The 57,671-nt window shown below is 35.4% G+C and carries 31 protein-coding genes and 8 pseudogenes (2 of these 39 only partly in view); 28 read left to right on the top strand and 11 right to left on the bottom strand.

The window, feature by feature from the left end; translation table 11 throughout:
* From MKY70_RS29665 to MKY70_RS29600, 14 genes and pseudogenes are all read left to right on the top strand, one after another.
* A protein-coding gene (locus MKY70_RS29665) for an ABC transporter permease (protein ID WP_063225639.1) crosses the window boundary here: on the top strand, nt 1-553 show its 3' portion. 155 nt of this gene lie to the left of the window's left edge; 553 of the gene's 708 nt are visible here — the last part of the coding sequence; its start codon lies beyond the left edge, outside the window; it ends in the stop codon at nt 551-553.
* A complete protein-coding gene (locus tag MKY70_RS29660) occupies nt 553-1,284 on the top strand; it encodes an ABC transporter permease (protein WP_341026743.1) in 732 nt (243 codons plus the stop codon). Before MKY70_RS29665 ends, MKY70_RS29660 begins: the two co-directional genes overlap by 1 nt.
* 804 nt (nt 1,285-2,088) lie before the next feature.
* Nucleotides 2,089-2,502: a MerR family transcriptional regulator gene (locus MKY70_RS29655; RefSeq protein ID WP_341026741.1), complete on the top strand. Its 414-nt coding sequence runs from the start codon at nt 2,089-2,091 to the stop codon at nt 2,500-2,502.
* Nucleotides 2,502-3,023, top strand: coding sequence for a hypothetical protein (locus tag MKY70_RS29650; RefSeq protein WP_341026738.1), 522 nt, complete (start codon nt 2,502-2,504; stop codon nt 3,021-3,023). The genes MKY70_RS29655 and MKY70_RS29650 overlap by 1 nt, the downstream gene beginning before the upstream one ends.
* 21 nt (nt 3,024-3,044) lie before the next feature.
* A complete protein-coding gene (clpP, locus tag MKY70_RS29645) occupies nt 3,045-3,629 on the top strand; it encodes an ATP-dependent Clp endopeptidase proteolytic subunit ClpP (RefSeq protein WP_341026736.1) in 585 nt (194 codons plus the stop codon).
* 13 nt (nt 3,630-3,642) lie between these two features.
* Nucleotides 3,643-3,846, top strand: coding sequence for a hypothetical protein (locus MKY70_RS29640; protein WP_341026735.1), 204 nt, complete (start codon nt 3,643-3,645; stop codon nt 3,844-3,846).
* 188 nt (nt 3,847-4,034) lie between these two features.
* Nucleotides 4,035-5,468: an IS4 family transposase gene (locus MKY70_RS29635; protein WP_341026734.1), complete on the top strand. Its 1,434-nt coding sequence runs from the start codon at nt 4,035-4,037 to the stop codon at nt 5,466-5,468.
* Between the two features lie 445 nt (nt 5,469-5,913).
* Nucleotides 5,914-6,342, top strand: a complete 429-nt coding sequence (locus tag MKY70_RS29630; RefSeq protein WP_107888341.1) for a GNAT family N-acetyltransferase — start codon at nt 5,914-5,916, stop codon at nt 6,340-6,342.
* Nucleotides 6,343-6,482: 140 nt separating this feature from the next.
* Nucleotides 6,483-7,913 (top strand): annotated as a pseudogene (locus MKY70_RS29625) (IS4 family transposase).
* Nucleotides 7,914-8,467: 554 nt separating this feature from the next.
* Nucleotides 8,468-8,911, top strand: a complete 444-nt coding sequence (locus MKY70_RS29620; RefSeq protein ID WP_341026733.1) for a carboxymuconolactone decarboxylase family protein — start codon at nt 8,468-8,470, stop codon at nt 8,909-8,911.
* A gap of 241 nt (nt 8,912-9,152) precedes the next feature.
* Entirely contained in the window at nt 9,153-9,683 is a 531-nt protein-coding gene (locus tag MKY70_RS29615; RefSeq protein WP_088321624.1) for a GNAT family N-acetyltransferase, read from the top strand.
* Nucleotides 9,684-9,760: 77 nt separating this feature from the next.
* A pseudogene (locus tag MKY70_RS29610) lies at nt 9,761-10,810 on the top strand (IS4 family transposase); the annotation flags it as partial.
* A gap of 513 nt (nt 10,811-11,323) precedes the next feature.
* Nucleotides 11,324-12,628 (top strand): group II intron reverse transcriptase/maturase, encoded by a 1,305-nt coding sequence (gene ltrA, locus MKY70_RS29605; protein ID WP_085312016.1) that lies wholly within the window; start codon nt 11,324-11,326, stop codon nt 12,626-12,628.
* Nucleotides 12,629-12,774: 146 nt separating this feature from the next.
* Nucleotides 12,775-13,161 (top strand): annotated as a pseudogene (locus MKY70_RS29600) (IS4 family transposase); the annotation flags it as partial.
* A gap of 90 nt (nt 13,162-13,251) precedes the next feature.
* Here MKY70_RS29600 and MKY70_RS29595 read toward each other — a convergent pair.
* On the bottom strand, nt 13,252-13,725 hold the full coding sequence (locus tag MKY70_RS29595; RefSeq protein WP_341026732.1) for a hypothetical protein: 474 nt from the start codon (nt 13,723-13,725) through the stop codon (nt 13,252-13,254).
* Between the two features lie 239 nt (nt 13,726-13,964).
* Here MKY70_RS29595 and MKY70_RS29590 point away from each other — a divergent pair, with 239 nt between their 5' ends.
* Nucleotides 13,965-14,129, top strand: a complete 165-nt coding sequence (locus MKY70_RS29590; RefSeq protein WP_002139607.1) for a hypothetical protein — start codon at nt 13,965-13,967, stop codon at nt 14,127-14,129.
* Nucleotides 14,130-14,405: 276 nt separating this feature from the next.
* Here MKY70_RS29590 and MKY70_RS29585 read toward each other — a convergent pair whose 3' ends face one another.
* Nucleotides 14,406-14,750 carry an SH3 domain-containing protein gene (locus MKY70_RS29585; RefSeq protein WP_002139605.1) on the bottom strand — a complete coding sequence of 115 codons (345 nt, stop codon included), beginning with the start codon at nt 14,748-14,750 and terminating at the stop codon, nt 14,406-14,408.
* Between the two features lie 614 nt (nt 14,751-15,364).
* Here MKY70_RS29585 and MKY70_RS29580 point away from each other — a divergent pair.
* Together MKY70_RS29580 and MKY70_RS29575 are read left to right on the top strand one after the other, a co-directional pair.
* Nucleotides 15,365-16,597 (top strand): WXG100 family type VII secretion target, encoded by a 1,233-nt coding sequence (locus tag MKY70_RS29580; RefSeq protein WP_341026728.1) that lies wholly within the window; start codon nt 15,365-15,367, stop codon nt 16,595-16,597.
* A gap of 12 nt (nt 16,598-16,609) precedes the next feature.
* Nucleotides 16,610-17,059: an SMI1/KNR4 family protein gene (locus MKY70_RS29575; protein WP_341026726.1), complete on the top strand. Its 450-nt coding sequence runs from the start codon at nt 16,610-16,612 to the stop codon at nt 17,057-17,059.
* A gap of 38 nt (nt 17,060-17,097) precedes the next feature.
* Here MKY70_RS29575 and MKY70_RS29570 read toward each other — a convergent pair.
* Nucleotides 17,098-17,477 (bottom strand): annotated as a pseudogene (locus MKY70_RS29570) (DUF4878 domain-containing protein).
* 285 nt (nt 17,478-17,762) lie between these two features.
* Between MKY70_RS29570 and MKY70_RS29565 the strand changes: the two are divergent.
* The 7 genes and pseudogenes from MKY70_RS29565 to MKY70_RS29535 all read left to right on the top strand — a co-directional run bounded on the left by MKY70_RS29565 (nt 17,763) and on the right by MKY70_RS29535 (nt 24,505).
* Nucleotides 17,763-18,332, top strand: coding sequence for a GNAT family N-acetyltransferase (locus tag MKY70_RS29565; protein ID WP_341026724.1), 570 nt, complete (start codon nt 17,763-17,765; stop codon nt 18,330-18,332).
* 374 nt (nt 18,333-18,706) lie between these two features.
* Nucleotides 18,707-19,150, top strand: coding sequence for a hypothetical protein (locus MKY70_RS29560; protein WP_341026722.1), 444 nt, complete (start codon nt 18,707-18,709; stop codon nt 19,148-19,150).
* Between the two features lie 273 nt (nt 19,151-19,423).
* Nucleotides 19,424-19,672, top strand: a pseudogene (locus tag MKY70_RS29555) (protein-tyrosine phosphatase family protein); the annotation flags it as partial.
* 821 nt (nt 19,673-20,493) lie between these two features.
* Nucleotides 20,494-20,793 carry an ArsR/SmtB family transcription factor gene (locus MKY70_RS29550; protein ID WP_341026717.1) on the top strand — a complete coding sequence of 100 codons (300 nt, stop codon included), beginning with the start codon at nt 20,494-20,496 and terminating at the stop codon, nt 20,791-20,793.
* Nucleotides 20,794-21,377: 584 nt separating this feature from the next.
* Complete coding sequence (locus MKY70_RS29545; protein ID WP_341026715.1) at nt 21,378-21,587, top strand: hypothetical protein; 210 nt, start codon at nt 21,378-21,380, stop codon at nt 21,585-21,587.
* Nucleotides 21,588-22,181: 594 nt separating this feature from the next.
* Nucleotides 22,182-22,583 carry a BlaI/MecI/CopY family transcriptional regulator gene (locus tag MKY70_RS29540; protein WP_341026712.1) on the top strand — a complete coding sequence of 134 codons (402 nt, stop codon included), beginning with the start codon at nt 22,182-22,184 and terminating at the stop codon, nt 22,581-22,583.
* Nucleotides 22,583-24,505: a M56 family metallopeptidase gene (locus MKY70_RS29535; protein WP_341026710.1), complete on the top strand. Its 1,923-nt coding sequence runs from the start codon at nt 22,583-22,585 to the stop codon at nt 24,503-24,505. Before MKY70_RS29540 ends, MKY70_RS29535 begins: the two co-directional genes overlap by 1 nt.
* 1,255 nt (nt 24,506-25,760) lie before the next feature.
* On the opposite strand, the gene MKY70_RS29530 is transcribed toward MKY70_RS29535, so the two are convergent.
* Nucleotides 25,761-26,669 carry a LysR family transcriptional regulator gene (locus tag MKY70_RS29530; RefSeq protein ID WP_341026708.1) on the bottom strand — a complete coding sequence of 303 codons (909 nt, stop codon included), beginning with the start codon at nt 26,667-26,669 and terminating at the stop codon, nt 25,761-25,763.
* A gap of 148 nt (nt 26,670-26,817) precedes the next feature.
* Between MKY70_RS29530 and MKY70_RS29525 the strand changes: the two genes are divergently transcribed.
* The 3 genes and pseudogenes from MKY70_RS29525 (at nt 26,818) to MKY70_RS29515 (ending at nt 31,374) form a co-directional block, all read left to right on the top strand.
* Nucleotides 26,818-28,791 (top strand): alkyl/aryl-sulfatase, encoded by a 1,974-nt coding sequence (locus MKY70_RS29525; RefSeq protein WP_341026707.1) that lies wholly within the window; start codon nt 26,818-26,820, stop codon nt 28,789-28,791.
* A gap of 152 nt (nt 28,792-28,943) precedes the next feature.
* The gene (locus MKY70_RS29520) at nt 28,944-30,887 is read left to right on the top strand and encodes an insecticidal delta-endotoxin Cry8Ea1 family protein (protein ID WP_341026704.1); all 1,944 of its coding nucleotides are present in this window, start codon (nt 28,944-28,946) and stop codon (nt 30,885-30,887) included.
* Nucleotides 30,888-30,958: 71 nt separating this feature from the next.
* Nucleotides 30,959-31,374, top strand: a pseudogene (locus tag MKY70_RS29515) (protein-tyrosine phosphatase family protein).
* Nucleotides 31,375-31,805: 431 nt separating this feature from the next.
* Here MKY70_RS29515 and xerS read toward each other — a convergent pair.
* From xerS to MKY70_RS29490, 5 genes and pseudogenes are all read right to left on the bottom strand, one after another.
* Nucleotides 31,806-32,879 carry a tyrosine recombinase XerS gene (gene xerS, locus MKY70_RS29510; RefSeq protein WP_241139288.1) on the bottom strand — a complete coding sequence of 358 codons (1,074 nt, stop codon included), beginning with the start codon at nt 32,877-32,879 and terminating at the stop codon, nt 31,806-31,808.
* 858 nt (nt 32,880-33,737) lie between these two features.
* A pseudogene (locus MKY70_RS29505) lies at nt 33,738-34,097 on the bottom strand (DDE-type integrase/transposase/recombinase); the annotation flags it as partial.
* Between the two features lie 125 nt (nt 34,098-34,222).
* Nucleotides 34,223-34,945 (bottom strand): thioesterase II family protein, encoded by a 723-nt coding sequence (locus MKY70_RS29500; protein WP_002035038.1) that lies wholly within the window; start codon nt 34,943-34,945, stop codon nt 34,223-34,225.
* 16 nt (nt 34,946-34,961) lie between these two features.
* A complete protein-coding gene (locus tag MKY70_RS29495) occupies nt 34,962-35,636 on the bottom strand; it encodes a 4'-phosphopantetheinyl transferase family protein (protein ID WP_043314397.1) in 675 nt (224 codons plus the stop codon).
* Nucleotides 35,637-36,058: 422 nt separating this feature from the next.
* Nucleotides 36,059-39,664 (bottom strand): annotated as a pseudogene (locus MKY70_RS29490) (non-ribosomal peptide synthetase); the annotation flags it as partial.
* Nucleotides 39,665-39,743: 79 nt separating this feature from the next.
* Here MKY70_RS29490 and MKY70_RS29485 point away from each other — a divergent pair.
* Nucleotides 39,744-40,939 (top strand): IS3 family transposase gene (locus MKY70_RS29485; protein ID WP_341024805.1). Its coding sequence is split into 2 segments (ribosomal slippage): nt 39,744-40,050 and nt 40,050-40,939, totalling 1,197 coding nucleotides; the frame shifts between segments, so codons are not numbered across the junction.
* A 5-nt stretch (nt 40,940-40,944) separates the two neighbouring features.
* Here the strand turns inward: MKY70_RS29485 and MKY70_RS29480 are convergent.
* Nucleotides 40,945-52,290, bottom strand: coding sequence for an amino acid adenylation domain-containing protein (locus MKY70_RS29480; protein WP_445662178.1), 11,346 nt, complete (start codon nt 52,288-52,290; stop codon nt 40,945-40,947).
* Nucleotides 52,287-57,671, bottom strand: partial view of an amino acid adenylation domain-containing protein gene (locus MKY70_RS29475; RefSeq protein ID WP_341074719.1) — the 3' portion only. 1,083 nt of this gene lie beyond the right edge of the window; 5,385 of the gene's 6,468 nt are visible here — the last part of the coding sequence; its start codon lies off the right edge, out of view — the gene reads right to left on this strand; it ends in the stop codon at nt 52,287-52,289. Before MKY70_RS29475 ends, MKY70_RS29480 begins: the two co-directional genes overlap by 4 nt.

Here is a 57,671-nt window from a genome sequence, read left to right as displayed (position 1 = left end):
GTGGGGAGGGCTACTTTCAAATGTTCAGTCTCTTTCCCTTCCAGCAATACTACTAGGGATTACAATTATTACTTCTATAATAGCCCATTTAGAACACAGCTCTACTTCTTGGAAACACCTTTTAATACTACCAATAGAAAAAAGAAAAATATTTATAGCTAAATTTATATTAAGTTTTATTTTATTATTTATATCTTGCTCCATTCTCTTTATAGGGAGTATTTTTTTAGGTATAGGATTAGATTTTGGATATTCTATTCCATGGTCAAAAGTAATAAAAATTAGTTTTTTCCCTTACTTTTCTGCCTTACCAGTTTTAGCATTACAATTATGGTTATCCATTGTTTATAAAAATCAAGGAATCACATTAATAGTGGGGGTTTTAGGTACAGTATTAGCACTATTCTCAGAATCCTTGCCAGATTGGATTATATGGAAATTACCCTTACTTGCAAGTAAATCAAATACAACTACACTGTTAGGGGCTACAGTTGGGGTTTTACTAATTTTGATAGCAACATTTGATTTTGTAAGAAGGGATGTGGATAAATAATGCTAAATTTAAGATTATTTTTGGCTGAATTCCATAAGATTAAAAAGACAAAAATCTGGCTACTATTATTTATTAGTCCCCTTTTAACAGGGATGTTAACTTACCTAAAAGTGAGTGATACATTAGCATATTTAAATAATTGGGAAATGATTTATTCATTTGCTTCAATAATACACGCTATGATCTTTCTCCCATTATTAACTGGAATTTTTACTGCTTTTATCTGCCGTCACGATCATTTACATGGTGGGTGGAAGCAATTACTAGTTCAGCCTATAAAACGTTATCAGCTTTACTGTACTAAAGCTATTTTTGTGCTATTTTTTATAATTATTACTCAACTTTTATTCCTTTTAGAAATAATTATAGTAGGTTCTATTTGCGGGATAACAGGCCCTTTTCCTACAACATATATATTCAAATCTTTAATAGGTGGAATATTTACAACATTACCTTTAATAGCACTTCAAATGTGGCTTTCCGCAATATGGTCCAGCTTTGCTGCTCCAATGGTAGTATGTGTTGGTCTAACGATACCTGGTATGATAATTAGTCAATCTGAACGATTTGGTCCAATTTATCCATGGAGTCAACCCCTTTTAGCTATGTTACCTTCAGGTAGTGACACAGGGCTATTATTTATTTCTACAAAAAGTATATTAATTGTATTGATTAGTTTTATTGTATTGTTCGCAGGGGGACTAATCAATTTCAATAAAAAAACATATTAATGTAAATACTAATGATTTTATATAATCACTTTAATATACAAGGATGATTACTAATGAAAATAATTACTTATCTTTTAGCTATATTAACTCTAATTGTTATGATTGCTACCATTATTTTTGATATGAATTTACCGTATAAATTAAATCACTGGTTAAGTATTCTATTAGCTCCATTTGTTATTATATTAGGTTTCTATAGTAATAAAAATTCTAATTTTAATAAATAAATTAGAAGAAAAATATAAAAAGATTTCATCATACCGGATGAAATCTTTTTATATTTTTTCCCACTAAAATCTCCTATTGCCATCAAGGTAAGAAATTCGTAGTTACATAAAACGAAATAATGAGCTAAATTCTTATAAATCACTAGCCTTAGAGAAGTGATTTTTTCGTTCTGAGGCATTTATTTTTCTTAAGTTGATGGATGTGGGGTATCGCCACATGCCCATCAAGCTAAGAAAAAATTAATACCCATAGCCATCAACTTAAGATATCTGTTGTTCCCTAAAACGAAAAAAACGAGTTAAATTTACATAAATAACTGCCAAGAGATAAAAATTTCGTTTTGGGGGTACCTCAAAATCTTAGCTTGATGGTGATGTGCAAATACCCCCAAAACAAGAATTCCATCTTACTACAGTTAATTATGAGAATGAAGTTTATAAAGCCAAGTACCATTACGATAAGGGTATTTGGCTTATTTTATGTTATAAATTGGTTGACAGACGAATAGAGTTACACTAAACTGTAAACTATACACTTAAGTGTATAGTTTACAGTTTAGTGTAAAGGGTGAGTTTTATGGATATTTATACTGCAAAGCAGGTTACAGAAATCTTACAAAAGGAAGGGGCGAACATTAATTTACGAACCGTTCGGTATTATACGCAAATTGAAATTGTGCCTCCTTTAGAGCTAGTGGGGAATAAAAGAGCTTATACAGAGAAGCATTTGCATTATTTTCGGGCGATAATTACATTATCTAAAACGGGGGAAACACTTGCTTCTATTCAAGAAAAGCTAAAAGGGCTATCTCTTAAAGAAATTATAAAGATTGGGGAACGAATGACTTTTTATCAATCGGATAAAATTCTTGAGCATGAAACACATAAAGTAAATGATGATGTATTTATTACGTTAAGTGCGAATGTTTCAGCTGAATTGAAACAGCAAGTTATTAACTCTGTTTCACAAATTTTAAAAGGAGAAAAATGATGAAAATCAAGCTAGCAAAGTCGATGATTGAAAATGAAGCAGGGACAAATCATATGTTGATTGAAATTCCGGCTTCTTTGTCTAATGCTTCTGCTGAAATTGCTATTTCTCTACCAAACGGTATGTTTCGTTCTAAAAATGAGAATGGATTTTATGAAAATGAGTTTGGTACGATTTTTATCGATAATACTTCAGAAAAGCTCCAACTTTTAATTGAAATCTTTACTGAAGAACCAATGCCTTGCGAAAAAGAAAAGGTTGTTGTGGATTTAACATATAAAGATAAACAAGGGCGGGAAACATGTATAAATCAGTCTGTCTCGATGTTAATTGTTAACGAAGATAAGATGGATGAGTTAGTTGTTGATTATGAAGTGATTGACCTCGTGAAAAAATTTCTTACAGGAGAAATGATGACTGAAGAAGATGAAGATAGTGGATTTGTTAACATTCGACCTAAAATACTACAAATAAACAATCAATTATCTGAGCTAGAGAAGAAGTATCGAATTGATTTTTAATATGAAGTGGAGGAAATGAAAATGAATCTTATTCCTTATGTAGTTGAACAAACAAGTCGAGGTGAGCGTTCGTATGATATTTACTCTCGATTATTAAAAGACCGCATTATAATGCTAACAGGTGAAATTACAGATGAAGTTGCAAATGGTGTAGTGGCACAACTGTTATTTTTAGATGCAGATAATCCAGAGAAAGATATAAGCATTTATATTAATTCTCCTGGAGGGTCTATAACAGCAGGGATGGCTATATTTGATACGATGCAACTTATAAAAGCTGATGTTAGTACTTTATGTGTTGGTATGGCAGCTTCTATGGGAGCATTTTTACTTGCAGGAGGGGAAAAGGGAAAACGTTTTGCCTTGCCGAATGCTGAAGTGATGATTCATCAACCGCTTGGTGGCGCAAGAGGGCAAGCTACCGATATTGAAATTAGTGCAAAACGAATTTTGCATATGAGAGAACGTCTTAACAAAATATTATCAGAACGAACAGGGCAGAGTGTTGAATCACTTCAACGTGATACAGAGCGTGACAATTTTATGACTGCTGAAAATGCACTAAATTATGGGTTGATCGATAAAATACTGGTGCGCCAGTCATAAGGAGTGCAGAAACATGGATAATGAAACGAAGAGAGTTTATTCTGTAGAGTACCAAATGGTTGAAGTTGTATTTTATAAAAAAGTTGTAGCTTCCGATTTTGATGATGCGAAGAGTCAGATCCGTCAACAGTATCCAGATGTGCATATTCGAGCTGTTTCGATTATCGATAATCCATATGATAAAGAACAAGAAGAACAGCAAGAAAACAAGGAATAGTTTTGGTCATTTGTTTAATATGATTGAAAAATCGATATACCTTAACGAATAGGGAATTGTTTTAACATATACAATCCACATATTTTCAGCAGGATTTCATGGCCACCCAAATAAGTTATTATACTACCCATAAAGCAAAAAAGACGTTATTCTTTCTGTAGAATTATAGGAAAGGATGGCGTTTCTTTATGAATCTTTCGATTCTTGACGAACTTCAATTGATTGCTGAAGAATTACAAAGACATATGTCACCTCATACTCTAGAACACCTAGCAAAAGAAAAAGGATTTGTTCAGCGAAAGAGTAAATATCAAGCACAGGAGTTAGTTGCTTTATGTGTATGGCTTAGTCAACAGGTCGCAAGTACATCACTCACGCAATTATGTAGTTGTCTTGAAGTATCTACAGGTGTTCTTATCAGTCCTGAAGGACTTAACCAACGATTTAATGCTTCCGCAGTAAAGTTTCTTGAACAAGTTCTAGCTAACCTTCTAACCCAAAGAATTCATTCAACACAAGAAATAATCCATCAATATACCACGATATTTAAGCGCATTCGAATTCTAGATTCTACAACATTTCAGCTTCCAGATAAGTTTTCTTCATATTATCAAGGTTCAGGTGGAAGTAGTCATACGGCCGGTGTCAAAATTCAATTGGAGTATGACTTATTGAGTGGGAAGTTCCTGTACGTTTATGTAGGAGAAGGAAGAGAAAATGATAAAACCTTTGGTTCAAAAATCCTGAAAACCATTCAACCAAAAGACTTGTATATAAGAGATTTAGGCTATTTTGACTTACATGACTTACAGAAAATCCATGATAAAGGAGCTTACTATGTATCACGTTTGAAATTAAATTCTCGAATCTATCGTAAGAATGATGAGCCAGAGTATTTTCGAAACGGGACCGTGAAGAAAGGAACACTCTATATTCAATTAGATATGGAAGAACTCATGAATCAATTGCCCCCTGGTCAAACACTAGAAATTTCAGAAGCATACATTGGACAGTATCAAAAATTACCAGCTCGTGTTATTATTCATCGATTAACAAAGGAACAAACAGAGAAAAGATTGAAGGAACAAGCCAAAAAAGAAAAAAAGAAAGGTATTACCTACAAAGAACGAAGTAAACGGTTGAGTGGAATCAACGTGTATATTACAAATCTTTCTGCAAAAAATGTTCCAACGGAGCATATCCATGATTTATATTCATTACGCTGGCAAATTGAAATTTTGTTCAAAACATGGAAATCCTTCTTTCAAATTCAGAAGTGCAAAGAAATTAAAAAAGAACGCTTAGAATGCCATTTATATGGGCAACTTATTAGCATTTTACTCTGTACATCTACCATGTTTAAAATGCGTCAGTTACTCTTGGATAAGAGAAAGAAAGAGTTAAGTGAATACAAATCCATTTATATAATAAAGAATTATTATCTATTGTTTTACCAAGGGTTACAAAAGGGCATTCAAGAATTATCAAAGATTTTCCTACGTCTGTTCAACCTTTTAGAGAAAAATGGACGGAAATCTCACCGTTACAAAAAGAAAACAGTCTTTGATATCCTAGGCATTATGTATGAATGTACGTTGTTAAGGAGTTCCAACGTTGCATAATATTTTTCAAAACACCCTTTGGTAGGCTTATTTGTTATGCACATTTTTAGTGTAGTCATAGAAATTTCAAAAAAATACACTCACATATCCCCTATGGATTCCCTTAGCTTGATAGCGATGTGGTGCTACCCCATCGCTATCAAGCTAAAAAACAAAATACCCCCTAAAATGAAAAAATACTGTAAAATGATAATAAAGTTATTGAACTTAGATATGAAAAATACAAGAACTTTGCTACAATGTATCGTAATAAAGTTCCTTAAAGTTGTTTAATTTCTATCCGTTTAAAGATATTAATAAATATTTGATATTGTAATTTAATTAAATAAATGTTTATTTGGAGGTTTTATTAATGAACATTTTAAGTTCGTGGCTATATAACATGAAAATCATAAAATACTTATTGGGAAGGAGTTGATAATTTAAAACTAAAGGAGAGATATTCATGATATATAGAAAAGCAAATCAAAAAGATTATGATACAATTTTGAATATATGGGAAGAGTCGGTTTTAGCTACTCATCACTTTTTAAGAGATACCGATAGAGAAGAGTTTAAAAAAGAAATACCCTCATATTTCCCACATCTTAATGTCCAGTTATGGTATGAGAAAGAGGATTTAATTGGCTTTTCTGCTATAAATAAACAACACTTAGAAATGTTATTTTTAAAACCTAATAAAATAGGTAAAGGATACGGTAAAGCTATTATTAATTCTTTAATTAATGACTTTGATATTACATCCGTTGATGTAAATAAAGACAATAAGAGTGCAACTAAATTCTATATTAATAATGGCTTTTTTATAGTAAATGAAACGGAAACAGATTCTTCTGGACGTCCATACCCTATACTAGAGCTAAAGTTAAAATAAGGTAAAGGTGGGAATTCTCTCTTACCTTTGATTATTGCACTAAACTGCGTGTTAGTCCAATAAGAATTAAACAACTTTATTGTCACTTAACAAATACGCTATTCTTTCTGTAGAATCATAGGAAAGGATGGCGTTTTTGTATGGCTATTTCTATATCTGATGAATTACAATTATTTGCTCAAGAAATTCAAAGGTTTTTATCTCCAAACGCCTTACAGAATCTTGCTAGGGATGTTGGATTTGTTCAGCGATTGAGTAAGTACCAAGCAAAGGATTTAATCGCTTTATGTGTGTGGATGAGCCAAAAAGTTGCTACAACTTCTTTAACTCAGCTATCTAGCTGTTTAGAAGCATCAACTGAAGTGCTTATCAGTCCTGAGGGACTGAATCAACGATTTAATCAGGAAGCTGTTCACTTTTTACAACAGATATTAGCCAAACTACTAAACCAAAAATTAGCTTCATCTGTATCGTTTTCTTCTCCCTATACTTCTGTTTTCAAACGTATTCGTATTTTAGATTCAACTGCATTTCAACTACCTAATTCCTTTTCAAGCGTTTATCCAGGTGCTGGAGGATGCAGCCATACAGCGGGATTAAAAATTCAATTGGAGTATGATCTATTAAGTGGACAGTTTTTACATATTCATACAGGTCCAGGAAAACAACATGATCGAACCTATGGTTCTCTGTGTGTTCCAACCGTGAAAGAAAATGATTTGTGTATTCGGGATTTAGGCTATTTTCATCTGAAAGATCTTCAGCATATACAAGATAAAAAGGCTTACTATATCTCTCGTATTAAATCAAATACACGTATTTATCAAAAAAATCCTAATCCTGATTATTATCAAAATGGAAAACTAAAGAAGAAAACAGAATATAAACAGATAGATATGGAAGCATTAATGAATTCTCTTCAACCAGGGCAAACATACGAAATATCTGATGCTTATGTAGGAATGATTGATAAAGTGCCAGCTCGTGTAATTGTTCATCGACTTACAGAAGAACAGCAACAAAAACGATTACAAGATCAGGCTGTAAGAGAAAAAAAGAAGGGAACGAAGTATTCTGCTCGTAGTAAACGACTTAGCGGTATCAATGTATATATGACAAATACCCCTACAAATATTGTCCCGATGGGACAAGTACATGATTGGTATTCTTTACGTTGGCAAATCGAAATTTTATTTAAAACGTGGAAATCATTCTTTCATATTCATCATTGTAAGAAGATAAAACGAGAACGATTGGAATGCCATTTGTATGGGCAATTGATTGCCATTCTACTCTGTTCTTCTACCATGTTTCAAATGCGGCAATTACTTCTTATAAAAAAGAAGCGAGAACTGAGTGAATATAAGGCCATATATATGATTAAAGATTACTTTCTTCTTCTTTTCTAAGCTATACAGAAAGACACCCAAGAGCTATCAAAGATTCTAATTCGCCTGTTCAACCTCCTACAGCAAAATGGGCGAAAATCTCATCGATATGAGAAGAAAACAGTCTTTGATATATTAGGTGTCGTTTATAATTGTACCATGTCTGATAATCAAGCGGCTTAATTAAAAAAAATGAAACCCGTTAGGGTTTATTTCGTATGCAAATCTTTAAATTCCCTACACGTATCCTTTAGAAAAAAGAAGCAATCTCTACTATGATTGACGTTGTATGAGCTTAACTTGATAGCGATGTGGCGGTACCCCATGCCTATCAAGCTAAGAAATTAGTTGTTCTCCAAAACGAAAAAATTAACTAAATCCCTAAAAATAACTATAGGAAGATAAAAACTCTGTAGCTTTCGAATAAAGTTTGATCAAAATTATGTAGTTGTTTGGTGATAATAAAATTGTTTCATTTATAATAAAATCATTTAAAAAATTAATAAAGTTATTCAATTTATTCTGACGGTAATAATAAAATAATTAAAAAGTGAAAATATTTATTTGAAAAATACGGTTACTCATTTGCGATATTTACGTACCATGAAACAACTAATTACACTGTCTACAACTGAAATTCTCTTTGATTTCGAATGCCTTACAAACAAAAAATTAGCACGAACGTTCGTATGAAGGTATAATTATAAATATCTTAAAATCAAAGGAGGTCTTGCCTTATGAGTCAAAGAATTTCCTACTATGATGTTGCACCTGATGGCATGAAAATTATGATGGATATGGAGAAGTACACTAAGAAGTCTACAATTAATCGAATTACTAGAGAACTTATAAAGATTAGAGTCTCTCAAATTAACGGTTGTGCTTTCTGCATGGATATGCATACATCCGATGCTCGTAAGATAGGTGAAACCGAACAACGAATTTATTGCTTGAATGTTTGGAATGAATGCGATTTTTATACACCTGAAGAGAAAGTTGCTTTTGAACTATCTGAGCATATTACTCTAATTCCCACTAAAAGAGTTCCTGAAGACCTATATAAGCGAGTACGTGAACACTATGACGAGAAACAATATGTTGACCTTGTTCTGGTAATTAATCAAATCAACAGTTGGAATAGAATTTCTATTGCAATGGGAAATACAGCAACTAAAAAATAATTGCTCTCAACGAACGTTAAATAAGAATAAAATTAAAGGTGTTTAAAAATCACAATACAATTGTTTCATTTTTCTTTATTACGCATTGATCATAAATTGTGACATAACCAAATTTTTGAAATTTATTGTTTCATCCTTTATAGCTTTTATAATAATATTATCTTGAAACACGAAGGGACTGAACTATGCGCAGATATCAATATCTTGACCCCAAAATAAAAACATAATGGAGGTAAAAATATTGATTACAGAACTACAAACCGAAAGATTAGTTTTAAGAAAAATGAAAGCATCAGACGCAGCTAGCATGTTTACAATTTGGTCTGATCCAGAAGTTACAAAATTTATGAATATCAATAGTTTCACTGATGAAAGCCAAGCGGTAGATATGATTGAAATGCTTGATAAGTTATCTCGGGAAAACAGAGCTATTCGTTATTCAATAATTGAATTAGAATCAAATGAAATTATCGGTTCTTGTGGTTATAATTCATTTGATTTCAAAAACGCCAAAGCAGAAATTGGTTACGATATTAGTAAAGCTTTTTGGGGTAAGGGATATGCGCCAGAAGCCATTCTCTCTTTAATGGATTATGCGTTTAGTACTTTAGAATTCAATAGAATAGAAGCAAAAGTTGAATCGGAAAACATCAATTCAATAAAAGTATTACAAAAGTTAAACTTTACATTCGAAGGGACAATGAGAATGTGTGAAAAATCTAATGAAAAGTTTATTGATCTAAGTATTTATTCAAAATTAATAACAGATTAACTTATATTTAATATCCTCAAAATGAAAAAAATACGTTATTCTTTCTGTAGAATCATAGGAAAGGATGGCGTTTTTTTATGTCTGTTTCTGTGTCTGACGAATTACAATTATTTGCTCAAGAGATTCAAAGTTTTTTATCTCCAAATACCTTACAAAATCTTGCTAGAGATGTTGGTTTTGTACAACGAACCAGTAAGTACCAAGCAAAAGATTTAGTAGCTTTATGTGTATGGGTGAGCCAAAATGTAGCTATGACTTCTTTAACTCAGTTATCTAGATGTTTAGAAGCATCAACAGCAGTACTCATCAGTCCTGAGGGACTGAATCAACGATTTAATAAGGCGGCCGTCCAACTTTTACAACACCTACTAGCCGAACTACTAAGCAAAAAATTGGCCGCATCTATGCCGATTTCTTCTCCATACACTTCTGTTTTCAAGCGTATTCGTATTTTAGATTCAACTGCATTTCAACTCCCGGATGTATTTTCATCGGTTTATCCAGGTGCAGGAGGATGCAGCCATACAGCGGGGGTAAAGATTCAGCTTGAGTATGATCTATTAAGTGGACAGTTCCTTCATATTCATACAGGTCCAGGTAAACAACATGATCGAACCTACGGTACTCTGTGTGTTCCAACTGTGGCAGCGAATGATTTATGTATCCGAGATTTAGGGTATTTTCATTTGAAAGATCTTCAACATATACAAGACAATAAGGCCTACTATATCTCTCGTATCAAGTCGAATACACGTATTTATCAAAAAAATCCTAACCCTAATTATTTTCAAGACGGAAGAGTTAAGAAAGGTACAGAGTATATACAGATAGATATGGAGACGTTAATGAACTCCCTTCAACCAGGACAAACATGTGAAATAGCTGATGCTTATGTAGGAATGATTGATAAAGTGCCAGCTCGTGTAATTGTTCATCGATTAACAAAACAACAGCAACAAAAACGATTACAAGATCAAGTTGTAAGAGAAAAAAAGAAAGGAATGAAGTATTCTCCTCGTAGTAAACGACTCAGTGGTATCAATGTATATATGACAAACACCCCTACAGATATTGTCCCGATGGGACAGGTACATGACTGGTATTCTTTGCGTTGGCAAATCGGCGTGTCCAGATAAGGACACATTATCTAGTTGGTGAAAGTCCAATCGGGAGAATAGACTCCACTCCCGTAGCCTGAGAGGCGCCATGAAGTGAAAGCGACACGGCGAAGCCCTCTGACATCACATGCAAAAGGCATGTGGGCAAATCTCCAGGTTGTAACGTACAGTGAACGTAGACGTAGCCTCGTTACACGCAATTCCGGTGGCTGAGACGGTCGATAACGTGCGAAAGCAGCAAGAACTGACCGAAACGAGTCTGGAACGGCAGTTCTCACCGGCGGGGTATCAGCGGCGACATGGAGAGAAAGATAATGTGGAAACTGGAGAAGCCCTCGACACCCGATGAAGAAACCTCATCGAGGAGACCGTCTCTATAACCGCGATCGGGAAGTGAGAACGGTAGGTGTCAGGGTGGCGGAACGGATCGTAGTACCAGAGATCTGCGTGCAGCAAAATGCGCGGGGAGGGAAGGGTCCGAACCTGTAAATATTTCGTACGACCAAAGGAGGCAAGGGTGCCATGATAAAAACACCTATTACTTTGCAGGAACTAAGGCGACGAATCTATCAAAAGGCGAAGTCTGAACCTACGCATCGGTTTTGGGGACTATTTTCCCACATTACCAAAATAACAACCCTTCATGAAGCATATCAGCAAGCGAGGAAAAACAACGGTGCCCCAGGCATCGACGGGAAAAGTTTCGCTGATATAGAGCTAGAGGGAGTTATGCCGTTTTTAAAGAATATCCAAGCAGAACTACAGGCTGGAACATATCAACCACAAGCTAATCGTAAAGTAGAAATCCCAAAAGAAAACGGAAAAATGCGGACACTACAAATCCCGTGTATACGGGACCGCGTGGTCCAAGGAGCGCTAAAACTCATATTGGAAGCCATCTTTGAAGCTGATTTCTGTTCAAATTCCTACGGATTCCGACCAAAACGCTCTCCACATCAAGCACTGGCAGAAGTGCGACGTAGCATATTGCGCCGGATGACTGTAGTAATCGATGTTGACCTGTCACGCTACTTTGATACAATTCGACACCACATACTTTTGGAGAAAATTGCAAAGCGTGTCCAAGATTCGCAAGTTATGCATCTTGTAAAACAGGTAATCAAGGTGACAGGAAAGATTGGTGTCCCGCAAGGGGGACCATTTTCTCCCCTAGCCGCAAACATCTACCTCAATGAAGTAGATTGGACATTTGATGCCATTCGACGTAAGACAACAGAAAACCATTACGAGGCTGTAAACTATCACCGTTTTGCTGATGATATAGTTATCACTGTAAGCGGACACTCTAGTAAACGTGGATGGGCTGAATTGGCATTGCGACGACTGTGGGAACAATTAAAGCCTTTGGGAGTTGAACTGAATCTGGAGAAAACCCGAGTGGTTAATGTTTTAAAAGGAGAATCCTTCGGATTCCTAGGATTTGATTTGAGGCGAGTACTTAATCGAAATAAGAGTAGATACTTTGTTCTTATTACCCCGAAGAAGAAAGCCTGTACGAAAGTGAAAGCAAAAATCCGAGAATTAATCAGAAACGCAGGCGCCAAGCCTGCACAAGATTTAGTAAAACAAATCAATACTGTACTGATTGGATGGGTGAATTACTTCCGGGTTGGGAATTCTAGTCGAGCTTTTAGTAAAGTACGAGACTATACAGAGATGAAAGTCCGTACGTTATTGACGAGAAGGAAACGGCGACAAAAGCGTAGCATTGGATGGCAGAGATGGAGTAATGAATATCTCTATGGTGTACTAGGACTCTACTGGGACTGGAAAGTTCGTCCTCTCGAAAGCTCGGGAAGATATTGATAAAAGTGTCTGCCATCTGATAGGTCTCATAACCCTTTTGATGAAGTTTATGGGGTGAGCTGCTTGAGGGAAAACTTCACGAGCAGTTCTTATGGGGAGGGGCTGGAGACGGGTCATAACTGATACCGCGCCAGTTCTTTACCCGACAAATTTTATTTAAAACGTGGAAGTCATTCTTTCAAATCCATCATTGTAAAAAGATAAAACCAGAACGATTGGAGTGCCATTTATATGGTCAATTGATTGCCATTCTACTCTGTTCTTCTATCATGTTTCAAATGCGCCAATTGCTCCTCATGAAGAAAAAACGAGAGCTTAGTGAGTATAAAGCCATATATATGATTAAAGACTATTTTCTTCTTCTATTCCAAACTATACAAAAAAACATCCAAGAGCTATCAAAGGTGTTACTTCGCCTGTTCAATCTCCTACAGCAAAACGGGCGGAAGTCTCATCGATATGAGAAAAAAACGGTCTTTGATATATTAGGTGTCGTTTACAATTGTACCCTGTCTGATAATCAAGCCGCTTAATTCAAAAAAGTGAAACCCGTTAGGGTTTATTTCGTATGCAAATCTTTCAATCACCTACACTTGCTCTTTAGAAAAAAGAAACAATCTCTCCTAAAATTGACATTGCATAATCTTAGCTTGATAGCGATGTGGCGGGACCCCTAGATGCTCTAATTGTTCTAGGGACATACGACCATATGTCTTCGAATCAATATATTGAATCTTCATTTCCTTTCTTAATACCCTAATTACCTTTAATAGCACTATTCGACTTACTTGCATGGAATAATCTGTGTATCTAGTTTTATTAACTTTTATCTTCTCTAAATCTAGTTCATATAAAAATAATTGAACAAGGTCGTTTGCTATTTTTCCATCTTTTACGAGGTTTATATCCTTATGAAACTCAGCTAAAGCATCAGGCTTAAATTTCATATAGATCTTCTTTTCTTTAGATATTACAAGTGCAGGGGATATACGTTCATACTTATCTTGTTTTTCTCTTTTAAATTGAAGAATATAGTATCTTTTTAAAATTAATAACCTGTATGTTTTCAATAGCAGTTTCATTTTTTCGAATTTCATGATATATATTCCTTTCTATTATTTTACTAAAATGAAAAAACTATTTAATTTTATATATAATTTAATTGATTTATTAAAGGTTATTCTACAAAGCTACTGTCAAAATTAAAAGTGTTACTTTAATAATATCCTAATACTATAGGGATTATGGTATAATATAGTTAGTAACTGAAGACGTGTGGTGGGAGGTTGCGCCCTTTCTTTCTCTTAATATAAGAGGGGAAGGAGGTGTAACCGATATGGATTTTTTACTTCAATTATTACAAGATGCTACGAAGCTATTCATAACAGTATTCGTAACAACTTATGCAACCGCTTATGCAAATAGGTTGGTTAAAAGTAATAATAAACGTAAAAGAACCACCGCGTCAGGCAAGACAAAAGGTGGTTCAAAAAGAAAATAACTAAAAATTTGCAACCAACCACCTTACAGCAGCAGTTACATAGCAGACGGGATGTTACAGCATCTCGTCTTTTTTAGTTTATGCAATTCAGTTAAATACTATACTTTATATATATTGAGTATGCATTCAATATATATCTAATCTACAGTAAACATACCATATTTTTATTTTTTGGTCAATAAACAAGCTGATCATACTTCCATTTAAAGCATATACGAAGACCCCCAAAAAATTATTGGGGGAACTTGATGAAGTGCCTTTTCTTATATTTTGTACTTAGTTACATACTGATTTTGAAACGTATAAATGGGTTTTCCAGTTTGAGTCGTAAAATTTTAACCATTGATTAGTTCCATTGACAGTTTGTCCTTTTACCCATTCACCAGTAAATCTAGTTCCATTAGCAACATTATACGCTATTTTTGAACTCGTACTTGCTTCAGTTCGTACTTTTGTATTTTCATATTGTGCGTTACAGACTGCAAGACCCTTAGCTGTTTTATTTGATGTGGCATAGGTGTTTTCTGCCGCACTAGCGCTTGTTACGTTAATAAAACTAAATGAACTTAAACCGATTGCACAAGCTAAAGCTGCCCCTTTAATTCTTTTCATTTTTCTCATATTAAACATCCCCTTCAATATTATTGTAGAGTTCCCTCTTATCAATTTAAATTGTATATTCGTTATATAAAGAGTTCAACATATAATTATAGACAAAAAAATACAAAATATTCATTTTTCGCATAATAATTCGCTGTTTACAAAAATTCAACAATTTTACAATTGATATATATATAAAGAATGCAAAAATTTATACAAAAAAAGTATAAAAATTTATCATTTAAATATTCGAACATAAATTGATAAAATTAAAACAGTCAAAAATCTGTTTTGTTACAAAAGATTAATAGGTGTCTTTTCATATAAAAAACTCCACACGTAATATGTAAGGAGATTATCTCATAGATTATTTACAAATTTTTGGTGGGGAATATTTGACGCTTACGTTTTTACTTTTGATTTGGAAAAGTACAATTTTTTCATAGTCTAGAAAAAATGAAATAGGAACATACATCGCATTTAAACTATTTTCATCAAACTTTTTTTAAAATTATCGAACTTTATTACAAATTATCAATCTTTTTTATAAAGCCACCGCAATATTTAAAAGATAAACTAGTATTGATATTAGATATGTTATAATTTTCATAATATATCTGCAAAGAAGGGATGGAATGAGCACACAAATTAAGGTAACACCGGAACAATTAGAACAATCGGCAAGAACCGTAAGAGATGCGAGATCAGCGCTAGAGTGTATACATAAAGATTTATATAACCAAACAGAATACATAGCCTCTCAGTGGAGTGGTGCAACGAGTGATCGATTCTATTATATGTTTAATGACACGAAGCCAATGATGTTTAATGTTTTACAAGAATTAGAGAAAATTGCAGTAGAATTAGAACGTGCAGCTGTTAAGTTCAGAGAAGCCGATGAGTTGTATGGCGGAAATTTAGTTGACTCTGATATTCAAGAAGGAGCCATGTGTGGAAAACTTCCTCCAAAATCAGAAGAGTCATTTTTGAATACAAAGGATTTAAATGCTGCATGGACTGGTATTTCTACCGGTTTTATAGATGGTGCAGTGGATGCGTGGGAAGGACTGATATCCTTAGGTGATAAAGAAACCTGGCTGAATATGCGAGATGCGATTGTAAACTATGAGGAAACTATTCCTGCTGCATTGAATGCTCTATCAGATTCATTTGTAAACAATCTTTGGAATGGAGATATGGAAAGTAGAGAGCATTATGTAGCTTATGGTATAGCAACGTTAGGACTCGGACTTCTGGGTGATAAGGGTCTTAGTAAAGCAGGACAAGTTGGGAAGGTAGCTGCTATTACAGGTTTTACTAAAGGGAAATCACTTGTAATTAATTCTCCGGCATACAGAAATGCATTACATATATTAAACAACTATGAATTCAAAGCTGGAAATCATCTTTCATATGCGGGAGTCGGAAGTATTCAACAGTACTTGCGGAAAGCAGCTCCATATACTTATGAGGGGCCAAATGGTCCGAAAACAATAAGATTAAGATTGGGTGAGTTAGCGGGAAATAAACATCCAGTTACAGGCATTCCGTATGATTTAGATGGTTTCCCTATTTTTAAACCCGTTTCTGAAATTAAATTAAAAGAAGCTGATTTAAAAAAATCTAGACCAACACATGATAGAATATGTAGTAAAGCATTATACGAACAAATAATGAAAGACCCTAAGTTAGCTGCAAAATTCACAGAAGAAGAAATAGAGTTATTTAAGCTAGGCGAGGTACCAGAAAATTATACATGGCATCATTATCAAGAAGCAGGACGAATGCAACTTGTTGATTATGAAACACATAGGAAAACAGGTCACACTGGTGGATATAAAATTTGGGGAAAAGACAGCGATAAGTAAGGAGGAGTATATATGAGCAACGTTACTTGGATTGGAGTAAATAAAAAAGAAATTACAGATGAAAACATTCAGAAAGTAGAACAATATTTCAATATTAAATTCCCTATGGATTTTGTAGAATGTGTAAAAAAATATGATAGTGGTTATCCAAGACCAAAAATATTCGATGTACCTGGACAGGATGAGAATGTATTTAGTAAACTTTTAACTTTTGATTTAGAAAGTAGAAATTCAATCATTCAAGTTTATGATGATATAAAAGATAGATTAGCAAATAAAGTATATCCCTTTGGTAAGGATTCATTTGGGAATCATCTGTGTTTTGATTACCGTAGCAATCCCGAATCACCAACAGTAGTATTTTGGGAGCATGAGGAGGAAAACATAGAGGAAGCATTATATCCTGTTTGCTCAACATTTACAGAATTGCTTGCTAGTCTACGTGATTTCGAAGAAGATTGAGGGAACTAAAAAACGGCCTAGAATTCTAGACCGTTTTTTTATGATTTACTAATTTTCCAACCTTCGTCAGTTTTCTCTAATTCAATTACGATTACTTTTTTATAATCGTTTTTAGAATCTTTTTTATACACAGCATCAACAGTTACTGTAGCAATTTCGTTTTTCTTTTCAACTTTTCTAATCTTATAGCTTTTAAGATCTTCATTAATTCTGCATTTCCGCCAATAAAACCAACTATCTTTTTTGCTTCTGGAGTAAATAACTCTCCAAAATCTTTTGCATTTCCGTCTTTTGCATCTTCAAAATATGCTGTAGCAACTTCTTCAGGATCACGATTATCTCCACATGCCGCAAGTGCTGTAACTGATAAGGCCATTACCACCATTAACATAATCATACGTGTAAATTTGTTCTTCATTCAAACCACTCCTTATATATAACGTAATTTCAACTCTTAAAAAGGGCTAAATTATTTGTATAAGTATATAAGGGGTACAGCCGAGATACGTGTAAAAATAGGTTATAGGATTACTTTTATTTCCATATACGATTTATGGACCTAATAAATCGTAGTTATAAGTTCAATAGATTTTGTTTAGAAATAAAAAGACTATGACTCAAAATTACATGTATCTCGGCGTTACCTCTAGTTAATATAATTGTTTTGATGATAATTTTAATTTATAAAAAGGAGAGAAAATCAATGTTTTGTCGTAAAACTAAATTAAACAAGTCACTCAGAGAACTGTCTTTCTATAAAAAAAGAGACGAACAACAAAGAAAAAGTAATATACGTTGTAAAGAATATCCTCATATTCTGTTAAAAGACACTAATTATATGATTAGTGACTTATTGGATTGTACTAATACTACTGCAATCTATATTTATAAGCTAGATTGTCCTGTTGAGCAATGGATGTTTGATTTAGGATTTGATCTTCAATTTGAAAGTTTTGCTACACTCATTGGAAAACTAGAATTTGGATTAATTATTGAAGGTAAGGCAAAGATAGAAAAGCTTGGTGTAATTAAGGAATACAGAAACCAAGGTTTTGCTACATATATGATGAAAAGAGCGATCGCTTGGGGGAAATCTCAGAATCTTTCAGAACTAAATTTGATTGCTTGTACTTCTGTACAGAAACTAGGAAATGAGCTAAATCAAGCCGAATTAGTCACTTTTTATTATAAGTTAGGATTTAGGAATACTTTTCCTAAATCAAATCGAATGACATATAAATATTGTGGTTCCGGTGCCGAAACTTATAAATAAAGGGGTACAGCCCATGCCAATCAACTTAAGAAATGTAAACACCCCATCGCCATCAAGCTAAGAAATGCAAATACCCCATCGCCATCAAGCTAAGGTTTTGAAGTACCCCCTAAACGAAAATTTTCTTTCTCTACAGATAGTTACTTTGAGAAATTAGCACAAAATTTCGTTCTGAGGGTAGTTGTATTTTCTTAGCTTGATTGTGATGTGACGACACCCTCTATTTAGGTATTTATCTTTTTTTTGATTATAGAAAGGAAAGAACGTTAATACACAGACTATTCAGAACCCACTTGATAAATATACCAAAATTACCCACATAGAGAGGTAAATATGCTAATATTAAAATAATAATATAAAAAGGAGTGAAGAATTTGAAACATTTAACAAAATTAGTATTGGTATTAGGTTTAATGTGTAGTGGATTTTTTATTACATCCAGTAAAACTGAAGCAGCAGTAGGAGGTTGGTATAAAGTAACAGCGGGAGGACCTGATTGTAAAGCCAGAGTTTATACCGATCGCACCGAGTATGAAAAAACTCATAAAACGGTGAACGCTAAAATTGAAACGAGTGGAACATGTAGTAAATTATATTATGATATGGGACTTCCGTATTCTGGTTCAAATTCTGCTTTTCATGATATGACCAGTGGATACTTTTCCTCTAGTACACCACTAAAATCATTAAATATAAATGACACTTGGCATGGTACTAAGGAGAATACATTCGTACATGTTCAACTTTTCAAAAATGCAGCACATACCGAACTTGCCGGAGAATTGTTTTCGGCAAATCTCATTCTTTACCCTAGATAATTTATATAAAGACGCTCACCACCAAGTTGTACCTCATGTCGAGGGCAAAAAAAGAGTAGCAAATGCTACTCTTTTTATTTTTTATCATAGAAAACCGTTCCACCAGTTAGGACAATAGCTCCGTTATCAGGATATCCGTTATAAAGTTGTATTGAATAATAATCCTCTGACATTAAAATTAAGCCATTTTCATATAAAAAGTACATTTTTATCATTTCTAATGTCCGATAATGCTTGTTGCGTTATCCTGTTCCATTGCTACACAAAGGCCAAACTACACGTCATGCTTATCCGATTGTAGAAGGTGTAGAGGGACAAGATAAGTCAGTAAAAACTGCAATTGCGGCTGTCAAAGAAGCTGTTGAACAAGATAAGAAATTATTTTTCCATTGTTTTGGTGAACGTAATCGTACAGGTACGGTTGCAACTGTATTATTAGTAGAATTAGGGCATGCATCTAATGTAAAAGAAGCGGAACAAAAAGCAAAAGAGATCCGTTCAAGTATTAATATCAAACTATAAATGAAACAAATGTTGAAACGTTTATACGTATAATACATTTAATCCCTAAAAGTAAGAATTTTTGAAGATTTTTCTTAAATAAATTATATCCTTTCAAAATAATTTATATTGTTTAATATTACATTAAACGGATATTATATAAATCTAAAAAAATTTAGTTTAAACTTTCTTGTCTAAATAGTTTAGAGTTTCATGTCTTTGTACAACAGATAGGTGTGGAAAGACATGAAACTAGGAACTAATTTTATATTGGAAAATGCTGAATTATCTACAGAGAAAGTTCATTTAGTACCCATTTTCTTGTCCACATATCGAGACAAGAAAATGGGTACTTTTTTAAACGGAGACACCAAAGTGGATACTTTGTAAAAATAGCAAATACTAATTAAATGTGAAGTTAAAATTCAATTCTACATAAATAACAAAAGATATTCATAAAGGCTCTATTTTCTTGTCTAAAAATTATTCATTTTCATGTCTTTGTACATTGGTGCTACCCCTTAAAGGTAATGAATTTCATTCAGGAAATAATTACCTTTGATATCCTAAGCTAGTTTATCTATAGTGTAAATGGGTATATTGATGACATTAGTATTTTTATACTGCATTAATACAAAGAGATAAAATTTCTTTTTATCTTTTTTAATTACTAAAAACATTTAAAAAACTTCACGACAAACACATTTTAACTTCACGCATAGCACAAGTTAAAATTATATAATTAACTTATAGTTAAACATACAGAGAATTTTAATATAATAATATTAAGAATATACATTAAATAATTCGAATAAAATATAAATTGAATGCGAGGTTGTATTATGAACAAATTTAATAATGATAATATACAAGGTTTAGTTTCTGAAGAAAACGTTGAACTATTAAAAGTTATGGCTCATCCAATACGTCTACAAATTGTTAGTGAATTGGCTAAGAGCAAGAAATTAAATGTAACACAATTAACTAATATTTTGGATATTCCACAATCAACAGTATCGCAACATTTATCCAAAATGAAAGGGAAAGCACTGAAAGCTGAAAGAAAAGGGTTAGAGATGTACTATCATATTCAAAACTCCAAAGCTGATAAAATCATACAAATACTGGGTCATGCTAATTAAATTGAAAAAACATAAAAACGTTATAGTATAACATCTGGCTATATTCAAGACATGAAGACTTCATTGAAGAAATGAAAAGTATAAATGAATTAGTAGCAGTATTAAAACACGCTCTTTAATGAACGTGTTTATCTTTGTTACAAAGATAAACAAAAATAAATATTAATATAATAAGATTTAGAGATTCATGTAATGTTTCCTGCTTATTATTAGAGCAGGGGGTGTTAATATGACTGTAAGCTTGTTTTTTGTTAAACTTATTTCTGCAATTGTAGCATCTGCATGCGTAGTACCTGCTATTAATGGTATCTTTAATAAAATTGAAGAATATGTAGGCTAAAGCATCCATAGCGGTGCTTTTTTGTTATATAGGGTAATATCATATAGGAGTAGCAGCCCTGCATATGATAAAAAAGATCAGGTTGATTTACGGAATCAGTATTTTCACAATCAATAAGAATTTATTCATCAATTATTTGGATTAACAGCGTAAAGAACAATTCCAGTAGGAACCTTAGGGTGTTTTTTTAGCGGGAGAATTTATATAATTATATTATATAAATAAAAGGGTAATAGAAAGGTAAGTGAATATTATAATTAAATTTGAACCATTTAATCCAACAATAAATGATATAGCGATCAAACTTGCTATGGTACTGTTTATACCGTTATTCTTAGCATTGCTTGTCAAAGTCATACTTATGAAATTTATGAGAGAATCGATTGCTGGCAGACTAGCATATCTATCTTGTCTATTTTTTATGTACTATGTATTTAAATTTGTTACAGAGTAGAAAGGCATCTTAGGGTGTCTTTTCTTTATAAATAAAGTAACGTAGTATTTAAACCTATACGTTCACACAAGATTACATGGATTTAGTTCTGTAAATCTATAAAATTTTAGTTTGGATTTTCTTGTCCCAATCAAGTTCCAAAAATGAAAGTTTAGACTATCTTGTCTTTGTACAACAAGATAGGTGTACAAAGACATGAAAGTAGGAACTTATTTTATAGGGTACAATACTGAATTATCTACAGATACATTTCATTTAGTACCCATTTTTTTGTCCATATATCGAGACAAGAAAATGGGTATTTTTTTTAACGAAGACACCAAAGTGGGTACTTTGTAAAAATAGCAAATATTAAATAGATGTGAAGTTAAAATTCAGTTCTATATTAGTAACAAAAATATTAATGAAGGATTTACTTTCTTGTCTCATTAGCAGGACATGAGAGTCTAAACTTCTTTTAATTTTTTCCGTTCTTATGTTGATGGGTATAGGAAAGGATTCTACAAACACCATACAAGCTTGACAACAATAGATTACAAGTGTAATATTCAGTTGTGGATTACAAATGTAATACGAGGGGTGTATTTTTAAACAATGAATGAATTACCTAAAATTTCAGAAGCTGAGTTAGAAGTTATGAAAGTACTTTGGTCAAAATCTCCACAAACGGCAAATGAGGTGATTGAAGCGTTAGAGGTGAAAATGGATTGGAAACCCAAAACGATTCGAACGCTGATTAATCGATTAGTTCACAAAGATGCAGTGGCTTACCATCAAGATAAAGGGCGTTTGTACTCTTATTATCCTTTGGTATCGCAAGATAGTTATTTACAAGTAGAAACGAAATCTTTACTTAAACGTTTCTATGGTGCAGCATTTAAACCTTTACTTGTAAATTTCTTAAAAGAAGAAAAGCTGTCTTCAGAAGATATTAACGAACTTAAACGTATTCTGGACGAGAAAACTGAGGAAAATCAGAGGAAGGATAGATTATAGTGATAGAAAAATTTATAAATATCTATCTACCTGCTTTTTTTGATTGGATGATTGAGACTTCCATTATGGCTAGTATATTAGTGGGACTAATCTTGTGTATCAAGGTCTTGTTTAGAAATAAGTTAACTCCACGCTGGCAATATATGCTATGGATCATATTAATTATAAGACTTGTATTACCTTGGTCGCCAGATAGTTCCTATAGTATCTATTCTGTTCTTACTTACAAGAATGATGATGCATTCATTTCTAGCCGAAATCCTGTAGCTAATTTTCTTACACAAGAGCGTATACAAGAATTAAAAGATATAGACGATACAAAGGTTCTCACAAAAGAAGATACTTATACCTCAAGTTCAACAAAAACTGTTCAGGCAAATAAGACACAAACAGGCATTAATGAAAAGCAGGATGATAAGCCGATTCCATTCTATACAATCTGTATATACATTTGGCTTACTGGTGTTATCCTTCTAAGTGTTGCTACTTTTATAATGAACAGGCGTTTATTACTTTACATAAAAAAACAACCTGTTATTACAGACGAGAAGATTGTCCAGATTTTTGAAAAGTGTAAGCAATCTATGTCTATTCAACGGAATATTCCTCTATTTGTATCTGGAAAGGTTTCCAGTCCAACAGTGTTTGGATTTATTCGTCCAAAGTTGTTATTGTCAACTGTACATATGGAAATATTAGATGAACAACAGTTACGATATATTTTTTATCATGAATTAGCTCACATCAAGCGAAGAGATGTTGGTGTGAACTGGCTTATGCATGGCTTACTAATTTTAAATTGGATTAATCCAATTCTATGGTATGCCTACTCATGTATGCGGGAAGATCAAGAACTAGCATGCGATGCATTAGCTCTTACATGTATAGATGCAGAGGAACAAATTGCGTATGGACATACTATTATTAGTCTATTGGAACACTACTCAAGTTATTATCAAGTACCAAGTATAGCAAATTTTAGTAAAAACAAAAAAGCGTTAAAAAGGAGAATTCTAATGATTAAAAAATTCCAAAAAAAATCATATCGTTGGTCTGCGATAGGGGCTGTGGCAGTGATTGCAGTATCATCTGTATCCTTATTAAATGCACGTGCTGATCAGCCGACTAACCCTGAGAAACAACAAATAGAAGTGAAAAATAATATGAAAGAAGTAAAAACACAAACCGATATTCCTATACAACAAATTGTAGAAAAAATGATTGGTACAAAAGAACAGGCAGATGCAGAATTTTTTGTTTCAGAGGGAGAGTATAATACTTTACTTAAAGAAGTTGGTTTGGCACGAAATCTGTTTACAAAAGAAGAATTTGAACGATTTATTGATTTAGAAACAGAAGCATATACTTTGGGTAAAAAAGTAAAGTTAGTAGGAAGTCCTGAAAAGTTAGACTCAGAAGAACAAAAAAAATATCAGAAAAACAGTGAAGAAATTGGACCACTTAGACAGAAAATTACTTCGGAATTTAGATTAACTAAAAAGGAAGCACAGAAATATGTTGATTTTCCAATTAAGACCCCAAGTTATGTGGTAAAAGGGTTTAAATTAACTGGAGAAGGTGTTACAACACCGAAGACTACTGGAAAAATGAATCCCGATTTTATTTATGAATATCAAAATCAAAGTAAAGATAATGTATATATTGTGCACCAATCTGCAGTTACTGATGAGGGAAAAAAATTCTCGAACAAAAGAGCGGAGTATAATGAAAAGGTAACAAATTATGAATTAGAAGGTACAAAAATAACCTTAGTTGAAAGTCTCGATACAGAGGAAAACTATAAAGTAATGCAAATGATTGTTCCTGCAAAAGGAAAGAATAGCGCTTATCAAGTCTTAATTCTTGCAGGTGATTTAAGTAAAGAAGAAACAGAGAAAATTATGCTGTCCTTTCTAAAATAAAAATAGAGTCTCAGAATTCCGTTTAAATAGACTAAACTAAGAAGAGGGTATTATGTTTAATTTATGAGCATATATCCTCTTTTTCTTATACATATTAGATTAGTAATACAGATATTGAAAATCATGATAATGATACACGTAGTTATATATAACAGAAGCAACTCCTTTATAAAAAAGCACCCACCTTCTTGTCTAAAAAGTATCCATTTTCATGTCTTTCTTGTAGAAAGACATAAAAGTCTAAACTAAAATCTCATGAACAATCGTTCATAAATAGCCATTATCATAAATTTTGTAGGTACTTTCATGTCTCAATAACGGGACATGAAAGTCTAAACCTTTTGAACATAGGACAAGAAACTCCAAACTACTTAGCCAGTAATAATACAATAAACTGAAAGTAAACTTTTATTTATAAGTTTACTTTGGAACTTTTGAATATTAATTGTATAAAATAGTGTGAAATTAAAAGTGTATTAAGGCGAAAAATGGTATCTTTTTCAGACAAAAAGTCTAGTGGTTAATAGGCTTTTTGTTTAACTTATTCATGTTTTACATAATAAATCTCAAAGTAAAACATTTATTTAAAAATTTACATTTTAACACTTTTTTGAAACCCAACATATTATGCTATGAGCATTTACAACATAGTTTTGGTCATCTTTAATAAGAAAAACCACAGCAATCGCTGTGGTTTTTCTTATTAGGTGTACTGCCGCATACCCATCAACCAAAAAGAACAGGTTAACCGAAATTATCTTTAGCATAAGGGAAAAACAAAAGGCAAAAACCATCTTAATATTATATTTTTTGTTAATTTCCGATACAAAACCCACATTTAACATCCATATCCATATTCAGAAAATAATTACAAAATTTAAAATTGTAATATAATCCCAGATTGAACCCTCATTCCCTGAATCGTTTCCGTCCCCCTTGTAAAGCTTAATTTAAAGTCTCGAGTTGATAAATATATGTAGTCTCCTCTTATTCGATAATATCTTTTGAAAGTTAATTTATACTTAATCATATTTGTAAAAACATTAAATGTATTCAATAATTTATTTTTGTTACGATAAATATGTGGCACAGCAAATAAAAATTTAGGGGTACCCAAAAAATTACTCATATGTTTGAAAAATTACTAATGCTTTTTGAACTTCTCTATCATTTTTAAAACATTATATTAAGCTGAAGGGATTATAAATTTTCACTTCTAAAGTCATTACTCATAATATTTAAGGAACTTAAATGATCAAAAGGCATTCACATAATGATGAATGAGTTGAAAAAAGGTATCTGTAATTTCAGTTAAATCATTCCTTTTAGAAGAAACAAACCATAATGAAAACGGTTGTCGATTCTCATCAACTTTGATAGGAACTTGTTTAATATCATTATAAAAATTTCTATATTCATTGTTAAATGTAAACTGCAGTGAAATCGTGATTGCAAAATTATTTTTAACAGCATAAATAATGGAATTTGAATTATTTGTTACAAACAAAGTATTGCTATATTCACCCGTCTCTTTTTCTATATGTCTCACATAATCAAGAATATGTTCATCTTGGTATAGTGCTAACGGTTCCTTTATAAGTGTTTCGTAATCAATTTGGTTATAGAATGCAAGTTTGGAATTTTTATTCATTGCAATGTGGAATTCTCCATTACAGATTTTCTTAATGTTGTAAGGGATGCTTTTGTTTTGGATATTATCAGAATGCATGATTAATGCAAAATCAACTTGTTCCATTTGTAAAGATGTGAGAACGTTCTGTGTTTTTTCTTGGATTATTTCCATCTCAACAAAATGAAACTCTAGTTTTAATTTGTTGATTGCCTCAACCAGTGGAGGAATCACACCGGGTACAACAGCGATTTTCATATTTAACTTCGGATAATCTTTTTTTTCTGTTGTATATTCAACAATTTCATCGATGTTTTTTAAAGCTTCATATGCCTTTTTTATAACATGTAACCCTTCTGTTGTTGGATATGTCCCGTTTTTAGATCTGTTAAACAGTGTTGTATGTAATTCTTTTTCCAAGTTTTTAACTCCTTGACATACCGCAGATGGAGTGAGATTTAATTTCTGAGCTACACGTGAAAGTTTTCTCTCTTCTGAGAGGGTTACGATCAATTTTAATTGTTCAATATTCATGTTTATACCCCTTGTTATTTATTTTATGAAGAAAAAATATCTCTCAGGTAAATTATACCATATGTAGAAAAGTGGAGTATTTAAATGGATTTAAAAAAATATCTAGATATTTTTATGAAGAAAATGATTATAGAAATGAGGAGTAACAATGAAGATAACACAACATCAAAAAGATGCAACGTATTGTACAACATTATTTAATAAACAAGTTGCTGAAAATTTAAATATAAATAGCGAAACGGAGTATGCATTAGCTATTAAGAATTTAGTTGAACCGTGTGAAGAGCTAGTTATTATGGAAGATAATAAGATCATTTGGAGTCAAAAAGCCTATCAATTCTTAGAAAAAGACGAGTGGCCTCCTACAGTGAATCCAAGTCTATGGTGCAATGGGAAAAATAATCATGTGAGCGGTTTGTTTAAAGTAACTGAAGAAATATATCAGGTTAGAGGATTTGATATGGCTAATATGACAATGGTTTTAACTCCCCAAAAAACATGGATTATGTTAGATACTTTGATGAGCACAGAGTGCACAATAGCTGCTTTGAATTTTGCAGATAATTATTTCACAAAAAATAATTTACCAAAACTGATAGGTAATATTAGTGCGATAATTATGAGTCATTCGCATGTCGATCATTTTGGAGGGATTAACGGTATATTTACATATGAAGAGCAAAATCCGGATATCCCTATTTATGCTCCTAAAGGCTTTACTGAGCATGCTGTTAGTGAGAATATTTACGCAGGAAATGCAATGGCACGTAGAGCTGCATATCAATATGGTTCTTTTTTAGATGCTAGTGAAAAAGGGGCAATTTCTATAGGTATTGGTCAGACCCAATCAAAAGGAACAATTAGCTTTAGGTTACCCACTCATGAAATTACAGAGAATCAATTAATTGTTATCGATGATTTAACACTTACTTTCCAGTTAACCCCTGGGGCTGAAGCTCCAGCGGAGATGAATACTCATTTTCCGCAATATAGAGCCTTATGGTTAGCAGAAAATTGTTCAGGAACCTTGCATAACTTATATACATTGCGCGGTGCTCAAGTGCGAGATGGCAATGCATGGGGAAAATATTTACTTGAAGCTATATCGTTATTCGCTGATGAAACAGATGTAACTTTTCAAGCACATAATTGGCCACATTGGAATACCGATGATTCTCCTAATATGGTTCGTGAACATATAACAGTAACAGCTGCAGCATATAAGTTCATTAATGATCAAACATTACTATATATTAACCAAGGATATACGAGTACAGAAATTGCAAATAAAATTCAACTACCTACAGATTTAGCGAAACACTGGTATATTCGTCCATATTATGGGACACCAAAACATAACGCAAAAGCTGTATATCAAAAATATATGGGCTGGTATGATGCGAACCCAGCAAATTTAGATCCTTTGCCAAATGTTGAACGGGCACAAAAATTAATTGATTATATGGGCGGAAGTGATGCGGTAATTGAAAAATCATTAATTGATTTTGAAAATTGTAATTATCAGTTTGTTGCAGATATTATGAGTACACTTGTATTTGCTGAACCTAACAATCAAAAGGCTCGTTTTTTAGCTGCCGATGCTTTAGAGCAATTGGGGTATCAATCTGAATCGGGTATTTGGAGAAACGCCTACTTATCAGGTGCGTATGAATTAAGAAATGGAACAGTTACTGATCCAACGAAGTATGTTTCAGGAGCTAATATAGCTGAATATATGACAGGAGAAATGATTTTAGATTATTTAGGTATTTTAATTGACGGGGATAGATTCTCACATATTTCCCTTGAATTTAATCTAAGTATTTCTGATGATATTGATTTAACTGAAGGAACAAGTGAATATCAAATGAGAGAATACATTTTAAAACTCTATCTGGGAACCGTATTATATTTTAAGGATGCGTCATCGTCAGAATTACCTACAGTAACTATGACACGACAACAATTATTATCACTTACAGCAGGTAGTACACCAGAAAAAGCAAAAGAAATTGCTGAAAGTATTTCAGTTGATCCAAAAGTAATAGATGCACTGGTGAACTTTATGTCCTATATCACTCAATTATCAGAGTATCGTCATTTTAATATTATTGAACCATAAGAAAAAACATTTTAGTACAAATATATGAAAAAGAACAGTAGATTTCGAAGGGAATCAAGCCCTACACTATACATCCAAACGCTTTGTAAATAAACTTTTTCTAGTTAAAAGATGTATAAAATATCTAACATTGAATATAGAGGAGGAAAAATATGAATTCGAATAATAAAACTAACCCTAATGTAATAGGCACTTCATCTGACCAATCTTTATTAAGCAACTCTGTAAAAAAACCTTTAGCAAACGATCAAAGCAATCCATTACAACAAAGGGATTCTAATGATTGTTTGAGTGTTTCTGAGGGAAATAGAGATTCTCTGAATCATGATGTGTTTATTAGTGCCCCAGGTCTAGTTGATACTACAGCTAATATTACTAGTGTTATACTGAGTGCTTTAGGTGTTCCGATGTTAGGGACCGTTGTTAAATTATATAGTAAATTATTTGGTTTTTTATGGGGATCAACGCCAGGACAAGATCCATGGAAAGAGCTGATGGATCGAGTGGAAGTACTCATTGATCAGAAATTAACAGAATACGCAAGAAGTAAAGCATTAGCAGAATTGGAAGGATTGCAAAATGTTATGAAGTCATATGTGGATGCACTTGAATCATGGCAAAATAATTCTCGGAATTCACAAACAAGATTATTAGTACAACAGAGATTGGTTGTTGCAGATTCGCAATTTAAACAGGCAATGCCTTCCTTTGCAATTAAAGATTATGAAGTTTCATTATTACCGGTATATGCACAAGCTGCAAATCTTCATTTACTTTTATTAAGAGATAGCCAGATTTTCGGAAAAGATTGGGGAATGCCTCAACATGAAATTGATCTTTTTTATAAAGAACACTTAGAGTGCATAGAAAAATATTCTGACCATTGTGTGGAATGGTATCATACTGGCTTAAATAAACTTAAAGGTTCAACTGCTAAGGATTGGGTTGACTACAATCGTTTCCGAAGAGAAATGACAGTGGCAATTTTAGATATCGTTGCTTTACTTCCTAATTATGATGTACATATGTATCCAATGCCAATACATGCAGAACTTACACGGGAAATTTATACAAATCCAGTTGGGAGTTATTTGCCCTACAAAGGTAATTTCAAGGATGTTATGTCTTGGTATGAAATGAAAAGATATCGCCAGCCTACATTTCACGATTTAGAAAGCTTAATCCGAAAGCCTAGTCGGTTTACTTGGCTAAAAGATCTTAAGATGTATACAAGGAAAAGACAAAATGGGAAATATGAGTATTATAATTATTGGGTAGGACATCAGTTAGAGAAAGCGTTAATTGGTGAAAAATACCTAAGAGAAACAACAATTAGTGGTGAAATTACTAGTGAAGAAGATACATTTACTTTTGAAGATTATGATATTCATAGGGTTTTATGCAATTATATAGGGAGATACGATAATAGTTTGGTGGGGGTAAACCAAGTTGAGTTTCATTATCTCGATAACAATACACCTCGGAAGAAGGAATATAAAAAAGATATTTGGGTTACGAGTCAATCACAAAAAATAATTGACTCAGAAGAGGAATTACATAGTCATAGATTAAGTTATGTTGAATCTTTTGATTTATATTGGAATCATAACAATGAGAAAGGAGGGACAATACCCGTATTTGGTTGGACACATCATAGTGTAACCCCTAAAAATATAATTCATGAGGATAAGATTACAGTAATCTCAGCTACTAAAGCTAATGGTTATTTCACTTCTGAAGTTATACAAGGTCCTGGATATTCAGGAGGGGATTTAATAAAAGGATCTAAGAGCATGGGAAACATTCAATTAACTCCACCTCGTGATGCACTCAACAAAAAGTATCGTTTGAGAATTCGCTATGCCGCTGATTCAAATGATTTACTTACAATGACTTTTCACACTGGTATTGGACCAGCTAAACATCAAATACTCTATCAAGCAACAATGAAAAAAGGGGATTCTTTCAAATATAATTCCTTTCAATATGTAGAAAAAGTAGTACATATTTCGTCTGTTATAAACGGCATAAACCTCAGTACAGGAAGTGGTTTTTACTTAGATAAGGTTGAATTTATTCCAGTGAATGAAAATTAGGAATAAAAATCTTATAAAATGTACAAAAGTAGTTATCACCCTGTTTGCATATAAACAAATATCTTTCAAACATGACTAACTATCACGAACTCGTAAAAGGAAAAGTATATATTGGTGGAGTGGACGCTATACAAGATGCTGTACGATTACTGAAGTGTTTGACTTACGTGCTGGAGGAGAAGAACCAGAAGGGTTTCCAACTGGAACTAAACGACATGCTTATCCAATTGTAGAAGGTATAGAGGCGCAAAATGAATCAGTAAGAAATGCAATTGCAGCGGTCAAAGAAGCTGTTGAACAAGATAAGAAAGTATTTTTCCATTGTTCCGGTGGAAGTAATCGTACAGGTACAGTTGCAACAGGATTGTTATTAGAATTAGGTCATGCTTCTAGTGTAGATGAGGCTGAACAAAAAGCAAAAGAAATTCGTTCAATCATTAATATTAAGCCAGAAATGAAGCAAGTGTTAAAACGTTTATATGTATAATTCATCTAATCCCCAAAATTCTTATTTTTGGGGATTTTCTTTTAAAATTGTTGTCTCTTGTAAAATTATTTATTCGATTTAACTTCAAATTAAATGAGTATAAATCTGTAAATCTAAAAAATTTCAGTTTAGACTTTCTTGTCTAAATAGTTTAGAGATTCATGTCCTTTTACAACAAGATGGGAGGGGAAGTTAACCTCCACCACCAAGTGTTCGTTAAATTCCGATTTAACGTAAACAACAATTGTAGAAATCTAAAATTTTTATTTATATCTACTAAGAGAGAGTTTTTATATTCCAATTAATGTAGATTTCAAACTATATATTTTTTACATAATAAAATCAAATGTGAAACGAATAATAAATATCATTTTAACCCTAGTATAGGGAAAATAATAAAAGTTCAGCAATGTAAAATTGCTGAACTTTTATTATTTATTCTTTCCTATTCTGCCTAAGCTATCTTTAATAGTTGTTTCACCAAGCTGTGTGTATAATAAGGCCGTATCTTGGCTAGTATGCCCAAGTTGCTGCATCACTTGTAACGAGTCTTTTTCTTCCATATATAACTTATTTGCCAATGTATGTCTTAATTTATGAGGAGACATTCTTTTACCAAAGGCCTTAGTATATTTTTCTACTATATCTTGGATAGCCCTAACTGAAAGAGGCTGTGCAGTATGTTTATACTTCGATAAGAATACATTTTTTAATTCTTTCCCTGGAGCATATTTTCTATCTCTAATTTCCATATAATTTTCAAGATCATTCAATGCAATTGGGGTAATCCATACAGAATCTTCTTTGTTTCCTTTTCGTATTACATCAATTAGCCTTTCTTTTAAGTTTATATCTTCCATACGAAGATCGGCCAATTCACTTACACGAATACCACTACCAAGAAAGAGAGAAAGAATAGCTACATCACGATCTTTATCTCTTAGGAAATAGAACAACTGATGTTTTGTTAAAGATTTTTCATGTTCGTACTTAATGTAATTCAAAAACTCTTGATCGTCATCATTATGAAATATTTTAGATCTCATACGTTTTGCACGGGCATTTAATGTTTCCTTATCTTTATGTATTTCAATTTTAGCCATTACATTTCTATAAAAATAACATTCTCCATCATCATTCTCTGATAGGGAGGTAAGGTACTTAAATAAAGACTTTAAGGCTGAAATTTTTCTGTTAACAGAGGAATTCTGCATATTTTGTTGTAGTTTTAAAAACCTCATAAAGTTCTCAACATCTTTTTTTTTTAAATTCTCCAAATCAGAGAAGGATATGTCTTTAATGGGCTTAAATTCAATAATTTGTTCAGATAATAGCCAATTAAAGAAAACTCTAAAATCATATACATAATTCAGTAGGGTGGAGGGAGAGGCATCATGCAATTCTTTGTACTCCACAAATTCTTCTATGTAAAAGGGCATTTCATTTAAATTCTCGTATAATTTCTTACGATGTACTGATTTTTGACGTTGCTTGCTGTAATCCATAAAAATCACCTCATATATACTATAACAGAAAAAATACACGAACACAAGTTCGCGTTAAATTCAATTTTTACACGAACTTATTTATATAATTAAATTATGTAATACTAAAATTCACTCGAAATTGAATGGGAAAGTGTAATTATTCTAATAAAAGTTATAGATAACCAAGTGATAAATTCATATTTGGCGATAAAAATTATATATGTATATAAAATAAAACGATTTTCAAATATAAATTCTAACAAAATGAATACATGAACACAGTTTAAAAGTCGTTATAAAATGTGAATTGGTTAATTTAATCAAGAGTTAGTTAGATCAACACAAGAAAAGCTCTTATAAATTAAAATGTAATTCACTATAAAAATTGTTTATGAGTAATTCAGCATTTGATTATTCTTATATAAAATATGAATTATATGGCGTATACCAATATACTAAGATTCATGCACTTGGGCTTGAAATCCCTAGATACTGTATTTAATTTTTTTATAATCGTATTATTGTGCGTAAAATTGGTATTTCGTGCGAAGTTGTAGGATGTTTATTTTTCCCCCTTTTTATAATTCTTTTATGTTCATCCAACAAAATACATCATGCACCTTTCATCAGTATGAATATCTTTTAGTTGCAGATACATTCACCTATACATTTTAATATTGATTACATGGTTGCTTATAGGGTATAGCTAGCATATAAATATATGTTAAAAAAATTTCAATGCAATACGGGTAACCTCATTATAGTATAGGCTCTGGTGCAAAAATAAAACAAAAGAGAATAAATCACATATATTCCTAACGGAATCGTATCTTATATTGCAAGTCTAAACAATTGATGGATGAATTCTTTTTGATTTTAAACAGACTGGTTCCGTAAAGCAATCTTGTCTTTTTTAATCATATGCATGGCTTCTACTCCAGAAAGAATGTATGTAGCTGTGTCAAAAGATTTAAGACCTAGCATAGAATAGATTCGCTTCTTTATAAAGCGATGATCTTGTTCTACTATGTTATTTAAGTACTTTTGTTGTCTAAGTCGCATACCATTAGGTATGCTTTTTTCTTTTTTCAACTGTTCAATTGCTGTAGGATAAGCTGGATTCTTATCGACTGTTATCACACGTGGCTTTGAAACATGAAAAGACAGCAAAGCTTTCTTGAAAAAGCGCTTTACAGCCTTATGATCTCTTGTTTTGCTTAGGCAAAAATCGATTGTTTTCAAAGCTTGTCCCGTTAACTTTTCATTGTCATAGATGACTCCATTCAATAATATTCCAGCAGTACCTGTATTTTTCACCTTTAATTTTTGGTTTCTCAGCCATGATTGTACTTAAAAAAACTCTAAAAACTAGTTGAAAATCTTTTAGAATCTAACTTTCTTATAATTCTATTTGCTATTTCTTCAATATTTTCATTTAGAAAGAAATGATTACCTTTAAAAGAGTGAAAAGTACACGTTTTACTTGTGTATTGCTCCCATTTTATTACTTGATTATATGTAGTAAATTCATCATTTTCCCCATTAAATATAAGAAAATCAATATCACATGCTTGCATATTATTGTCATGAATATATGTCTCAACAATTTTAAAATCTGCTCTTAGAATTGGGAGGAAAATTCCCATTAATTCTTCTGATTGAAGTACCCCGGACGGTGTACCTCCCATTGCAATAACTTCTCTTTTAAATTGTTCGTTAGAAAGATTATGTCGGATATTTTTCATTTTACTATTTGGGTGGTTTCTACCGGACAAAACAAGAAATTCAGGCAATACGTTTTTAGAATCTTGTATTTTTCTGGCTACTTCATAGGCAATCAAACTTCCCATGCTATGCCCATATAGAATATAGGGCGAATGCTCTATCTGCTTAACTATACTAGTGTAGACATCATTTACGGCCTCTTCCATACTTTGGTACAAGCTTTCTTCAATTCTATATCCTCTACCAGCTAACTCTATTGGGACTACTTCAATATATGGATTAAAGTAATTTTTCCATTTTGCGTAACTAAACGCAGATCCCCCAGCATGTGGAAAGCAAAAAAGTTTAGTCTTCTGCATTGATTTTCTCCTTACTTTAAAATTTGTTTATATTTTGGCAAATTGTATAAATATCTTTAATTATTATATCCTGCGGAAATTCTTCCCTTGTTGCACAAGCAGATATCTTATAATTCGGCTCAATGCTATATTGTCTAAAGTAAAAGTCTTTAGGTATATTCTTATATGAGATTAAAGTTCGTGACTCTTTTTTTATAGAAAATGAATTTAACGGGATATAAAGCCCTTTTCCAATCGTTTTTATATAGCTTTCTTTTAATGTCCATATATCATAAAAATAATTAATTTGTTCATCAGAATTCATACTAGATATATCATAAAATTCTTCATCTGAAAAAAACTCATTTGCTAATTTAAGAGCCTCTATTTCTGAAACTTTCTCTATATCAATCCCTACATTAGAATTAGCAGTGCCACAAACCACCCATTCTCCTGAATGTGAAATATTAAAATGAAAGTCAGAAAAGTTTTCAACAAAAGGTTTTCCATACTCATTATATATAAATCTAATTTCTTCATTACTAATTTTATACTTTTGGCAGACTAGAGATCGGATTAACAAATCTCCTATTAAAGTCCTATTAATATCACATAAATTTAATAACCGCTTCATTCGTTCTCTCTTCTCATTTGAAATCAAGTTACTAAATTGATTAAACAAATGATTTCCAATATTCTTTGGTATTTTCACAGCATGAATTTGTATGATAAATCACTTCCTTTTTAAAAGGATGGCTTCCTATGTATACGTTATAGAAATTCAATTTCATTTTCTAACTTGCATCTATTCAAGTGCAAATATAATAGAAAAGGTGCATATTAACATATCAATGAAAATATACACCTTTCCTCAGCAATATCATCAAAGCATTCGCTTCTGGTACAAAAGCTTCAGATAATTTACAGCATACTATGAACAATTCATATATGTTTCTATGTCCCTATCAAGCAATTTTTCATTAGCCCCTTAAAAAGTAATGCTCTTGATATATACATAATCTCCTACACTTGATGTGCAGTTATTGGACTGTTCTCTTTATTTACACTACTACTCACAAAAAACGACTTTAATAATAACAATGTTCGTTTATAAAGTTGCCTATTTTGTGCTCTCTACTTTTCCGTTAGTGAAAGGGACGTCTCTTTTATTCCTTCTAATTCATTTAGTAAATACTTAGCTAACTTTTCAACTGCGGGGGAAGCTACTATTTCTTCGTGTGATCCAGGGACCGAATACATATTCACTCTTCCTTTTAATAAAGGCTTCCAATCCGTAAACAATTCTTTACCTTCCTCAGCACTAAAGTAAATGACTTCCCCAAAATATGGTGTTAAATCATGCTCTGCCATTAAATTCAGACATTTCCTGTGAGCATTGATAATTTGCTTCAAATTCGTAAGATTTGCATCAGGCGGGAGCACTCCTTCCACAATTAATTGCTCAACAAGCATGTCCTGTTGATGAACAAGCTCTTCTTCCTGATCCACTAACTCTATATTGATGAAATGCTCCAATATATAAGATAGCATTTCATCTTCTGTCTTGTAATCCCGTTCTGAAGGCACCTTGGTATCCAATAGTACCAACACCTCAACTTCTTCTCCCTGGTTCCGTAGCATAGTTGCGATTTCATAGGCGATGGCACCGCCCAGAGACCATCCTCCCAGACGATACGGCCCCTCTGGCTGAGCCCGCTTCATTTCCTCGATGTAGAGTTGAACTACCTCCGATAAAATCAACCCGTTCATTCCTTCTTTCTCTACGAGAGGATTCTGTAGACCATAAAATGAGCAGTGATCCTTGAGTAACCTTGCTAGCTGAATGTAACAGAGTACATTACCCATAAACGGGTGAACACAGAAGAAAGGTCTTTTCTCTGATTCTTGTAATGGAACCAGAACCGATAATGATTCTTCCATACGATGATTCTCACGGATGAGACAAGCGATTCCTTCCACTGTCGGATTCTTAATTAGTGCGGGCACCTTAATCTCTTTTCCAAATTTCTCTCTGACCTTTGAAATCAATTTGATTACAAGGAGAGAGTGACCTCCTATATTGAAGAAATCATCGTTTACATGGATATCTTCTAACTGTAGCAAATCCTGCCAGATTGTAATCAGCTGATACTCGATTTCATCCCGTGGGATGATTGGTGTAGAAAAGGTACTTTCTCTTTGAATCGTTAAGCTGTTCAGTGCCTTTCGATCAACCTTCCCATTTGTTGTAAGGGGAATCGCATCAACCTCAATAAAGTGTGCAGGAATCATATAATTCGGTACTTGCCTCTTGAGATGCTCACGCCATTCATGCATACTTCCTTTACCCACCACATAGGCAGCCAATCTCTGATCTCCTGGTTGGTCCTCTCTTATCAAGACAACCGCCTCTTTCACCGATGGATGACTTTCTAAATTCGCTTCAATTTCTCCAAGCTCAATCCGGAATCCTCGAATTTTCACTTGATTATCGATTCTTCCCAGATAATCCAAATGGCCATCAGCTAAATAACGGACTAGATCTCCCGTCCGGTATAACCGTTCTCCTTCATTAAATGGATGTGGAATAAAACGTTCTAACGTTAACTCTGGACGATTCAAGTATCCTCTCGCTAGGCCTGCTCCACCGATATAAAGTTCCCCCGTTACACCAACTGGAACAGGTAACAACTTCTCATCCAATACATAGGCTTGAACATTTGGCAACGGACGCCCAATGGTTACTCTCTTACTATCTTTTTTGATACGATAGCATGTCGCATCAACCGTACATTCCGTAGGACCATATACATTATAAAAATGGATATGGTCATTCTCTACTAGTTGTTCCCACAGTGATGGCATAATCGCTTCTCCACCGACCAGTACCTTGCTTGGAACATGAACACTATCGTTTGTTTCTAACAACCCCTCATCTATGAGTAATTGGAGTAGTGAAGGTGTTATATCGAACATTTCCAACTTATTCTCCCGAATATAAGATATAAACTGTTGAGGATCACTGCGAACTTCTGTTGAAATAATATACAAACTAGAACCATACAAAAGCATTTGTAATTGTTTAACGGATGAATCAAAGGCGATTGAGGCATTTAGACCAACGCGCATGTTATCATGTGCCCGATGTGAAAAAACCTCTTTCTGTAAACCATAGGATAGATTTAATACCGAATGATGCTGCACCATAACCCCTTTTGGATTCCCGGTCGAACCTGAAGTGTAGATAACATACGCCAAGTTTTCTCCTGTTACTTTACATATTGGTGAAAGAGTGTTTTCTTGCGAAATCATTGCTTGATCTCGGTCCAAACAAACTGTTTCAACTTCTTCAGGCATCCAACCTTGTGATACTTCGTTCGTAACCAATATTTGAATTCCTGTGTCCTCCAGAATATATCGTAGGTGACTTTCTGGATACGATGGATCCAGCGGAACATAGGCTGATCCAGCTTTCAAGATTCCCATGAGACCGACAATCATCTCAACTGAACGTTGGAAACAAAGCCCGACCAATGACTCCGTCCCAATCCCCATTTTCTGAAGATAATGGGCCAATTGGTTTGCTTTCTCATTCAGCTCTCGATACGTCAACCGCTGATTTTCATCCACCACTGCCACCGCATCAGGTGTACGATCCACTTGATCTTCAAACAATTTGTGGATCACACTTTCACGTGGATACGCTGCTGCATTATCATTCCATTCTTCCAGTAGTTGTTTCTGTTCTATTTCCGTAACATACACCAGCTCCGACAGAGTTTGATCAACGTTCTCGATCATTTGCTTTAACACCTGGCTTAAATGACCCAGTATCCGTTCAATGGTGAGGCCATTAAACTTGCTACGATCATACTTCAACTTTAACAACAACTGGCTTTCTGGGACAACTGTCAATCCTAATGGATAATGAGTTTGCTCTACTCCTTCCAACCCACCAATTTCTAGATTTCCTGAGGACTCCTCTTTCACTGGGTAGTTTTCAAACACATACAAGCTATGGAACAGCGGGGTTCCTCTAGGAACTTCACTCCATCCTTGAATCTCTGTCAAAGAAGCATATTCATATTGTCTTCTTTCTATCTCTTCCTCTTGTATCTTCTGCAACCAATCCATTATTTTTATATTATCTATCATCTGAATTCGCGTCGGTGATGTGGTAATAAAAGGACCTACAATGTTTTCAACATCAATAATCTCCGTAGGGCGTCCTGAGCTAGTTACACCATAGACAATTTCATCTTCTCCACTATACCGACTCATGAGATACGCCCACGCACCTTGAATTACTGTATTCAAAGTGAGCCTATTGCGCTTCGCCCAGTTTTGTAACGCTTGGGTTTGCTCTTCTGATAAATAAGTTACCTTCTCTGTGTAACCTTTTTCTTGCTCTTTACTTTCTAAGCCCAGCAGGGTTGGAGCTGTAAAACCTTTAAGTTTCTCTCTCCAGAATTGCTCCGCCTGCTCCTGATTCTGTTCTCTTAGCCATTGAATATATTTCTTGTATGGCGATGAATTAGGTAAATGCACGGCTTCTCCATTCATTCTCTTCTGGTACACTGTAAGCAATTCGTTAAAGACCAGTGGTAGGCTCCATCCATCCAACAGAATATGGTGATGTGTCCAAACAATTCGATATTCTTCCTCACCTTCTTGAATGACAGTCACCCGCATCAATGGCGCTTTATCAAAAAGAAAGGCTTGTTTTCGATCCAATGTGATATTATCCCCTTTAGGTAGACAGTGTAAAAAGACCATGTACATACATGGATGTTACACTATTACTTGGAGGGGATTTTTCATGACTAAAAAAGGCTTAACTTTTAATATATATTCAGAAGAATTAAAGTTATCAGCTGTTCAAAGTTATTTAAACGAAGAAGGAAGCTACGATATGATAACGGAGAAATATCAGATTAAAAGCTCTACACAACTTAAAAATTGGGTGAAAAAATATAAAGAATGTGGTGAAATTACAGATACTCGTGGGAAAAATAGTGGAATGAAAGGTATACCAAATCCTTTAAAAGGAAAACGCGTTCATTTTAACACCGTTGAAGAGGAACGTGACTACTATAAGGCTCAGGTTGAATATTTAAAAAAGCAGTATCCAAATCTGTAAATGGGGGCGTACTAAAATATAAAGAAAGATATCATATCATTGAATCACTAAAGAGAAAATATCCCGTTATATGGCTTACTAATTTTGCGAATGTACATCGCTCAAGTTACTATAAGTGGATTCATACAAAAAGTATGAAAAACATGCGACTAGAATCCGATAAACAATTAAAAAAGGTAATTCAATCTATTCACGTAAAGCACAAAGAATATGGTTATCCACGTATGAAAATCGCCTTACAAGAGGAGGGTTATTTTATAAATCACAAAAAGGTATATCGCTTAATGAGCGAGCTTAACATTCAGTCTATTATTCGGAAGAAGCGTCGCTTCTTTAAAGGGAATTACTCCAATACTTTTCCAAATGTTTTAAACCGTGAATTCAAAGATCGCCAACAAAATGAAGCACTTGTTACAGATATTACGTACCTACGATTCCAAGAGGGATTTCGGTATCTTTCTGTTGTCCAAGATATTTATAATAACGAAGTTGTTTCTTGGAAAATATCCAAGCGCAATGATAATGAACTTGTATTAGATACAATTGAAATGTTGGCACAAAAAAGAGATGTGCGTGGAACCATTCTCCATTCAGATCAGGGATTCCAGTACACATCTCATGCCTACAACAAACGACTTTTAGATTTAGGTATCATTGGCAGCCACTCTCGCAAAGGAAACTGCCATGATAATGCCTGTATCGAGTCATTTTTCTCCCATTTTAAATCGGAGATGTTGTATTTGAATCATTTTAAAACAGAAGAAGATTTAATACAAGCAATTGAAGAATATATTTACTTTTATAACTATAAACGGTTCCAAAAACGACTCAACCATCGAGCTCCGATAGAATATCGAATCTCGATGGCTGCTTAGTCTTTTTAATACTGTCTACTTGACAGGGATAAGACCATTGCCAAAAAGGCTTTTCTTTTCTCTTCTTTTTCTTCTGCAGTCAGCGTACGCCAATCTTCTACATTCACCTTAAATGGAACACTCTCATACACCACTTGTAAAGGCTCCTCAACTTCATTCCAAAGAAAAGCTGAGCGGAAAATTTCATGCCGCTGAATTATCGATCTCCACGCCTGTTCGAAAGTAGCAATATCCAATTCTCCTCTAATCATGAAACTTAATTGCACTATATACGGCGCTACATGTTCCTCCCCTTGGTCATGCAATGTATGGAAAATCATTCCTTCTTGCAAAGGCGATAGTGGATATAAATCGGTAATCGGATAATTATTTCCACGATTCATCTTGGTTAATACTTTTGTCAAACTGGCTTGGTCAAGATTAGCCATCACAAAATCTGAAACGGTCAGTGCAGATTCTCCATCCGCAGATTGAATCAATTTACTTAGTTGATGGAGCATATTCTCTGCAATACTTTGAATCGTTGATTTCGCATATTGTCCTACATTGTATACCCAAGTGAACTGAAGTTTCCCATCCGTTACCATTCCAATTACATCAATTAAATGCAATCGCTTGGAACCAGAAGCATGATCTAAGCGCTTAAATCCGTTCTCTGGAATAAGTATTGCATCGTCAGAAAACATTTGGTCAAATTGTCCAAGATAGTTAAAACTAATAGACGGTGTATGTTGAGACCCCCATTGCTCACACATTGTTGTGTTCAGATACCGCAAAATTCCATGGTCAACACCCTTATTAGGAATTTTACGCACTTGTTCTTTAACTGCTTTTAATGCTGCAATTGGCGTGTCGGCACCGGTAATATTTAAGTGAACAGGATAAATACTTGTAAACCACCCCACGGTTCTAGATAGGTCAACGTCTTCGATAATCTCTTCCCGACCATGCCCCTCCAAATCCACGGTCAGCGTCGGATGACCTGTCCATGCTGCCGTAGCCTGTACCAATGCTGTCAATAGTACTTCATTGATTTGGACACGATGAGTGCTTGAAATCTCTTTCAATAACGTACGGGTCTCTTTCTCATCCAGCACCACGGTAATCTCCTCGTTTCCTGTGTTTGCTGGAACTTCGAGGGTGGTATCCACTGGTAGCATAGCCACTTCTTGTTCGGATTGCTGCTCCCAGTAATCACGCACTTCTTGCACAATCCCAGCTTCAGCGTAATGATGCAATTTCTCCGACCACGCTTTAAAGGATGTACTCTTTGTAGGTAATTGGATTATCTGATCCTGGCTCGCTTGATTATACGCCGTTTGCAGATCCTCCAGTAAAATCCGCCAAGAAACACCATCCACTGCTAAGTGATGAATCACCCAGAATAATCGGCCGGCTCTTTTCTCACCTTCATCAAAATACACCATTCTCATTAGCGGTCCTGCGTGTAAGTGCAAGCTTGCTTGTGCAGTGTCAATCTCCGTTTGAATCACTTGATGCCATTCTGCTTGTGGCACTTCGTCTAATGAAATAACGGTCAGCGTCGATTGTTCTTCGATCCCTTCATTCCGCTGTTTCCAAGCTCCATTCGGTAACCGTTCATATCTTAAACGCAAAGCATCATGATGGATTAGAAGGGTACTCACAGCTTTCTCCAGTAATACTATATCCAGTCGCTCTTTTGTTCTAAAAAACATGGATTGATTCCAATGGTGTGGGTTTGGATGATCTTGTGCAAAAAACCATTGCTGGATTGGTGTAAGGATCAGTTCTCCAGTTACAACTCCCTGCTCTGCTTGTACACCCCGTTCTTCATTGACTACTTGCGCCAACTCGGCAATCGTTTGGTGTTCAAACATTTGCTTTGGCGTCAATTGCAAACCTGCTTGCTTCGCACGAGAGACAATCTGAATGCTGAGAATTGAGTCTCCACCAATTTCAAAAAAGTTATCATGGATTCCCACCTTTTTAATCCCTAATACTTGCTTCCAAATGGTGGCCAGTGTTTCTTCGTTACCATTCCGCGTGGCAACACATTCACTTTCGATTTTCCTCTCCTCTGGTACAGGTAAGGCCTCACGATCAACTTTTCCGTTAGCAGTTAGTGGAATGGCTTCCATCATCACAAATCCTGAAGGAACCATATGGCTTGGTAGTTCCGCCTTGAGATAATCTCTCCACTCACCTACATTCCCGTCACCCACGACATATGCCACCAACCGTTTATCACCCGGCTGATCTTCTCGAACAATTACAACAGCCTCTTTTATGGAGACATGTGCGTTTAAAGCAGATTCAATTTCTCCGAGCTCAATTCGGAAACCACGGATTTTCACCTGGTGATCAATCCGCCCAAGATAATCCAGATTTCCATCAGGTAAGTATCTCGCTAAGTCTCCTGTCCGATATAATCGCGCTCCTGGGTCACTACTGAATGGATGAGGGATGAAACGCTCTGCAGTCAATTCGGGTCTGTTTAAATATCCACGTGCAAGTCCTGCTCCACCAATATATAGTTCGCCAGCTACGCCAATAGGCACAGGTTGTTGACAAGCGTCTAGTACATACACTTCTAAATCTGGAATCTGTTTTCCTATATTACTTCTTGAAGCATGCTGCACATCATCTTGAGTAATTGGATAATACGTAACATGAACGGTAGTTTCTGTAATTCCATACATATTAATTAACTGTGGTTCCTGCTCTCCATACCTTTGAAACCATGGTACCAAGCTGGTAGGATCGAGTGCTTCCCCACCAAATATGACATAGCGCAGATGCAAGTCTTTCTTCTCATCTTCTTGTTCACACACTTGTATCAATTGTCGAAATGCGGATGGTGTCTGATTAAGAACCGTAACCTTTTCCTTTACTAACAGTTGATAGAAATCCTTGGGCGATCGACTAATCCAGTACGGAACAACAACTAATTTCCCACCATATAATAATGCTCCCCAAATTTCCCATACCGAGAAGTCAAACGCATAAGAATGGAAAAGCGTCCAAGTATCTTTTTCATCAAACTGATACCAACATTCCGTCGATTTAAATAAACGAATCACATTTTGATGCTCTACCATAACTCCCTTCGGATTCCCTGTTGATCCCGAAGTATAGATTACATACGCCAAGTTTTCTCCTGTCACTTCACATATTGGTGAAAGGGTGCTTTCTCGCGAGATCATCGCTTTATCCCGATCCAAACAAACTGTTTTGATCTCTTCAGTTATCCAACCTTCTAATGCTTCGTTCGTGACCAATACTTGAATCCCTGTGTCCTCCAGAATATATCGTAGGCGACTTTCTGGATACGATGGATCCAACGGAACATAGGCTGCCCCAGCTTTCAAGATCCCCATAAGACCGACAATCATCTCAACTGAACGCTGGAAGCAGAGACCAACCAATGACTCGCTCCCAATCCCACATTTTTGGAGATAATGTGCCAATTGGTTTGCTTTTTCATTCAGCTCTCGATAGGTTAACTGCTGTTTTTCATCTACCACTGCCACCGCATCAGGTGTACGATTTACTTGCTCTTCATACAGCTGATGAATCCCAAATTCCTGTGGATATGCTACAGCATTATTATTCCACTCTTCTAACTGTTTTTGCTGTAATCCTGACAGTATCGGCAACTTAGCTAATGATTTATCAGGATGTTCCACGATTAAATTCAACCAGTTCCCAAAATTTTCGGCTATGGATTCAATAGTTAAACTGTCAAATAAATCAGTCCTGTAAACAAAAGTAAGCAATAAGCCCTCTTCCAATTCTGCGGCAGTTAAACTTAAATCAAATTTGGCGATTGAAGCGTGGCTGTCTATTACTTCTATACTTCGTCCATGTAGCTGTGGTAGCTCTTGTCCCGTATTTTGCAAAGTAAACATGGTTTGGAAAATCGGAGAATGACTTGTACTTCGTTCAGGTTGGATAACCTCCACAATTTTCTCAAACGGAACATCTTGGTACTCATATGCCTTCAATGCTTTTATCCGCACTTGAGACAGCAACTCTTGAAATGCCGGTGCGCCACTTAAATCAGCTCGATAAACCAACGTGTTGACAAAGAAACCAATAAGCCCTTCAATTTCTCTATAATTTCGATTCGCAATTGGGCTTCCAACAAGAATATCTGATTGTCCTGTATAACGGGCGAGGAAACTTTGATAAGATGCCAATAAGGTCATGAAAAGCGTGGCCCCTTCTTGACGACTAAGTTCGTTTAATTTATCCAGTAATGAGCGTGACAACAACACATTATGAGTTAATCCATGGTGGGTTTGCACCGGAGGACGGGGACGATCCATCGGCAACATTAAGACTGGTAACTCACCAGACAGTTCTTCCTTCCAATATGCAAGCTGTTGATTTAGTACTTCCTCTTTTAACCAATCCCTTTGCCATTGAGCAAAATCGGCATATTGAACTGGTAGTGGTGCAAGGTCTGCTGGTTTTTCACCAATCGCCTCCTCATAAAATGCCATCCATTCTTGGAACAAGATTTCCATCGACCATCCATCAGAGATAATATGATGCATATTACATAGAAGAACCCATTCTTCTTTTGAAATTTTCACGATTTGTCCACGGAACAATGGTCCTTTTTCTAAGTCAAATGGGGATTCGACTTCAGTTTGAATCCATTGCTCCACTTCTCTTTCTCTCTCTTCTGGAGAAATCTTAGTTAAATCAATTTGTGGAAGGGAACGGAAAGTATACGGTTGAATCTTCTGCACAGGATGACCGTCCACTTCATGAAATACTGTCCGCAATGATTCATGACGCTCTATCAACTGATTCCATCCCAACTCCAATGCTTCAGGTAACCAATTCCCTGTAAGACGGCATACCATTGGCATATTATAAAGTGCACTATTAGGTGCAAATTGATCGATAAACCATAAACGCTGTTGGGCATAAGAAAGTGGAAGGTTATCTCCTCGTTCCATCGGCATCAATGGTGGAATTTCTTCTCGTTTTTTGCTTCCCTTACGTAACTGATCCATTCGTTTCGATAATGCCTCGACTGTTGAATATTCGAACAGTTCACGTACCGGTAATTTGATTTGACAGACTTCTTGCAAGCGTGAGACCACTTGTGTAGCAAGTAGAGAATGACCACCAAGTTCAAAGAAAGAATCCTGAACACCTATATTTTCTATTCCTAGCACTTGACTCCACACTGAAGCGATAAGTTCTTCTAGCGGAGTTCGTGCGTGAACGGTATTTTCCGTAGATAATTTGCTAGGTATTGGCAATGCCTTTAAATCAAGTTTTCCATTCGGTGTAAGTGGTAAAAATTCCATCTCAATAAAGTTTGTTGGGACCATATAATTTGGTAAATGTGTTTGTAGATGCTCTCGCCATTCTTGGACACTTCCTTCACCAACTACATAAGCTACTAATCTCTTGTCGCCTGGATCATCCTCTCGTACCAATACAACCGCTTCTTTCACAGAAGAATGTGCCTGCAAGACTGCTTCTATTTCTCCCAATTCAATCCGGAAACCACGAATTTTCACTTGGTCATCTATACGACCATGGAACTGGAGAGCACCATCAGAAAGATAACTTGCTTTGTCTCCGGTGTAATAGAGACGTTCTCCTGACTTGAATGGATGCGAAATAAATTTTTCCTTTGTAAGGTCCGGACGATTAGCATATCCACGAGCAAGACTCTTCCCTCCAATATAGAGATCTCCAATCACACCACTTGGTACTAGCTGAAGATGAGAATCTAACACATAAACTTCTGTATTCGCAATCGGTCGACCAATCGATGGCGTACCTGTTGTCACTCCTACAGGTACATAACAATCCGTGGTAACAACGGTATTTTCCGATGGACCATACTGATTGATTACCGCAAAAGGAATATCGTTAGATGGATACTGCGTTAATTGATCCCCGCCGGTAATGATAAAACGAAGATCCGTTTTACCTGGCCAAGATAATTTCAAGAGTCTTTCCAGAATAGGCGTAGGTGCAAAACTAGCTGTTATTCGCGAATCAATGAGCCAGTCTCTTAGTGCTTCTGGATTAATTCTCAGTTCCTCTGTTGACAAGTAGAGTGCTGCACCAGCAGTTAGATACGGCCAAATCTCCTGAACAGCCGAATCAAAAGCAATCCCTGCAATCTGAGTCGCACGATCCTCTGCTGTAATATGATAAACTTCTTGATGCCAAGAAACCATATTCATTAATGAGCGATATTCAATCATGACACCCTTTGGCTTTCCTGTAGAACCAGAGGTATATACAATGTAAGCTAAGTTCTCTGGATTTATCTGCCGTGTAGGTGCGATTACGCTTTCCACTGTTAACTCTTCTAACCTCACCATTTCGACCTGTTCGAAAAGGCCTTCTTGTCCTTCCGCCGTCACTACAAATTGAATTCCTGCATCTTCTATCATGTATTCTAGCCTTGATTTTGGATACAACGGATCTAAAACGACATAAGCTCCACCAGCTTTTAATATGCCTAGTAAACTTACCATGAGCTCAGCCGACCTCGGAAGATAAACTCCCACGACTGACTCTGGAGCAACTCCTTTTCGCTGTAAAACATTTGCCAACTGATTTGCTTGTGCATCCAGTTCACCGTAAGTCCAATCTTTTGTTTGATCAACTACCGCAATCGCTTCAGGACGCTTTGCTACTTGTTCCTCAAATCTGTCGCAAATAAGACCCTGTGGGGGCATTTCCATTACAGTGTCATTCCATGTTTCTAATAACAAAGTACGCTCAGGTTCCGATAGCATGCTCAGACTATGCAACGGATTTTGCGGGTAATGGGAAACTTCGTGTAGCCATTTCTCAAAGTGCCCTGCCATCCGTTCAATAGTTGTGGCATTGAATAAATCCTTATTGTATTCAAAAGTAAAAAGTAATCCCTCTTCCGTCTCAGCTACCATTACGCTTAAATCAAACTTTGCGATTGGACTATGGCTTTCTAACATTTCAATACTTCTACCAGATAACACCGGGAACTCTTGTTTCATATTTTGCAAGATGAACATAGTCTGGAAGATTGGCGAATGACTTGTACTCCGCTCTGGTTGTACAACTTCCACAATTTTTTCAAAAGGGATATCTTGATACTCATACGCCTTCAATGCTTTTTGACGAACCTGAGACAGAACATCCTGAAATGTCGGTCTACCACTTAGATTAGCCCGATATACCAAGGTGTTGACGAAGAAACCAATAAGTCCTTCAATTTCTCTATAATTTCGATTAGCAATTGGACTTCCGACCAGAATATCTTCTTGTCCCGTATAGCGGGATAGAAAACTTTGATATGCAGCTAACAGGGTCATGAAGAGTGTAGCCCCTTCTTGACGACTAAATTCATTTAATTTGTCATGTAGCGTGCTTGGCAGAACCAGGGTGTATGTCGACCCGTGATGAGTTTGTATTGCGGGACGCGGGCGATCCATAGGAAGTTGGAGTACAGGAAGCTCCCCAGACAATTCTTCCCTCCAATATTGGAGTTGTTGATCAAGCACTTCCGCCTTCAGCCATCCTTTTTGCCACTGAGCGAAGTCGGCATATTGAACCGGTAATGGTTCAAGTTCTGCTATCTTTCCATCCGTAGCTTTCTCATAGAATGCCATCCATTCTTCAAGTAGGACTCCCATTGACCATCCATCTGAAATGATATGATGTAAAGTACAAAGGAGAATCCATTCTTCCTCTCCCACTTGCAAAATACTTGTCCTGATTAGTGGGCCCTCTGTTAAATCAAATGGCACTTCTGTTTCTTGTTGAATCAAACGTTTAACTTCTTCTTCTCGGTCTTCTGGAGAAAGCATAGTTAAATCCGTTTTCGGAATTGATCGAAAAGCATACGGTTCAATTTGCTGCACGGGCTGACCGTTCACTTCATGAAAGACCGTCCGCAATGATTCATGACGCTCTATGAGCTGATTCCATCCCTTTTCCAATGCCTCAGGTAGCCAACTCCCTGTAAGGCGGCATACCATTGGCATATTGTAAAGGGCGCTATTAGGTGTAAATTGATCGATAAACCATAAGCGCTGTTGGGCATAAGAGAGCGGAATAGTTTCCCCTCTTTCCATCGGCATTAGTGGCGGAATCTCTCGTTTTCTATCTCCTTTACGTAACTGATCTAATCGCTTTGCCAGTGACTCCACCGTTGCATACTCAAATAGTTCACGTACCGGTAATTCGATTTGAAAGATTTCTTGTAAGCGTGAAACTACTTGAGTAGCTAGCAGCGAGTGACCACCAATCTCAAAAAAAGAATCCTGAACACTTATATTTTTTATACCTAACACTTGGCCCCATACGGAAACAATGAGCTCCTCTACTGGTGTTCGTGATGAAGTAGTAATATCTTCACTTATGAACTGTGCCTCCAATTCCAATAAAGCTTTCCGATTCACCTTACCATTTGGAGTGAGTGGCATCCCTTCAACTTGGAAGAAGTATGCCGGAACCATATAATGTGGCAATTGCTTCTTAAGATATTCACGCCACTCTCCAGTATCCCCTTCACCCACTACATAAGCTACTAACTGCTTATCTCCTGGTCGATCTTCCTTCACCAACACGACAGCCTCTTTTACAGATGAGTGATCATGTAAAGCTGCTTCGATTTCTCCCAGTTCAATTCGGAATCCTCTGATTTTGACTTGGTTATCTATTCTTCCAATATACTCCAAGTTACGATCATTCATATATCTCACCAGGTCACCCGTTCGATATAATCGTTCCCCTTCCTTAAAGGGATGCGGAATAAAACGCTCAGTAGTTAACTCTGGTCGATTGAAGTAGCCACGTGCCAATCCTACTCCTCCAAGGTAAAGTTCCCCCGCCACACCAATCGGTACCACCTGTTGATGTTGATCTAACACATACAACTCTGTATTATCAATTGGACGACCAATTGGAATAAGCATAGGTTCTTTTTCTAAATCACAATTATAATAAGTCACATCCACAGTCGCTTCGGTAGGACCATACAAGTTAATTAACTTTGTTTGCTGAACATCGTAAAATACCCCCTTAAACCGGCGAGCCTGTTCAGTGTTTAGTGCTTCCCCACTAGTAAAAACCTGACTTAAAGATGAAACATTCCATTTCGAGTTAAATTGTTCCATGTAATCCAAGAAAGTGGATAACATCGACGGAACAAAGTGCATGGTGGTCACACGATATCGTTCGATATACTCCTCAATCATCCCAGGATCTTTCTCACCTCCGGGTGGAAGTAAACAAACTCGTGCTCCTACAAATGACCACCAAAATAATTCCCAGACAGAAACATCAAACGAAAACGGTGTCTTTTGTAGGATTGTATCCTCCTCAGATAAGGGATATTTTTTCTGCATCCACTGTAGGCGGTTGATGACCGAATGATGTTCAATCATTACTCCCTTCGGGTTTCCCGTCGAACCCGAAGTGTATATGATATACGCTAAGTTATTTGCTGTTACTCCACTCACTGGAGTTAAATTACTCTCTTTAGAAATCATTGCTTGATCCCGGTCTAAACAAATTGCTTCAATATCTTTAGGTAACCAGTCCTGTAGTGCCTCTTTTGTTAACAGCACTTGAATTTGTGAATTCTCTAAAATGTATCTCAGACGGTTTTCGGGATAACTTGGGTCCAGTGGGACATAAGCCCCACCTGCTTTCAAAATCCCAAAGAGACCAATAATCATATCAGAAGAACGTTCAACACATATACCGACCAATGATTCAGGTCCTATACCTCGTTTTTGTAGATAATGTGCCAATTGGTTCGATTTTTCATTGAGTTCTTGATACGTTAGTTTTCCGCCTTCATAAACTACCGCCACTGCATCAGGTGTACGTGCAACTTGCTGCTCAAATAGCTCATGAATCATACACTCATGACCATAGACCACGTCAGTATCATTCCATTCTTCTAGGAGTTGTTTCTGTTCTGTGTCCGATAACATTGACAGCTTTGTATATGATTCATCTGGATGATACGCGATTTCATTTAACCAGTTCTCAAAATGTCCTGCCATACGTACAACGGTACTACTATCAAATAAATCCGTGTTGTATTCAAAAGAGACAAATAGACCTTCTTCCACTTCGTAGGCAGTTAAACTCAGATCAAATTTTGCAATAGACATATTACTTTCTACCATTTTGATACTTCTACCAGGCAGATCTAGTCGTTCTTGTTTTATATTCTGTAGTGTAAACATGGTCTGAAAGATAGGAGAATGACTCATGCTTCGTTCAGGTTGCACAGCTTCTACCACTTTTTCAAATGGTATATCTTGGTATTCGTAAGCTTTTAACGCCTTTTTCTTTGTTTGATTCAAAATCTCTCTAAAAGTAGGAGTGCCACTCAAATCTGATCGGTAAACCAACGTATTAACAAAGAAACCGATTAATCCTTCTACTCCCTTATGATTCCGATTTGCAATCGGACTTCCGACTAGAATATCTTTTTGCCCCGTATAACGAGCAAGAAAGCTCTGGTATGCAGCTATTAAAGTCATAAATAAGGTAGATCCTTCTTGTCGACTTATATCCTTTAATTGATTGAGTAATCTATTAGGAAAAATCACGTGATGCGTATCCCCAGCGTAAGTTTGCGTAACCGGTCGAGGCCGGTCCACTGGCAGTTGTAATATAGGAAGGTCCCCAGACAATTCTTCCTGCCAATACGTAAGTTGACGATTTAACACATCACCTTGCAACCACTCCTTTTGCCACTTCGCAAAGTCTGCATATTGAATGGATAGTGAACTTAATTTAGCAGGACTCCCACCCGTTTCTTCTTCATAGAAAGCTAGTAATTCATTCATGAATATACCGATAGACCAAGCATCAGAAATAATATGATGCATCGTACACAGTAATAACCATTCATCCTTTTCTAATTGAACAAGCTGATTACGAATTAAAGGACCATTTATTAAATCAAATGGTTCTTGCGCTTCTCTGGCAATTAAACTATCTACCTCTTTTTCTTTTACTTCTAGAGGAAATTGAGAGTAATCTCTTACAGGTAATGCTCTAGGAAGGAAATCGTCAATTTGTTGTACAGGTTGTTCTCCTACTTCTTTAAAAACAGTCCGTAATGATTCATGACGTTTAATGAGTCGATTGAATCCCTTTTCTAATGCTTCAGGTATCCAATTTCCTTTTAGATTCCATACCGTTGGAATATTATATAAAGAACTGTTTGGGTTAAATCTGTCCATAAACCACAAACGTTGTTGCGCATAAGACAACGGGAGTGCTTCTTTATTCTCCTTTTTTTGCATTTGCTTCTGAAGCCATGCTCTCTTCTCAGGAGAAAGTGAACTCAGCTTTGCAAGTAAATCACTTCTCATTTTTTTACCCCTTCCTCAATCAAATTGCTCTTGAATATCTCTTGTGCTTCTTCCTCTGATAGCTCTTCTAATTGCTTAAGCAGTTCAAGTAATTCTTCATCATTACTCACTTCTGCTTCTTTTTGAATATAGTCTTGAAGACTTATATTATCCTTACTATCATTCTGCATTTCTTGATTTCTGTTATAGAGCAATTGATCAATCTGTTCTGCCAATTGCTGCACCGTATGAAACATAAATAAATCATGCAATGGTATCTCGATTCCAAAAGCCTCTTTAAGATTGGAAACAGCTTGCGTAGCAATTAATGAATGCCCACCTATTTCAAAAAACGAATCCTGCACTCCAATATTTTCTACACCTAAAACTTGATGCCATATCGAAACGATTGTTTTTTCCGTAGGTGTACGAGGAGCAATATACCCACTCGCTACCTCTTGTCTCTCTGGTGCTGGTAAGGCCTTTCTATCAATTTTTCCATTTGGAGTAAGTGGAAATGCGTCCAAGCTGACAAAATAGGCTGGAATCATGAAATTTGGTAGCTGGGCCAGGAGATAATCACGCCACGTATGAGCATCCCCATCTCCCACAACATAGGCAACCAAACGTGGATCACCAGGATAATCTTCCCGCACCATCACAATGACTTCATTAACTAATGTATGCTTTTGTAATGTCGCTTCAATTTCTCCTAGTTCAATCCGGAACCCACGAATTTTCACCTGATGATCGATTCGGCCAAGATACTCCAAATTTCCATCCGGCAGATACCTTACTAAATCTCCAGTCCGGTATACTCGCTCTCCTTCTTTAAACGGATGCGGTATAAAACGATCTTGCGTTAAGTCAGGGCAGTTTAAGTATCCACGTGCTAATCCTGATCCACCAATGTAAAGCTCACCAACTACACCAATTGGAACCATTTTTTGTTCAGCACTCAGTACATATACTTCTGTATTGAAGACTGGTTTACCAATTGGTGGTACCCTATGCATGACACCCTTTTCTAATTCCATATATGTGGAATACGTAGTATCTTCGGACGGTCCATATAGGTTGTACACCTTCTCAATCGTACTTCTCTCGTATAAATCTTGAACAAGTGAATATGGCAATGGTTCTCCAGCCAAATTCATCACCTTTACCGAAGAAGGGATTGTTTTTGCTCGAACCAGTTCCTTCGCTGCCGATGGCACAGTATTGACCAAAGTCACACCCTTGGTAGACAACTTGTCTAGATGTAAAGCATTTTCAGCGACAATTACCTTACCACCCATCGTTAAGGGAACAAACACTTCAAAAATGGATAGATCAAAGGATAGCGAAGTTGAAGCCAACACTCCCGCTAAATCCCTTCGGGAATATGTGTGATGCGCCCAATGAATCATTGTTACTGTATTCCTGTGCTCAATCATTACTCCCTTTGGATTTCCAGTTGAACCTGAAGTATAGATAATATAGGCTAAGTTATCTCCCGTCGCTTCACTCGTACACACCGTAGTTGCTTCTTGTTCTATTTCTGCTCGATCACGATCAATACAAATCACGTCAACGGATTTAGGTATAACCATTTTTTGTTGTAACTTTTCCTGTGTCACCAGTACCTTTATTTGAGCATCCTCTAAAATGTATTTCAGTCGACTTTCCGGATACGCTGGATCAATTGGGACATATGCCCCTCCTGCCTTCATAATTCCTAAGAGGCCGACAATCATCTCGGATGAACGTGTAACGCAAATCCCAACCAATGATTCGCATACTACACCATTTTTCTGTAAGTAATGTGCCAGCTGATTCGAGCGCTCGTCCAACTCTCGATATGTTAGTTCTTCATCTTCGTACACTACTGCAATTGCTTCTGGTGTTTTTTTCACTTGTTCTTCAAACAATGTATGAATCGTTCTTTCTTGTATATCTACAACACCTGTTTCATTCCATTCCTCTAGTAGTTGCTTATATTCTACTTTCGATAACATATTCATTTCCGATAATAAATCTTTTGGATGAGATACAATTTGATATAACCAATGTTCAAAATGACTTGCCATACGCTCAATGGTGGTATCATTAAACAAATCAGTATTATATTCAAATGTTAGCGATAATCCTTCTTCCGTCTCAGAAGCAAATAAACTCAAATCAAATTTCGCAACAGTAGTATGACTTTCCATGAGTTCCATGTGTCTTTCAGATAGCTGAGGAAACTCTTGTTTCGTATTCTGTAAAGTAAACATAGTTTGAAATATTGGTGAATGACTTGTATTCCGTTCCGGTTTCACGGATTCTACCACTTTCTCAAATGGAATGTCCTGATACTCGTATGCTTTTAGTGCTTTTTTTCGTACCTGCGACAAAAGTTCTTGGAACGTCGGATTTCCACTTAAATCAGCTCGATAAACCAACGTATTTGCAAAGAAACCTATTAATCCTTCAATCTCTTTCACATTTCGATTTGCAATTGGGCTTCCAACCAAGATGTCGTCTTGTCCTGTATAACGAGAAAGGAAGCTTTGATAGGCTGCCATCAAGGTCATAAATAAAGTGCATCCTTCTTGCAGACTTAAATTTTTGAGCTTTTCCTGAAGGGAATCCGCCACCATTAGGGACTGGCTTGCACCACGATGGGTTTGAACCGCAGGTCGAGGACGATCCATCGGTAATTGTAAAACTGGTAGCTCCCCAGACAATTCTTCCTTCCAATATTGAAGATGTTGATTCAAATTCTCTTCTTTTCGCCATTCTTTTTGCCACATTACAAAGTCTGCATATTGAACAGATAACTCCTTCAGTTCCACTGGTTTTCCGCTTAGTACTCGTTCATAAAAAGCCATCCATTCTTCAAGTAAGATTCCCATTGACCATCCATCCGAAATAATATGATGCATCGTACAAAGGAGAACCCATTCTTCCTCGCCCACTTTCAATATTCGCGTTCGAATCAGAGGACCTTGTTCAAAATGAAATGGTTCCTCCGCTTCATTTTGAATGAGCCGTTTCATTTCTCTTTCCCTATCTTCCAAAGAGAGATTTGTTAAATCCGTTTGAGAGATAGGTCTGAAAGTATAAGAATGAACCTGTTGAAAAGGTTCACCCTCTTGTTCTAGAATTATCGTCCGTAATGATTCATGACGTTCCAACAAGTAATTCCATCCGGATTCCAATGCTTCAATTGACCATTTTCCTGTTAAGCGACACGCTGCATGAATATTGTACATCGCACTATTTGGCATTAATTGATCAATAAACCATAGGCGTTTCTGTGCATAGGAAAGTGGAATAAATTCTTCCCGCGTCATAGGTATAAGGGGTGGAATCTCTCGTTTTCTATCTTCTTTGCGCAACTGATCTACTCGTTTCGCTAATGCTTCCACTGTATCGTGCTTGAAAAGTTCACGTAATGGGATTTTGATTTGGAACAATTCTTGCAATCGAGAGACGATTTGAGTAGCAAGTAGTGAGTGCCCACCACGTTCAAAGAAGGAATCCTGAATACCAATATTTTCTGTCCCTAACACTTGACCCCAAACCGAGGCAATAAGCTCTTCCGATGGCGTCCGAGGTAGAACATTTAAATCTCCTATAGGCTGCTCATCAGGTACTGGCAAGGCCTTTCGGTCGATTTTCCCATTTGGAGTAAGCGGGAACTGCTCTAACTCTACAAGGTGCGCTGGAATCATATGATTCGGCAATTGGTTTTGTAAATACTCTCTCCACTCTTGGGTATTTCCATCGCTTATTACATATGCAACCAATCGTTGATCGCCTGGACGATCTTCTCTAACTAATACGACAGCCTCTTTAATAAACGAACATTTTTCTAAAGTCGCTTCAATTTCTCCTAGTTCAATCCGAAAACCACGCATTTTTACTTGATGGTCCATTCTACCTATAAATTCTAAATTTCCATCAGTTAGATATCTTACTGAATCTCCTGTTCGATATAGTCGTTCCCCCAATTGAAATGGATGCGAAACGAACTTTTCGGCAGTAAGATTCGGGCGATTTAAATATCCACGCGCTAAACCGGCACCACCAATATATAACTCACCCTCTATTCCTATTGATTGCAAGCGTTGATTTTGGTCTAATACATATAATTGCGTGTTCTGTATCGGCTGCCCAATACAAACAATTTTTTGATTAGGTTGTAAGTCAAATGCATTTACATAAATAGTGGCTTCAGTTGGTCCATAAAAGTTAGTTAATTTTACTTGTCTATGATTCCATTGCTGTTGAAAACGTCTAACCAACCCTGAACTTAGTTCTTCCCCACCAGAAAATACATGGCGCACAGACGAACAATTCATGTCCAATTCAATATGATTGAAGTGATCTAAGAAAACAGATAACATCGAAGGTACAAATTGAACAATAGTAACCTGATGTTTTTCAATCACTTCAGCTATAATGGAAGGATCTTTTTCTCCACCTGGAGGCAGGAAAGATACACATGCTCCCACGTGAATACCCCAAAATAACTCCCAAACAGATACATCAAATGAGAATGGTGTTTTCTGCAAGACCACATCCTTTTCAGAAAGTGGATATTGATGTTGCATCCATTCTAGATAATTAATTACTGAATGATGCTCAATCATCACTCCCTTTGGATTCCCTGTAGATCCTGAGGTATACATAACATACGCTAAACTTCTTCCTGTTACACCACTTATACATGGGGTTGATTCTTCTTTTTCAATTGCAATATAATCTTGATTCATACAAATCGTTTCAACATCTTCAGATATATATAAATTTTCTGATTTTTCTACTGTCACTAGTACTTCAATTCCAGCATCCTCTAATATATAACGAAGCCGACTCTCTGGATAAGTAGGATCAAGTGGAACATATGCCCCTCCTGATTTTAGAATACCTAATAACGCTATTATCATTTGTAATGAACGTTCCATATATACTCCGACAAGAGAATCTGGACCTACACTACGCTTTTGTAAATAATGTGCTAGCTGATTCGCACGCTTATCCAACTCTCTATAGGTAATTTGTTCATTTTCGTAAATAGCTACGATTGCTCCTGGCGTTTTCTTAACTTGCTCCTCAAATGCCGTATGAATCATGCCTTCAGCTGAATATTTCACTTGAGTATTATTCCATTCCTCTAGTAACTGTGTCTGCTCTTCCATTGTTAAATGAGTAATTTCGGAGAGCTTTGAATCTAGGCTCTTTGTCATCTGAATTAATGTTTGCAATAAGTGACCCTGGATTCGATTTATTGTTTCTTCATTAAAATAGCTCCGGTCATACATCAACTTTATAGTAATTTCCTTACCAGGCATTACAATGAGTGTTAAAGGATAATTTGTTTGTTCCGCGCTTTTAACATCTAGTAATCTTAAATCATCATTTCTCTCACCTTG

Source organism: Bacillus sp. FSL R9-9492 (assembly GCF_038007365.1).
In the GTDB taxonomy this organism is placed as follows: Bacteria; Bacillota; Bacilli; order Bacillales; family Bacillaceae_G; genus Bacillus_A; species Bacillus_A mycoides.
Note: the sequence above shows the minus strand (reverse complement) of the source record. Positions and strands in the feature narration are given on the sequence as shown.

Coding starts and splice junctions, on each gene's coding strand:
- MKY70_RS29655 (WP_341026741.1), top strand. CDS start 2,089: ATGGATATTTATACTGCAAAGCAGGTTACAGAAATCTTACAAAAGGAA.
- MKY70_RS29640 (WP_341026735.1), top strand. CDS start 3,643: ATGGATAATGAAACGAAGAGAGTTTATTCTGTAGAGTACCAAATGGTT.
- MKY70_RS29620 (WP_341026733.1), top strand. CDS start 8,468: ATGAGTCAAAGAATTTCCTACTATGATGTTGCACCTGATGGCATGAAA.
- MKY70_RS29630 (WP_107888341.1), top strand. CDS start 5,914: ATGATATATAGAAAAGCAAATCAAAAAGATTATGATACAATTTTGAAT.
- MKY70_RS29585 (WP_002139605.1), bottom strand. CDS start 14,750: ATGAGAAAAATGAAAAGAATTAAAGGGGCAGCTTTAGCTTGTGCAATC.
- MKY70_RS29500 (WP_002035038.1), bottom strand. CDS start 34,945: ATGCAGAAGACTAAACTTTTTTGCTTTCCACATGCTGGGGGATCTGCG.
- xerS (WP_241139288.1), bottom strand. CDS start 32,879: ATGGATTACAGCAAGCAACGTCAAAAATCAGTACATCGTAAGAAATTA.
- MKY70_RS29660 (WP_341026743.1), top strand. CDS start 553: ATGCTAAATTTAAGATTATTTTTGGCTGAATTCCATAAGATTAAAAAG.
- MKY70_RS29565 (WP_341026724.1), top strand. CDS start 17,763: ATGTTTTGTCGTAAAACTAAATTAAACAAGTCACTCAGAGAACTGTCT.
- ltrA (WP_085312016.1), top strand. CDS start 11,324: ATGATAAAAACACCTATTACTTTGCAGGAACTAAGGCGACGAATCTAT.
- MKY70_RS29530 (WP_341026708.1), bottom strand. CDS start 26,669: ATGAATATTGAACAATTAAAATTGATCGTAACCCTCTCAGAAGAGAGA.
- MKY70_RS29580 (WP_341026728.1), top strand. CDS start 15,365: ATGAGCACACAAATTAAGGTAACACCGGAACAATTAGAACAATCGGCA.
- MKY70_RS29595 (WP_341026732.1), bottom strand. CDS start 13,725: ATGAAATTCGAAAAAATGAAACTGCTATTGAAAACATACAGGTTATTA.
- MKY70_RS29550 (WP_341026717.1), top strand. CDS start 20,494: ATGAACAAATTTAATAATGATAATATACAAGGTTTAGTTTCTGAAGAA.
- MKY70_RS29575 (WP_341026726.1), top strand. CDS start 16,610: ATGAGCAACGTTACTTGGATTGGAGTAAATAAAAAAGAAATTACAGAT.
- MKY70_RS29520 (WP_341026704.1), top strand. CDS start 28,944: ATGAATTCGAATAATAAAACTAACCCTAATGTAATAGGCACTTCATCT.
- MKY70_RS29540 (WP_341026712.1), top strand. CDS start 22,182: ATGAATGAATTACCTAAAATTTCAGAAGCTGAGTTAGAAGTTATGAAA.
- MKY70_RS29590 (WP_002139607.1), top strand. CDS start 13,965: ATGGATTTTTTACTTCAATTATTACAAGATGCTACGAAGCTATTCATA.
- MKY70_RS29480 (WP_445662178.1), bottom strand. CDS start 52,290: ATGAGAAGTGATTTACTTGCAAAGCTGAGTTCACTTTCTCCTGAGAAG.
- MKY70_RS29650 (WP_341026738.1), top strand. CDS start 2,502: ATGAAAATCAAGCTAGCAAAGTCGATGATTGAAAATGAAGCAGGGACA.
- MKY70_RS29635 (WP_341026734.1), top strand. CDS start 4,035: ATGAATCTTTCGATTCTTGACGAACTTCAATTGATTGCTGAAGAATTA.
- clpP (WP_341026736.1), top strand. CDS start 3,045: ATGAATCTTATTCCTTATGTAGTTGAACAAACAAGTCGAGGTGAGCGT.
- MKY70_RS29525 (WP_341026707.1), top strand. CDS start 26,818: ATGAAGATAACACAACATCAAAAAGATGCAACGTATTGTACAACATTA.